The organism is Puniceibacterium confluentis (assembly GCF_007923445.1).
Taxonomy (GTDB): Bacteria; Pseudomonadota; Alphaproteobacteria; order Rhodobacterales; family Rhodobacteraceae; genus Puniceibacterium; species Puniceibacterium confluentis.
Genome location: NZ_VOJI01000001.1, coordinates 229,345 through 286,505, shown reverse-complemented (window position 1 = coordinate 286,505; position 57,161 = coordinate 229,345). Strand labels below are relative to the sequence as shown.

Genomic DNA, 57,161 nt, shown 5'->3' with positions numbered 1-57,161 from the left:
GCCCATGCGACCCGGCGTTGATATCGACGATGTCGATCGACGTGACCTCGTCCATGAACTGATCCACGGCAAAGCGGGCAAAGGCATTCACCATGCCCGGATCGAACCCCGCGCCCAGAATTGCGGTGACCCCCGCTTGGGCGCAATCCTCGCGACGCTTCCATTCGTAGTTGCCGTACCACGGCGGCGTTTCGCAGATCTTGGCCGGATCTTCGTGTATCGCGGTATCAATATACGCGGCGCCGGTCTGGATGCAGGCCTCGAGCACCGTCATGTTCACAAACGGCGAACCGACGTTGATCACGATCTGTGCCCCGGTCTGCGTCAGAAGCGCGGCGACCGCCGCACTGTCCATCGCGTCCACGGCATGGGCGGCAAACACGCCGTCCTGCTTCATCGCGCCCTTGTCATGCACGCTTTGCAGAATCGCCTCGCATTTCGAAACGGTGCGGCTGGCGATATGCAGGTCGCCAAGCAGGTCATTGTTCTGTGCGCATTTATGCGCCACGACCTGCGCCACGCCGCCGGCACCGATGATTAGAACGTTGCGTTTCATGACTCTCAAAGACCTTTCGTATCGTTCAGGACAGCGCAGCGGCAAAATCGTCATAGCCGAAATCGCGCACCAGCCGTGTGGTTCCGTCCAGTTCACGGATCGCAATGCCGGGCATCTTCACGCCATTGAACCAGTTCTTTTTGACCATCGTGTAACCGGCCGCATCCTGGAACGAGATCCGGTCACCTGCCTGGAGCGGCGCGTCAAACCGGAATTCGCCAAAGATATCGCCCGCCAGACAGGACTTGCCGCAGATCATCCATTCGTGCGGGCCGGTGTCAGGGCTGATCTTGGCGGATTCACGGTAGATCAGCAGGTCCAGCATGTGCGCCTCGATCGAACTGTCGACGATGGCCAGATTCTTGCCGTTGAACATCGTGTCCAGCACGGTCACCTCCAGTGTCGCCGCCCCGGTGATCGCGGCCTCGCCTGGCTCGAGGTAGACCTGCACCCCGAAACGAGCGGCGAAAGCCTTCAGGCGGGCAGCCAGGCGGTCCAGCGGATATCCGTCACCGGTGAAATGAATGCCGCCACCGAGGCTGACCCACTCCATTGACGGCAGAACCGCGCCAAAGCGGTCTTCGATCAGGGTCAGCATCTCGTCGAACCGCTCAAAACTGTCGTTTTCGCAGTTGTTGTGGAACATCAAGCCGCTGATCCGGTCCGCAACCTCGGCGATCCGGGCAGGATCGCTTTCGCCAAGCCGGCTGAACGGGCGCGCCGGATCCGCCAGATCAAAGCCCGAGGTCGACACACCCGGGTTGGCACGCAGCCCGCGCACGTGGCCCTGCGCCGCACCGGCGAACTTGTTCAGCTGGCCGATGGAATTGAAAATGATCTTGTCGCTGTGCGCCAGCACCTCGGCCATCTCGTGATCGGCATAGGCGACCGAATAGGCGTGGGTTTCGCCCGGGAACCGGGTGTGGCCCAGCTTGACTTCGTACAGCGAGGACGATGTCGAGCCATCCATGTAGTCGGCCATGAAATCGAACACCGACCAGGTTGCAAAACACTTGAGAGCCAGCAGCGCCTTTGCCCCCGAGGCTTCGCGCAGCCAGGCGATCTTTTGCAGGTTGGGGAGCAGGCGTGACTTGTCGATGAGATAGTAAGGCGTCTGCAAGTCAAAGTCCTCTCGGTGGGCCGCGTCGGGTCGTGCCCCCGGGAATTAGGTCAAGTCGCCGCGCAAGGCAAACAGTGAGTCGTCGCACCGTTCACCTCAGAGCCGCCCGGCAGTTGCACGCTGGCACCGCCGGGCGGATCGGTTCAGGCGGCGCGACGCGCCTTCATCAGGCCCTTGTCCTTGAGCGCAGCGTGGCACTCGTCAAGGCTTTGCCAGGCCCGTTCGATCAGTTGGTCGATTTCGGATTTCGAGATCACCAGCGGCGGCGAGATGATCATCCGGTCGCCCACATGGCGCATGATCAGGTTGTTGGCAAAGCAGCGCTCGCGGCAGATGAAGCCGACCGTGCCCTCGTCCGCATCGAATGCGGCGCGGCTGGCCTTGTCCGGAGTCAATGCAATCGACCCCATCATGCCGATGATCCTGGCCTCGCCCACCAGGGGATGCTCGGTCAGGCTGGCGAATTTCTGTTGCAGGTAGGGCCCGGTGTCCTCGCGCACCCGGGTGACGATGCCTTCGTCTTCCAGAATGCGCAGGTTCTCCAGTGCCACGGCGCAGGCGACCGGGTGACCGGAATAGGTATACCCGTGATTGAATTCGGCGTTGCCGATCACCTCGGCCACCTCGTCACAGACGATCGAGCCGCCGATGGGCAGATAGCCGGACGACAGCCCCTTGGCCACGGTCATGATGTGCGGCCGGATCCCCATCGCCTGCGAGCCGAACCAGTGGCCGGTGCGTCCGAAACCGCAGATCACCTCGTCGGCGATGAGCAGGATATCGTAGGCGTCGCAGATCCGCTGGATTTCAGGCCAGTATGTGGCGGGCGGGATGATCACACCGCCGGCCCCCTGCACCGGTTCAGCGATAAAGGCCGCGACGCGGTCCGCGCCCAGTTCCAGAATCGCCTTTTCCAGTTCGCGCGCCCGCGCCAGACCGAAATCCTCGGGGGACATGTCACCGCCCTCGGCCCACCAGTTCGGCTGGTCGATGTGGTGGATGTCGGGAATCGGCATGCCGCCCTGCGCGTGCATCCCCTTCATGCCGCCCAGCGACCCCGAACCGACCGAGGAGCCGTGGTAGGCGTTCCAGCGCGAGATGATCACGTTCTTCTGCGGCTGGCCCTTCTGCTGCCAGTAGGTCCGCACCATCCGCAGGTTGGTGTCATTGGCCTCAGAGCCCGAGCCGGCAAAGAAGACGTGGTTCAGATCGCCCGGCGCAAGTTCGGCCAACCGGTTCGCCAGCGCGATCGCCGGCACATGGCTGGTCTGGAAAAAGGTGTTGTAGAACGGCAGTTCCTGCATCTGGCGCGCCGCGGCATCCACCAGTTCCTTGCGGCCATAGCCGACATTGACGCACCACAGCCCCGCCATTGCATCCAGAATCCGGTTGCCGTCACTGTCGTTGAGCCAGACCCCTTCGGCCCGGGTGATGATCCGCGCGCCCTTCTGGCCCAGTTCGGCATTGTTGGTGAAGGGGTGCATGTGGTGTGCGGCGTCCAGCGCCTGCAATTCTGCGGTCGGCATGTTCGTCGAGATAAGCGTCATCAGATGCGCCTTTCACTGTCAGGAGATGAGTTGGCCGCAGAATATGATCAAATTATCGAATGTCAATCGAATCACCAAGACCCGCTCGGATCTGGCACATCCCCTGCACAACGTCGCCCTCCATTGCCCGGGCTGCGGCTGCCGAATCACCAGCGTCGAGCGCGATCAGCAGATCCTTGTGCATGTCCGGAAGATTGCGGGTGCCGAACAGGCCGCAGACCACCCGCAGTGACGGCCCGAACCGCAGCCACAACCCTTCGACCAGCGACGTGAGAATCGGCGCCTCTGCCATCGCGTTCAACTCTGCGTGGAAACGGTAATTTTCCTCCAGATAGCCGCGCACATCGCCGCGTGCGATGGCCCGGTCCAGCCGCCGGTCCGTGTCGCGCAGGGCGGCGACCTGATCTCCGGTCACCTGCCGGGCCGCCATACGCGCCAGTTCGGGCTCGAGCGCCCGGCGCGCTATGGTCAGTTCGTCCACCGCAGTGGCGGTCAACACCGGCACACAGATCCGCCGGTTGCCCTGAAATTCCAGTGCGCCTTCCGCGGTCAGTCGCCGCAAGGCTTCGCGCACCGGGGTCATGCCCGCGTTCAATTGTTCCGTCAGTCCCTGGATGGTCACGGCCTGCCCCGGTTCAAGCTCCCCGAACAGAATCCGCGCCCGCAGGGACCGGTAGACTTGTTCATGGGCCGGCGCACCCGCTCCGGTGGTGGTCTTTTCCTGTTCCGCCTGCAAATTCATCGCTTCCCCTGATCGCCCGAGCCGATCCCGCCGTCATGGCGTATCTTGCACGGTCCGGGGTTGCATGAAAACATCCCCCTGTTGCGTTATGATGCAAAGTTTGATCAAATTCATCCACAAGGGGGCAATGACCCCCGGTCCAACGGGAGAATATCATGAAGACCTCACTGCTGAGCATTCCAGCGATCCTTGCGCTGAGCACCGCCGCCGTTCAGGCCGAAGAAGTCCGCGTTTACAACTGGTCCGACTACATCGACGAATCGCTGCTGGAGAAGTTCGAGCAGGAGACCGGGCTGGATCTGGTCTATGACGTCTTTGACAGCAACGAAGTGCTCGAGACGAAGATGCTGGCCGGTGGGTCGGGCTATGATGTGGTTGTTCCGACCGGCACCTTTCTGCAACGTCAGATCACTGCCGGCGCGTTTCAGAAACTGGATGTGGCGAAACTGCCCAACCTCGCCAACATGTGGGACGTGGTGTCCAGCCGGACCGAGCAGTACGATCCCGAGAACGCCTATTCGATCAATTACATGTGGGGCACCACCGGCATCGGCGTGAACCTTGGCAAGGTCAAGGAACTGCTCGGCGAAGATGCCCCGATCGACAGCTGGGAGCTGGTCTTCAACCCCGAGAACATGGAAAAACTGGCCACCTGCGGCGTGCATTTCCTCGACGCGCCGTCCGAAATGATACCCGCAGCCCTGAAATACATCGGCGAAGATCCCAACAGCCATGACCCCGAGGTCATCGCCAAGGTGGAACCGGTGTACATGGCGGTGCGGCCCCACATCCAGAAATTCCATTCCTCGGAATACATCAACGCGCTGGCCAATGGCGACATCTGCGTGGCGGTCGGCTGGTCTGGCGACATTCTTCAGGCCCGGGACCGGGCAGCAGAAGCGGAAAACGGCGTCGAAATCGCCTACAATGCGCCGAAGGAAGGCGCGCAGATGTGGTTCGACCAAATGGCGATCCCGGTCGATGCGCCCAACCCGGACGGGGCACATACCTTCCTGAACTTCATCATGGACGCACAGAACATGGCCGCCGCGTCGAACTACGTCTATTATGCCAATGGCAACCTGGCGAGCCAGGAGTTTCTGGTCGAGGACGTAAAGGGCGATCCCGCGATCTATCCGTCGCCCGCCGCGCTGGACAACCTTTTCACCACCACACCCTACGATCCCAAGGTTCAGCGCGTGGTGACGCGCCTGTGGACCGCCATCAAGTCGGGCGTCTGATCGCCCCGGTCCAGTGGCCCGCGCCCCTCCGGCGCGGGTCTTTTTTTCAAGCGCGGATGACACGATGAGCCAAACGGTCTTTGCCCCCTGGGACGACCCCACTCAGAAACCCCTGATCCAGTTCAAAGGCGTGACCAAACGCTTTGGTGACTTCACCGCCATCGACAACCTCAGCCTCGACATCTTCGAGCAGGAATTTTTTGCCCTGCTGGGTCCATCGGGCTGCGGCAAGACCACGATGATGCGGATGCTCGCCGGGTTTGAAACACCGACATCGGGCACAATCCTGCTGTCGGGGCAGGACATCGCACCGGTGCCGCCGAACAAGCGTGCGGTCAACATGATGTTTCAGAGCTACGCGCTGTTTCCACATCTGTCGGTCTGGGACAACATCGCCTTTGGCCTGCGCCGCGGCAACAGCTCGAAAGACGAGATCGCACAACGGGTCGAAGAGATGCTGCGGCTCACCCGGCTGGAGAAGTTTTCCAAGCGCAAACCGCACCAGATCTCGGGTGGTCAGAGACAACGTGTGGCCCTCGCACGCTCGCTCGCCAAGGCGCCCAAGCTGCTGCTGCTGGACGAGCCGCTCGGCGCACTTGACGCAAAGTTGCGCCAGGACACCCAGTTCGAGCTCATGGACATCCAGGAAAAGACCGGCACCACCTTTGTCATCGTGACCCATGACCAGGAAGAGGCGATGACCGTCGCCTCGCGCGTCGCCGTCATGGACGAAGGCCGCCTGATCCAGGTCGCCACCCCCCCGGAAATCTACGAAGCACCGGCAACGGTTTACGTCGCTGATTTCATCGGCGACGTAAACATTCTCGAAGGCAAGGCGCATCAGGCCGGCGACAAGGTCGAGATCGCCTGGGCTGACGGCGAATTGCCGATCCGCGGCACCACGGCCAGAACATTTGCACCCGGCCAGACCTGCCATTTCGCCATCCGTCCCGAAAAGGTCACCATCTCGACCGAGCGCCCGGACAGCGCCAACGTCCTGCGCGGCAAGGTCATCGACATTGCCTATCTCGGCAACCTGTCGACCTACCATGTGCGACTGGGCAACGGCACGATGATGAAGGCGCAGACCGCCAACACCCGGCGCCTCGCCAATCGCGGGATCACGTGGGAAGATGACGTCTGGCTGTCCTTTACCGACACCGCCGGTGTCCTGCTGGAGCACTAGGACCATGTTCCGTCCAGAGGTAGCCCCATGAACCCGCGACGCATCTTTCTCATCGCCGTGCCCTACCTGTGGTTGCTGGCGCTTTTCCTGGTCCCCTTCCTGATCGTTCTCAAGATCTCGCTTTCGGACATCGCTCTGGCCCGTCCGCCCTATGCGCCGCAGCTTGACCTGAGCGCCGGATGGAACGGGCTGCGCAGCTTTTTCGCCGCTCTCGACCTCGAGAATTTTGTCTTTCTCACCACCGACGATCTCTACTGGAAGGCCTATCTGAGCTCGTTGCAGATTGCGGCTGTGTCGACGGTGATCACCCTGCTTGTCGGCTACCCCATGGCCTATGGCATGGCCCGCGCCGCGGCCGAGTGGCGTCCGACCCTGCTGATGCTGGTGGTCCTGCCGTTCTGGACCTCTTTCCTGATCCGGGTCTACGCCTGGATGGGCATCCTGTCCGGAGAAGGCGTGCTGAACCAGTTTCTGCTCTGGACCGGGCTCATCAGCGCACCGCTGACCATCCTCAACACCAATCTGGCGGTCTACATCGGCATCGTCTACACCTACCTGCCCTTCATGATCCTGCCGATCTACGCTGCCCTGGAAAAGATGGATGACAGCCTGCTGGAAGCTGCCGAAGATCTGGGCTGTTCGCGGACAACCGCCTTTTGGCTGGTGACGGTCCCGCTGTCCAAGGCCGGCATCATTGCAGGATGCTTTCTGGTCTTTATCCCCGCCATCGGTGAATTCGTGATTCCGTCGCTGCTGGGCGGGTCGGGCACGCTGATGATTGGCAAGGTGCTCTGGGAGGAGTTCTTCTCGAACCGCGACTGGCCCGTTGCCTCGGCGGTGGCAATCATCCTCCTGCTGATCCTGATCATTCCCATCGTGCTCTTCCAGCGCAACGAGCAAAAACAGCGTGAGGCCGAAGGATGAGCGGCGTGCAAAAATTTTACAAAAATTTTTCCCAAGAGTTTTCGCAAAACTCTTGGTCGCGCCCAGAATCGACGGGGGTCCCGGCATGAGACGTTTCTCCTGGTTCAACGCGACGTCGCTCACCCTTGGGTTTGCGTTTCTCTATCTGCCAATGATCATACTGGTGCTCTACAGCTTCAACGCCTCGAAACTGGTCACGGTCTGGGCCGGCTTCTCGACCCGCTGGTATGGCGAACTGCTGCAGAACGAAGAATTCCTCGATGCCGCCTGGGTCACGCTGCAAGTGGCGGTTTTCAGCTCCACGCTTGCCACCCTGCTCGGCACCATGGCGGCTTCTGTCCTCGTGCGTTCCGGGCGGTTCTTCGGCCGGACCCTGTTCTCCGGAATGATCTACGCACCGCTTGTCATGCCGGAAGTGATCACCGGACTCTCGCTCTTGCTGCTCTTCATCGGTATCGGGCTGGACCGGGGCGTGTTCACCATCGTGCTGGCCCACACCACGTTTTCCATGTGTTACGTCTCGGTCGTGGTGTCCTCGCGGCTCAGCTCTTTCGACCGGTCGCTGGAAGAGGCCGCCCTGGATCTTGGCTGCTCGCCGTTCGAAGCCTTCCGCCTGGTGACCCTGCCGATCATTGCGCCGGCTGTGATCTCTGGCTGGCTGCTGGCCTTCACCCTGTCCCTAGATGATCTTGTGATTGCCAGCTTCACCACCGGCCCCTCGGCCACGACCCTGCCGATCAAGATCTTTTCGGCGGTGCGGCTGGGTGTGTCTCCGGAGATCAATGCGCTGTCGACCATCATGATAGCCATTGTGACGGTCGGTGTGATCACTGCCTCGCTGATCACCAAACGCGCTGCGGTGGCGCAGCAACGCGACGAACAGGCCGCCATCCGGTCGGTATGAGACGGATTTACGAATCCGCCGCCTACGGGCCGCAACAGGGATGTTTCTGGGCGGACACGGTTGCAGAGGCCAACTGGCCGTCGTTGGACCGGGATTTACAGGTCGATGTCGCCATCATCGGCGGCGGCTTTACCGGCCTGTCCGCCGCGCTGCATCTGGCGCAGGACAAAGTTCGCGTCGCAGTGCTCGATGCAAGGGCACCCGGGTGGGGCGCATCGGGGCGGAATGGCGGTTTTTGTTGTCTCGGTGGCGCCAAGGCATCAAATCGCCTGTTGCTCAGACGTTTTGGCGCCGCAGGGCTGACGGATTGGCGCGCCGCGGAAATGGCTGCCATCGGCACGGTCGAAAACCTGCTGCAAACGTATGGCATCGACGCGGACACGCACAGCCGGGGCGAGACCCAGATCGCCCACACACCGCGCGCCATGGCGGCCCTTCGGTCCGGGATCAGCGAGATTGCCGCAGGCTACGGCGTGACACCGCATCTCACGGAACCCGCCGAGTTGCGCAAGGCGGGGCTGAACGGCCCGTTTCACGGCGCCCTGACCATTCCGCTCGGCTTTGCGCTGAACCCGCGAAAGTATCTTGACGGGCTGGCACAGGCGGCCCGGCGTTTTGGTGTCCGGATCCATGCCGACACTCCGGTGACGCACCTGGTCCACAAGGGCGGCAAAACCCGGTTACACACACCGCATGGCAACGTGAGCGCCGACAGGGTCATTATCGCCACCAACGGGTACTCGTCCGAGGACCTTCCGGACTGGCTGCGCGCCCGGTATCTGCCGGTGCAATCCAGCGTGCTCGTCACCCGGCCGCTCACGCAGACCGAGCAGGACAATCAGGGCTGGACCAGTGCCCAGATGGCTTATGACACCCGCACCATGCTGCACTATTTCCGCAAGATGCCCGACAACCGGTTCCTGTTCGGTATGCGCGGCGGGCTGCGGGCCACTGCGGGGGCCGAGGCCGCCATTCGCCGCAAGATCCGCAGCGACTTTCACGCGATGTTTCCCGCCTGGAGCGGCGTCGAAATCACCCACAACTGGTCCGGTCTGGTCTGTTTGATGGCCAATCTGACACCCTATGCCGGGCCGGTGCCGGAACTTCCCGGGGTCTTTGTCGGCATGGGCTATCACGGCAATGGCGTCGCGATGGCGAGCTACACAGGACGCCTGCTGGCGGCGCTGGTGCAGGGCAAGCCTGCGGACACGCCCTATCCCGCCGCAATGCAGCGGTTGCCCGCGCGCTTTCCCCTCGGCCGCTTCCGCCGGGCGCTGCTGGCGCCTGCGTACCTCGCTGCGGGCATGCTCGACCTATGACAGTGTGAATTCGGCGGGCCAGGAACACCGTCGCCCGGCAGTCGGCTGTGCGCCGCTCTACAATCAGCGGCCCGCGGTGCCGTCACCCCTGCGGGGTCAGCGCCGCCTTGGCCTTGCCGCGCTTCAGACCAAGCTGCCGTTCGCGCCAGATGATCAGCACCCCGGCTGCGATCACGATGGCAGAGCCCAGCAGCATTGCACCGGTCGGCACTTCCGCAAAGACGACATATCCGATCAGCAGCGCGAACAGCATCGAGGCATAGTCAAATGGTGCCAGCAGCGCGGCTTCGGCCTCGCGGTAGGCCGAGGTCAGAAGGATCTGCGCCAGGCCGCCGATCAGGCCCGCAGACACCAGCATGACCGCCTCGGCCGCCGTCGGCATCACCCACCCGAAGGGCATCGTCAAAAGCGACAGCACCGTCGCCGTCAGCGAGAAGTAGAACACGATCGCCGAGGTCTGCTCGGTCGCCACCAGGCGGCGGATCTGTACCTGTGCCAGGGCGCGCAGCGCGCTGGACGCAAGGATCAGTGCCACACCGATCATGGCGGCACGGTCGACGTCGGCCAGCGTCAGCCGCGGCCACAGGATCACGAGAACGCCGATCAGCCCGATGCCCACGGCCGTCATCCGGAAGGCCCGCAGACGTTCCCCCAGAAGCACCGCCGCCAGCAGCACCGTCATCAGTGGCGCTGCATAACCGATTGCGGTGACTTCGGGCAGCGGCAACAGGCCCAATGCCGCAAATCCGGTGCCCATCGCAGCCACGCCGGCGACGCCGCGCAAAATGTGACCAATGGGGCTGACCGCCGTGAAGCCGGTGGATAGATCGTGCCGCATCGCAAGCCAGCCAATGATTACCGGCATGGCAAATAGCGACCGGAAGAACACGGCCTCGCCCGCCGGAATGCGCGCGGCGGTGGCCTTGATCAATGAGGCCATGATGATGAAAAGAAGGACAGAAGCCAGCTTGAGCGCAACGCCGCGAAACGGAGACATGGGAAGATCCTGTTTGGAATGCCTCATTCCTGCACCTGACAGACAGGAAGGTCAACCTTGATGACCCAAGCCTGATGGCGCACTTGTCGACGTTCAACGCCGACCCGGCCCGCGTCGCCGAGACCTAGCCAGGCAAACCCGCAGCGTCGGCGGGCCGCGGTATCATCCTGCAACACCGGGTGGGCGCTGCTCAGGAGGTTTCCAGGCAGTGGCGCCGGAACGCACGTTTCACCATGTCCAGTTCGGCCCGCAGCAGCGCGACCTCGGCACGAATGTCATCGCCGAGAACCTCGCCCGCAATCAACGCAAAGCTCTCCAGCACCTCCTCGGCGGCGGCATCCCGGATCAGGAAGGTATGAACGCCGTCGCCGATCGCCTCGACCGGCACGGGCACTTCGATCAGCCAGCGCCCCGGCTCGGCGGTTTCGGTGACAAGCACGCCCCGTACCGGCTGATCCAGAAGCGTGACCAGCACTTCGGGCGGCGGCACACCGTGGGCTTCGGCCGAAATCACCCCTTCCCAGACGCCTTCCAGAAACCGGGTCTTGGTCAGTCTATACTGGCTCATGTTTCGTCCCCATTGCCCTGTCTGAACAGGTCCCTGTCACGGAACCCGTTCACAACTCAGCCCGCGGGCGGCGGCTAAAGGTCAGGTCCCGCAACACAACCTGATTCATCTGCGGGCTCTCGAAGATCAGGTCCAGCCACATGCGTTCGACCCGCTTTTCGTTCAGCTTGGTGTAGGCCAGATCGAACTCGACCCGGATCTCCTCTTCGTGCAGCGGCAGTTCGCGTACGATCTGTTCGGTATTGGGCCCGTGGCGGATGTTCAGCCGCGCAAAAATCTCGATCGGCTTTTCCATCTCGACGATTGTCTCGACCCGGATCAGATGCCGCCGCTTCAGCCCGCGCGATGCCGGTTCGGGCAGATCCACGGCAAGCGACAGGTACGAACCGTCGAAACGGAACACATCCATCCGCAGCCCGTAGGCCGCCAGATCCGCCTCACGCGTGTTGCGCAACTGGCGCAGGCACAGTTCGGAATAGGCGCAGTCGTGAAACAGGGTCACCTCGTTGCCCAGAGCCGCCTTGGAAGGGACAGAGGACAGCCCCGGCACGGCCAGAGGCCCGCACCACAGTTCGGGCCGCCACGACCAGTCGGCATCGTGCGGTTTGGGAAAGGCCTGATTGCCCACCATCGGCAGCGCCAGACGGGCCTCGGCGACATGAATCAACGCATCGAGATGCTGTTTGAGCCGCCGTGCGCGCAGCCGCTGCTGTCGCAGCTGGTGCAGGTCCATCGCGGCTGCCCCCCGCGCGGCACAGGCCCAGCGGCGCAACGCGCCCCGCTGGATCAGCCGGTCCATCAGCCCGTTGCCCTGCCCCGCCACACTACGCCCCTTTACCATCCGACCGCCTCTCGCTTCCGGGCGGTTTCCAGTCTTATGGCAAATTCTTTCGTACGAATAAACGACTCATGCCATTTCCCGCGCCTAGCGGGACGGTTTCGGACTGTCGCTGCGCACCTGTGCACTCAGAGACTGCAACATGTCCGCACCACGCTGGGGCAGGACCGTGCTTCCCCGTGGCACGTACAGCGCCAGTCCGATCAGTCGGCCGCCCTGCACAAACGCCCCGCGCCAGTAGCGCGGATCGCCGCCGTCAAAAGCGGAATCGCCGCCCCGTGCCAGCAATGCCAGCGAAAGTCCTTCGCGGACATGCCCTTCGAGCAGCGGTGCATGCGCAACCTCCGCCAGCGTCTTTGGCTCGGGCAGATCAATGCCGGAACCGCGTGCGCCCACGGTGACAGAAATCAACACCGGTTCCACATCGGGCCCACCTGCGCCGTCCGACAGGATGCGGCAACTCGCGAGCAGGGCAAAGCTTTGGCTGGACCCGACCTGAAGGGTCTCGGGGTCGATACAATACCCGGCGGGCCCGGACAGGCGCACATCGCCACCCGCCAGCGACGCCCGGCTCAGGGGAAGAGAGGATGTCCCCTTCCCCAGGAAACCGCGCAGGGCGCCACCAGAGGCGCCGGTGTCACTGGGAACGCCAGCAGAACAGCCCGCCACCCAGAGGCTGGTCAGAACGGCAATGGCAAGGACCGCGCGCATCGCCGTCAGAGGTCCATGTAGGTGTGTTTTTCCGCTTCCGCCCCGGGATGGGTCACGGCACCTTTGTAGGTTTCGCCCACAAGCTGCGCGTATTTCCAGAGCGCGCCACTGGCGTAGATGGTGTCGCGCGGTCCGGCCCAGGCTTTCCGGCGTTCAGCCAGTTCTTCGTCGGTCAGATTGACCGACAATTCGCCGCTCACCGCGTTCAGGGTGATGATGTCGCCATCCTGCAGCAGGCCGATCGGCCCGCCCAGCGCCGCTTCGGGTCCGACATGGCCGACACAGAACCCCCGGGTCGCGCCCGAGAACCGCCCGTCGGTGATCAGCGCCACCTTCTTGCCCATTCCCTGCCCCGACAGGGCTGCGGTGGTCGCCAGCATCTCGCGCATGCCGGGCCCGCCACGCGGTCCCTCGTTGCGGATCACCAGCACCTCGCCTTCCTTGTAGACCCGCGCCTTGACGGCTTCAAAGGCGTCTTCCTCGCATTCGAACACCCGGGCCGGACCGCTGAAAACCTGTTCTTCAGGGGTCATGCCGGCAACCTTGACAATCGCCCCGCCGGGGGCAAGATTGCCCTTGAGGCCGACGACGCCGCCGGTCTTGGTGATGGGGTTGGCCACTGTATGGATCACACGGCCGTCCGCCTCACCCTTGATCTTGTCCAGCTCTTCCCCCAGGGAATAACCCGATGCGGTCATGCAATCCTCATGCAACAGACCCGCCTTGCGCAATTCCTTCATCACCACGGGCACGCCGCCGGCCTCGTACAGGTCCTTGGCGACAAACTGGCCTCCGGGCTTGAGATCGACGAAATAGGGGGTGTCGCGGAAGATCTCGCAGACATCCTCAAGGAAAAAGTCGATGCCTGCCTCATGTGCGATGGCCGGCAGGTGCAGGCCGGCATTGGTCGAGCCGCCGGTGCAGGCCACAACCCGCGCGGCGTTCTGCAGCGACTTCAGCGTCACGACATCCCGGGCGCGGATATTCTTCTCGAGCAGGTTCATCACGGCGATGCCCGAGGCGGTGCCATACTGATCGCGGCTTTCATAAGGGGCCGGTGCCCCCGAGGAGTTCATCAGCGCCAGACCGATGGCTTCTGACACGCAGGCCATGGTGTTGGCTGTGAACTGGCCGCCGCAGGCCCCGGCCGATGGGCAGGCCACCCGTTCCAGAATTTCCAGCGCCGCATCACTCAACGTACCGTTCTGATGCCGCCCGACGGCTTCGAACATGTCCTGAACCGTCAGATCCCGCGATGCAAAATCCGCCGGGACATCGGCCCCGGCAGGCACCTTGCCCGGCAGGATCGAGCCGCCATAGACAAAGACGGACGGCACGTTCAGCCGCACCATCGCCATCATCATGCCCGGCAGGGATTTGTCGCATCCCGCCAACCCGACCAATGCGTCATAGCAGTGCCCGCGCATGGTCAGTTCCACCGAATCCGCAATGGCTTCGCGGCTGGCGAGCGAGGACCGCATCCCTTCGTGGCCCATGGCAATTCCGTCGGTGACGGTGATGGTCGTAAATTCGCGCGGCGTGCCGGATCCTTCCTTCACCCCCAACTTCACCGCCTGTGCCTGACGGTTCAGTGAAATGTTGCAGGGCGCTGCCTCGTTCCAGCAGGTGGCGACGCCCACCAATGGCTGGTGAATCTCTGCCTCGGACATGCCCATCGCATAATAATAGGACCTGTGCGGAGCGCGGGCAGCGCCTTCGGTCACGTGGCGGCTGGGCAATTTGGATTTGTCGAACGGACGCTTGAGCATGGCTGGCCCCCCTGGAATACGCAGTTGCATCCCCGCATACCCAAGCGCCCTCATCACTACAAGAAAGATCGCAAGAATCCGTGCTTCGGGGCGTCGCCCAAGAGTTTTCTGAAAACTCTTGTCAAAACTTTTCCGAAAAGTTTTGCGCGGTCCCCGCCCGGCCAGCTGCATTGCAATTCCCCGGCCGCAGGCTTAAATCACCTCGAGCAACGACGCCCTGGGGTACCGCTAGTCATGAACTGGATCGCCAACTACGTCCGCCCGCGGATCAACTCGATCTTCTCGCGGCGCGAAGTGCCGGAAAACCTTTGGACCAAATGTGACGACTGCGGCACCATGTTGTTCCACCGCGAGTTGTCCGACAGCCTGAATGTCTGCAGCAACTGCAACCACCATATGGCGATCACCCCGCGCGAGCGCTTTGCCGCGCTGTTCGATGCCGGCAATTTCGCCGACGTGGCGGTGCCCGACCCGATTCCGGATCCGCTGCAGTTCAGGGACCAGAAGAAATACCCCGACCGGATGCGCGCGGCGCAAAAATCCACCGGTGAAAAGGAGGCGATGCTGGTCGCTCTTGGCGAAATCGGGCAGACCCCGATTGTTGCCGCGGCGCAGGACTTCAGCTTCATGGGCGGTTCCATGGGGATGTATGTCGGCAACGCAATCGTGAAAGCCGCGCAGGAAGCGGTGCGGCTCAAGCGTCCGCTGATCCTTTTTGCAGCAGCCGGCGGCGCCCGCATGCAGGAGGGCATCCTGAGCCTGATGCAGATGCCGCGCACGACGGTCGCGGTCCAGATGCTGCGCGAAGCGAATCTGCCCTATATCGTTGTGCTGACCCATCCGACCACAGGTGGCGTCACAGCGTCCTATGCCATGCTCGGCGATGTTCAGATTGCGGAACCCAACGCCCTGATCTGCTTTGCCGGCCCAAGGGTGATCGAACAGACCATCCGCGAAAAACTGCCCGAAGGCTTCCAGCGCGCCGAATACCTGCTTGAGCATGGCATGCTCGACCGCGTCACCGACCGCCGCAAGATGCGCGACGAGCTGATTTCGATCACGCGCATGCTCATGCGTCTGCCGCCGCCGGTGAAGGGTCACCTTGCCGCACCGGACGACATGGCCGCCTCGGCACCTGACCCTGCCAAGGCGCCGACCCGGACCGAAGAGCAGCCGTCCCGGAAATGAGTGTCCAGACATCGGACCACATCCTGACACGGATGATGTCACTGCATCCCAAGATCATTGATCTGACCCTTGACCGGGTCTGGCGGCTGCTCGACACTCTTGATCATCCCGAACGTGACCTGCCGCCGGTGATCCACCTGGCCGGAACCAATGGCAAGGGATCGACCCAGGCGATGATCCGCGCCGGGCTGGAAGCCTGGGGCAAGCGTGTGCACGCCTATACCTCACCCCACCTCGCCCGCTTTCACGAACGTATCCGTCTGGCCGGAGAACTCATCAGCGAAGAACACCTCGCCGCGGTGCTCGACGAATGCCACGCCGCGAATGGCAGCGACCCGATCACCTATTTCGAGATCACGACCTGTGCCGCCCTGCTGGCCTTTGCCCGCACCCCGGCCGATTTCACCTTGCTCGAAACCGGCCTTGGGGGCCGACTGGATGCAACCAATGTCGTTACCACGCCGGCGTTGACCATCCTGACCCCGGTTTCCATGGACCACGAAAGCTATCTGGGCGACACCCTGGCCAAGATCGCCACCGAAAAGGCCGGTATCCTCAAGCGGCATGTGCCCTGTGTGGTCGGACCACAGGACGGCGCCGCAATGGAGGTGATCGAAGCGACCGCCGCCCGGCTGGGCGCCCCGCTTCTGGCCTACGGTCAGCAGTGGCATGTCGGCACAGAACACGGCCGTCTTGTCTACCAGGATGAGTCCGGACTGCTGGATCTGCCTTTGCCGAACCTGCCCGGCCGGCATCAGGTCATGAATGCCGGTGCCGCCCTGGCCGCCCTGCGCTTTCTGAAGGCCGGTGATGCCGCCTGCGAAGCTGCGGTGACCTCCGCCTTCTGGCCCGCCCGCATGCAGCGGCTGCGCACCGGCCCGCTGTTCGACATCGTGCCGCAGGCCGAGCTCTGGCTGGACGGCGGGCACAATCCGGCAGCCGGCGCGGCGCTGGCCGAGCACCTTGCCAGCCTGCCGAAACGCCCGACGCATATTGTCTGCGGCATGCTGAACACCAAGGATGTGCATGGCTACCTCGCGCCCCTTGCCGGTCTGGCCGACACCCTGACAGCGGTCTCGATTCCGGACGAAATCAACACGCTGCCCGCCGACGCCACCGCAACCATAGCGGCGAAGGCGGGACACACCGCCCGCACTGCCGACTCCGTCGCCGATGCCCTGCGCGTCATCGCCGGTCTGGACCCGGCGCCGCGCATTCTGATCTGTGGCTCGCTCTATCTTGCCGGGCATATTCTGCGCAGCAACGGCTGACTCTTCGAACGCCTCCGGGCATGTTTGCTGGTTTGGCCGCCCCGCGCCGTCGGAAGGCATAGCCGGATCCAAAGCCGACACGCGCCCCTACCCATCCACAGATCTTACGCCCTGAAACCTACCACACTTCGACCACACCTCAGGATGTTGACGGATTGGACCCATCCGCTCTATATTTTGATCGTTGTCTTTGGACTGAAGTCCTTCAGGTGTGTTGTAGGTGTTGCGATGTTTTGGTGTGTGCGTTCGCCCCTTTTGGTCGCTCTGTGCATGGCCGCCTTGAGTACGGCGGTTCCGGCAGCAGCCCAGGACAGCCGCATCACGCCGGAACTCGGCGCCGTGACCCTTAGTTTGCACGGCACGGACATTGTCATAACACGCAGCGGTGCGGCCTGCCCGCAGTCCTGTGTGCAGCCACACTCTGCGGCGGCTGGAATCGACACTTTGGGCGAGTTGGAACTGATTGATTTCCTGACCGGGTCTGCGGCCGACGGTACGGGATTGCTGATCGACACCCGTGCCCCGGAACAGTTCAGCGCAGAAACCCTTCCCGGTGCTGTCAATGTGCCAGAGCTGACACTGCGGTCCGACAACCCCTATCGCGACGATCTGCTGGGGGCTCTGGGCGCGACTGCGGGCGATTTCTCGACCGCGTACACCCTGGTCCTGTTCGCCCAGGATGCAGGTGATCCACGCGCGGTGGATGGGCTGCGTGCCTTGCTGATTGCGGGCTACCCTGCCGAGAAGCTGCGGTTCTACCGCGCCGGGGTGTCGGGATGGACGGCGCTTGGCCTCAGTTCCACCCAGGGGGAAGGATAGCTCATGCGCCTTACCAAGCCGGACGCTGCGCGGCGATGATCAGACTGGTGCTTTTTTTCGGCGGCTTCGTCGCGGTCACGCTGCTGTTGCTGGTGTTTCAGCCGGGGGCCGCCGTGAAGCGCGGCGGCTACAGCGACAATCCACCCGAAGTCAGCCGCGGCGCGCCGCAGCTCACCGGTGCCTTTGACACCGCAGAGCCCGAAGTGACCCCCACGCCGCAAGAGCAGCCGCCAGGTGACCCCAGACGGGTCATGGACACTCACAGTCCCGCCGCTGCACCGGATCTGCGCAGGCTGACGTGGGACAGCATTGCGCGTCTCAATGCCGCCACCGGCCGCAGCCGGGCTCCCGGACAGCCCGGAAGCCTGCTGCACAGCATTGTCCGAAAATCGCTGGAGGTCCAACAGACCCCGGCGATCCGCAACCCCGCCGAGTACATCGTCCGCCCGGGTGACACCCTCGTCAGCATCGCACAGGCGCTCTATGACGACGTGAACATGTCCGGGCCACTGTTCGCCGCAAACCAGCATGTCCTTGCCGGACCGGACGATCTGCGGGCAGGACAGGTGCTGAAACTTCCGCTCCGATAAATTACCCTTCCCGCGGTTATTGACAGTTTGCATGCGTCTTCAGGAGCTTGCGAAAAATACAAGACGTGCCACGCCACGCGGCACTTTCCCATAAATATTGATCGTTCGACTAAATGTTGACGGACGCGGTTGAGTCGGCCTATGATTCCCTATCACCGTGCAGCCGGGTCGCTTCAGAACCCGAAAAAGGCGCCGACAGGGGGACAGCAATCGCAACTGCCAGACTCGCATTTCTGGCTGCCTGGGACTGTTTCACCTAAATTCAGGAATTTCCGGACTGCCGCACTTCGCGGCGCTCCGAACCGGCACCATCGACAGGCAAGTCCAAAAAAAGAGCAGTTCCAGGGGCCCTTCGGGGCCCCTAATCATCGTGGCGTCACTGCCCCCAGCCTTCGGCCTGCATCTCTCGGAGGCGGCTGGCCGTCCGATCAAACTCGAACGCACCGACACCTTCCACGTACAGCATCTCCGGTTTGGCCGCCGCGCTCACGATCAGACGCACCTTCGCCTCGTAAAGCGCATCGACAAGTGTCACAAACCGTTTGGCCTCGTTGAAATTCGACCGACCCAGCGACGGAATATCCTCGATGATCAGCACCCTCACCGTTTCGGCAAGCTTCAGATAGTCCGCGGCCCCCAGTGGCCTGCCGCAAAGCTGGTAAAAGCCGGTGCGGGCCACCGCGTTGGAGAACCGCGGCAATTCAACTTCGCGGCCCTGCACATGCAGCACCAGAGGTTCTTCTTTCCCGCCGGACAGTTCCAGCCAGATCCGCTCGATCTCGGCCCTGGCTTCGGGGCCGTTGGGTGTAAAATACACCTGCGCCCCAGCCAGCCGATCCTGCCGGTGGTCCTTGGGAGAGGCCAGTTCCTGCACCACCATCTTTTGCTTGAGCAACTCGATGAACGGCAGGAAAAGCTGTCGGTTCAGCCCGTTCTTGTACAGGTCGTCCGGGATCCTGTTCGACGTGGTCACAACCACGCACCCCGCCGCGAACAACTGCTCGAACAGGCGCCCGACAATCATCGCATCGGTGATGTCCGTGATCTGCATTTCATCAAAGGCCAGCAGCCGCAATTCTTCGGCAACCCGTCGGGCCACAGGCTTGATGACATCCTCCGTGCCCTTTTTGCGCTCGGCATGCATCTGGGCGTGCATCTCTTGCATAAATGCGTGGAAATGCACCCTGCGTGCGGGCACATCGACGGTTTCGACGAACAGGTCCATCAGCATCGACTTGCCGCGCCCGACCCCACCCCAAAGATAAAGTCCCTTCGGCGGTTCGGGGGGCTTGCGGAACAGACCCTTCTTCACCGGCACCGCCAGGGCCGCCCGGATTCGTTCGAATTCAGGCAACGCCGCTTCCTGCGCGGCGTCCCGTTCCAGCCGCCCTTCGGCGACCCGCTGTTCATAAAGTTCTGCCACGCTGACCATGCGCCCCGCATACTCTGACGGACCGGAGTTGTGTAGCCCCGCCGCACGGCGCGTTGCCGCCGTTGCATGTTTTCCACGAAATGCCGCCGAGGCCGGGCGGGTGCCGCACTTGCATCAGCACATTTCGGTTGGATATTCCGTCCTGCGGTGGCGTCATATCGGCAATGCTGATGCGATTTCGCACAAGTTCCGAATTGACGTGTCCCCGCCAAGGCATAAGGTCCGCGAAAACGGAGTGACCATGACAGTGCGCAGTTCGATACTCAACCCGGTGCTGCTGGTCGGCTGCCTGATCATCCTGGTGTCGTTTGCGATCCGTGCCAGTTTCGGTGTTTTCCAGATCCCGATCGCCGCAGAGTTTGGCTGGCTGCGCACGGAATTCAGCTTTGCCATCGCCGTCCAGAACCTTGCCTGGGGCGTGGGCCAACCGATATTCGGCGCTCTGGCGGAAAAGATCGGTGATCGCAAAACGATCCTGCTGGGCGCCGCCGTCTATGCCGCGGGCCTTGTGCTGTCCAGCGCCGCCGTGACCCCGGAGGCACATCAGCTTTACGAGATCCTTGTCGGATTCGGGATCGCAGGCACCGGCTTTGGCGTCATCCTCGCGGTGGTCGGGCGGGCCAGTTCGGATGAAAACCGCTCGATGTCCATGGCGATTGCCACCGCCGCCGGCAGCGGCGGCCAGGTCTTCGGTGCGCCGCTGGCCGAGTGGATGCTGGGGTTTCTGTCCTGGCAGTCGGTGTTTCTGGTCTTTGCTGCGGCCATCCTGCTGGTGATGCTGTCCCTGCCGCTGATGCGGGCGCCGGTCGCGACACGGCTCGAGCTCGAAGAAAGCCTGACCCGTATCCTCGGCCGCGCCCTGCGCGATCCGTCCTTTGCCCTGATCTTCATCGGCTTTTTCAGTTGCGGCTACCAGCTTGGGTTTATCACCGCGCATTTCCCGGCATTTGTCACCGAGCTGTGTGGACCGATCGCCCCCGGCGGAGTCCTGTCCTCGCTGGGAATCACGACAACCTCGGCGCTGGGGGCGGTCTCGATCTCGGTCATCGGTCTTGCCAATATCTGCGGCACTCTGCTGGCCGGCTGGCTGGGAAAGACCTGGTCAAAGAAATACCTGCTGGCTGGAATCTATACCGGACGTACCCTGGCCGGGGCGCTGTTCATCCTGCTGCCGATCACCCCGGTCTCGGTCCTGGTCTTCTCGACCGTGATGGGGGCGCTGTGGCTGGCCACCGTGCCGCTGACCGCCGGACTTATCGGGCAGATCTTCGGGATGCGGTATCTGGGCACCCTCTATGGCATTGTCTTCTTTTCACACCAGCTTGGCAGTTTCATGGGCGTCTGGCTCGGCGGTCGGATGTATGACCTGACCGGAGATTACAACGCCGTCTGGTGGATCGGGATTGCGGTCGGCGCCCTGAGTGCCCTCGTGCACCTTCCCATCCGCGAGCGGCGCGGCCCGGCGTTGCAGGCGGCGTGATGACCCTGTGCCCGGCGGCGATGACGTAAGCGCACGGGCGCTGACATCCAATGCGGATTGCCGCCGCCGTGCAGGCGGGATGCATGCGCGCGGTGGAGGCTCTGGCGTCCCCGTCCTGAGGAGGCTTGCGGGCGGACCCTACACAGGCGCCGCGCGCAGCAGACCGTGACCGGCCAGGCACTTTGCCCATTCCCGGGGTCCGTCGAAAAGATGCACCTGCCATCCGCGCGCGGCCGCCGCCGCGATATTGTCAGGCCGGTCGTCGGTGAACAGCAGCGAGGCGGCAGGCAGGCCGCAATCGGCCTCGACCGCGGCGTAGATCTCGGCATCGGGTTTGATCATCCCCATGTGGCCCGAAATGTAGCGTCGATCGAACTCGCGCAGAAACGGATAGGCCGGTTCCGCCAGCGCGAAGGTTCCGATGCCAAAGTTGCTCAGAGCAAAGACCTGGATGCCACTTGCGCGCAGTGAACGCAGCAGGGCGATGGATTGCGGTATTTCGGGCGTGGCCAACTCCAGCCAATTGTCGTGCCACCTGCGGATTTCTTCCCGCCAGGCCGGGTACTGATCCGCGGTCTCGTAGACCGTGGCGCGGAAGTCGGCACCCCGGTCGACGGTATCGTTCATCCCATGCAGATCAACCTCGGCGAACATCGCCCGGCGGCGGTCAATCCCTATGACACGGTCGTAATACCGTTCAGGCTGCCATTCGATCAGAACGTTGCCAATGTCAAAGATCACCGCCCGGGGTTGCATTCCAAAAGTCTCCATTTCGCGTGACGCCAAAGACTTTTGAAAAAAGTCTTGGCAAAACTTTTCAAAAAGTTTTGCGTCAGCCCCCTCGCTGTGCGCTGCGCAGCTCGCGTTCGAGCGCTTCCAGAAAACGGGACCGGTCAGCTTTTGTGAACCCTTTGCCACCGCCCTGACGGAACGGATCTGCAGCCCTGAGGTCGGTCATCAGGTCCCGCATGGCCAATTGCTGGCCAATGTTCGCCTCGGTCAAGGCCTCGCCGTTATGCCGCAGCACCCGCGCACCGGCCGCCACACATTTTGCGGCAAGGGGGATGTCTCCGGTGACGACCACATCGCCGCGACCTGCGCGATCAGCGATCCACATGTCGGCCACGTCGGGACCATCCGGCACCATCACCAGTTCCACCAGCGGATTGCGCGAAGGGCGCAACCCGCCATTGCAGACCAGATACATCGTCACCTTGTGGCGTGTCGCCACGCGCTCTGCCTCGTCCTTGACCGGACAGGCATCGGCGTCGATGTAGAGCCTGGTCACGCGTAGAGCGCTTCGGCAGCAAAGGTCACGTGGTCTTCCATGAAGCTGGACATGAAGAAGTAGCTGTGGTCATAGCCTTTCTGCATACGGAACAATCCTTCCTGGCGACGTGCGGCCATCGCTCCGGCCAGTTCTTCGGGTTTGAGCAGGTCCAGGAACTGGTCCGCGCTGCCCTGATCCACCAGCACCGGCCCGTCAAAGCCGACCTCGCGCATCTGAAGCGACGCGTCGTGCCGGACCCAGGTGCTTTCATCCGCGCCCAGATAGGCGCCCAGCTGCTTGCGGCCCCAGTCGCTTTGGGTCGGATGCGCAATCGGGGCGAAGGCGGACACGGACCTGAACCGTCCGGGGTTCGCCATCGCGATCGTCAGCGCGCCGTGCCCCCCCATGGAATGTCCGGTGATCGACTGCCGTTCCAGGTCGACGGCAAATTCCGCACCCAGAAGCGTCGGCAGCTCGTCACAGACGTAATCCCACATCCGGAAGTGGGGCTTCCAGGGATCCTGGGTCGCATTCACGTAGAAACCGGCGCCCTTGCCCAGATCATAGGCCTCGTCATCCGCGACATCGTCCCCGCGCGGCGAGGTGTCGGGGAACACGATCGCGATGCCCTGCTCGGCGGCCCAGCCCTGTGCGCCGGCCTTGGTCATGGCGTTTTCGTGGGTGCAGGTCAGGCCTGACAGATACCACAAAACCGGCACCCGGCCCAGTTGCGCCTCTTCCGGCAGGAACAGGCCAAAAGTCATCTCGCCGCCGGTTGCCTTGGAGCTATGGCTGTAAACGCCCTGCGTGCCACCGAAACAGCGGTTTTCTGAAACAGTCTTCATCCCGTTCTCTCCCTGTTGATTTACTGTCGGGCTACTAAAGGCCAGCCCCCGCGGCAACCCCGACTTGCGGCGCGGTCAGCTGCCGGTGACCCAGGCAATCCACAGGGACACGGTCAGGATGCTGAGCGCGGTCGAGATCAGGATCGCGGCCGACACCCGTTGCGGCGCCACGCCGTAATGCTGCGCCAGGATGAACACATTGCCCGCCACCGGCAAGGATGCAGCCGAGACAACAACCGCGGCCTGATAGGCAGAAACCGGGAAAAACAGATAGGCACCGGCGGCAACGAACAGCGGATGCAGAACCAGCTTGCAGAAGCTGAGCCAGCCGGCAATCTGCATCCGTTCCGCCGACTTGCTGGCCAGCGATGCGCCGATGGCGAACAGCGCACCCGGAGTGGCCGCATTGCCAAGCGTCGTGAGAAACTCGTTCACCGGCGCGGGCACCGGAGCGCCGATGGCCGAAACGCACAGCCCGAGCACGATCGCGACGATCATCGGGTTCTTGATCAGCCCGAGTCCGACAGTCTTCAGCACCGCCGCCGACATCCGCCCGTCCCGGGACCCGGTCACAAGGATCACCAGCAGCGAAGAAAACACCAGCAGGTCAATGGCCAGCACCAGGATGATCGGGCCGACTGCTTCGGGTCCAAGCAGCAGTGCCAGCATCGGCACTCCGAGAAATCCGGTGTTTCCGATGGCGGCGCATTGCGCCTCGATGGCGGCGGTTTCCACGCTGAGGCCGCGCAGAAAGGCCACGGCGATGGCGATGCCGTAGACAAACGCCGTGCCCCAGAGATAGGCCATGGCAAGGCGCGCATCAAAAATCTCGGCAATGGAGAGGTTGGCAGAAAACCGGAACAACATTGCGGAAAGCGCAAAGTAGAAGACGAATTTTGTGAGGTATGCAGTCGCCTCTTCGCTGAAAAACCTTGTCCGACCGGCCCCGTACCCAAGGCCGATCAGTGCAAAAAAGGGCAAAGTCTTCAGGAAAATATCCAGCATTGCAGTTTGTTAGCAGTCTCAGCGCAACCGTCAATCGCCAAGCCCGCACGGGCGGGTTTTATCCTGCACGCAGATCATACTGTGACCCGTTGCCAACGGATGCACCTGTGCGCCCCGCGTATCGGCAGACTCCGATGCGCACCGCCCTGTCAAAAGACGTGCCTTCGCTCAACCGCTGCCAATCAGCACGCCGGCGGCAAAGACAAGCGCGCCCCCCAGCACAACCTGAAACGCCGCGCGAAAGAATGGCGTGTCCATGTAGCGGTTCTGGATCCAGGCGATCGCCCAAAGCTCGATGAACACCACCACAAAGGCGGTGGTGGTGGCCGTCCAGAAATGCGGAATCAGATAGGGAAGTGCGTGGCCAAGGCCGCCCAGCGTCGTCATCACTCCGGCGGCGATGCCGCGTTTGACCGGTGAGCCGCGACCCGAAAGCTGGCCGTCGTCCGACGCGGCTTCGGTGAACCCCATGGAGATCCCGGCGCCGACGCTGGCGGCGAGCCCGACAAGGAAGGTCGTCCAGGTGTCCTGGGTGGCAAAGGCGGTTGCAAAGATCGGCGCCAGCGTTGACACCGATCCATCCATGAGCCCGGCCAGACCCGGCTGCACCCAGGTCAGCACAAACTGTCGATGGGCACTGCGGTCCTCGGACGCACGGGCCTGGTCATCCAGGTGCTGTGCCGTCAACGATCCGGCCCGGTCCTGATGTCCCGCCTCGGCGGCGGCCAGGTCTCCGAGCAGCTTGCGGGTGGGGGCGTCGGTGCTGCGCCGCGCCGCTTCGGTGTAGAACCGCGCCGCGTCCTGCTCCATTCCTTCGGCCTCGTCGCGGATCCGCTCGATCCCGAGGTTCTGGACCAGCCAGACCGGGCGGCGGGCGTAATAGCCCGCAACATGTTCACGGCGGATCAGCGGGATCACCTCGCCGAACCGCTGGCGGTGCAGATCGATCAGCGCCTGACGGTGACCATCCTCTTCGCGGGCCATCCCGTCGAACACCTGCGCGGTGTCGGGGAAGTCGGCGCGCAGCATGGCGGCATAGCTGCGGTAGATCCGGGCGTCGTCCTCTTCGGACGAAATTGCAAGCGCAAGGACTTCCTGTTCGGACAGATCGCGAAAATGCCGACGTTGGGTGAAAAAACGCATGGTCCCTCCGGCCTAGAATAATTCCAATCTAACAAGGGCATCCACGACTTCAACGGCAAATTTCCGGGTCCACTCTTGCTGCCGCACCTGCAAACCATGGATGATCTGAACCGTCTTGTTCACATTTGGGGGTATCCGATGACACGCCCCCTGCTCGCTTCGCTGCCGGCGTTCAGCCTTGCCGCACCCGCATTTGCCGGCAACGTCATGGTCGATCCGCGGCACCTGCCGTTTGCATCGCCGACGAAACCGGCGATCCTGCGGATCAATGCGGATCAATCGCGCTGACCGGAGCCAGCTTGCTCCTACTGAACCAAACGGTTTATACCGGCTGAGTTAAGGAGAGCGTCGCAACATGTCAGTACCTGCTTCCAAGGTCCGCAAAGGCCGCAAGTTTGATCAGGTGCTGTCCGGTGCGCGTGAAATCTTTATGCGGGACGGATTCGAAGGTGCCTCGGTAGACGACATTGCCCGTGCAGCCGGAGTGTCGAAGGCGACGCTGTACAGCTACTTTCCGGACAAGCGGCTGCTGTTCACCGAAGTCGCCAACACCCAATGTGCGCGGCAGGCCGATGAGGCGCTGCACACCATCGACATGTCGCAGCCGCCGCGCATCGTGCTCACCCAGGTGGGGCACAGTTTTCTTGGCTTTATCCTGTCGGACATGGGCCAGAGGATCTTTCGTATCTGCGTGGCCGAGGCTGATCGCTTCCCCGAACTGGGTCAGGCGTTTTATGACAGCGGCCCGAAAAAGGTGCACCAGGCCATCGTCGACTACCTGCGCACGGCCGCCGGGCGCGGCGATCTGAGCATCGGCGACTTTGAACTCGCCGCCGACCAGTTTGCCGAACTGTGCAAGGCTGATCTCTGGCCGCGGCTCGTCTTTGGCATCCGGGCGGATTTCACCCGCGAGGAAAAGGCCCGGGTCATTGACGGCGCCGTCGAGACCTTTTTGGCGCGGTATGGCCGCTAAGGCCTAGTCCACACGCCGGACCAGCAGTTGATTGCCGCTGCTGCGCCGGGTTTCAAAGACTTTCAGCTCGGCGACGATGTCGCTCAGCTTGCGCTTGCCGTAGGTGCGGGTATCGAAGTCCGGGTTGGCGCTGGTCAGGAACTGCCCAAGCTGGCCCAGGGTGTACCACTCGTCATCCTGTTCAATCGCGTCCATTGCCTTGAAGATCAGGTTGCGGACTTCGTCCAGATTGCGATCCGGCGCGGGCGTTGTCGGACCTTTTGCTTCGGTTCCGGGTGCACTTTCGAGGTTCTCGAGAAAGATGAACCGCTTGCAGGCCTTGCGAAAGGCGTCCGGTGTCTTTTGCATCCCCATGCCGAACACATCCAGTCCCTGTTCACGGACCCGGCTGGCCAGCCGGGTGAAATCGCTGTCCGAACTGACCAGGACAAAACCGTCGAACCGGCCGGAATGCATCAGGTCCATCGCGTCGATCACAAGGGCGATGTCACTGGCATTCTTGCCCACCGTATTGGCCGGCTGGTGGTGCGGCACCAGCCCGAACTCGGCCTGCACCTTGGACCACCCCGACATCTGCGGGCTGGAAAAGTCGCCGTAGCACCGCCGGACCGAAGCTTCGCCCAGACTGGCGATTTCTTCGAACAGCGCCTTGGCGTATTTCGGCGAGGTATTGTCCGCGTCGATGAGCACGGCCAGCAACGGGGAACGGGTCGGATTGGGCATTATGGCTCCTCTGCGGTTTGCGGCACACTGACGGATTCCGCCCGTGCTTACAAACGGAATGCCTGGTTTGTGGACGGCGGTTCCGGTGGCCACCCGGGATTTTTGAGTATTTGGAAAGAGAAGAAGATACGAATCCTGGCTCTTCCATGTTGGAGGCTTGGGCGCGGCCGGTTCCGCGATGGTTCATTTGCCGAACCGGTAGCGCCTGTGGCAGTTCTGGCAGGTCCGCTGCAAGGCTTCGATGCCGCGGCGCAATGGCTCGGGTGCCTCGGTCTGCAGGGCTGCTGCGGCGGCTTCGCTGCGCGCGGCCGCCTTTTCGAACCCGGTCCAGTCGGCCCAGACCTCGGGGCGCGCGCGCGAGTCCGGATCGCTGTTCTGGAATTCGAAATGGATCGGAATCGCCGCCGCGTCCTCGCGGAGCAATCCGGCCAGACGGGCGGCCCGGTCGGCATCAAAGACGGTCTCGCCCCGGGCCATCGCCACCAGCGTGGTGCTGGCGTCCCGGATCTGCAGCATCAGCCTGTGGCGCTTTATCACGTCGGTGGTCTGCACCCCCGGCAGGGCAACGGCGGCACCGGCAAAGATCAACGGCACGAGGGCGGCGCTGAAGCGCATATGCATCGGGAAATCCTGTGTTCTGCTCGCAACTCAATGTGTCCGGCATGGCGTCATTGCGGATCGCGCCCCCGGTTCTGGCGCACTTCTGGACACATGTTGCCGTGACCGCAAGGCCCCGCGCCATTCTTCCGGCCGTGGCGCAGGGCCTTGCGGCTGCCGCCGCGGCGGACTCGACTCGACCGGCACTCCTGACTAGAACATAATGGGAACATTTAATCAGGCACTGCCATGCCGCCACGCCGAATCCTCTCTCTCTGGTTCCCGCGACTGGGTGCCGAACGCCAGATGCGGCAGACGCCGCATCTGGGCGATTCGCCATTCGCCGTGGTCCGCGACACCGGACAGACGCAGCTGCTCTGCTCGCTCTCGCCGCTGGCGTCACAGGCCGGTCTGCGGATCGGCCAGCCCCTGCGCGATGCCCATGCCATATGCCCCACCCTGCTGACACGGCTTGAAAACCCGCATGTCGAATCCGCTTTTCTTGACGTTCTGCACCGTTGGGCGGGCAAGTATTCGCCCTGGGTGGCACGGCAGGATCCCGACGCGCTTGTACTCGATATCACCGGATGCGCGCATCTGTTTGGCGGCGAAAAGGCTCTGGCGGAGGGCCTCCAGCGCGACTGCGCCGACCTGGGCTTGTCCGTACATCTTGGCATCGCCGACACTCTGGGCGCGGCCTGGGCGCTGGCGCGGTATTCGGCTCGTGACGATTCACCCCGGCGCACCGGCGATGCCATCGACCAGGAAGCCCGCGCCACCCGCGCCCGGGCCGGAAAGCGCCGCCACTGGGAACGCGGTGGCAGCGCCCCGGTGACGGCCCCGCCTGCCGCAGGCCCCGGAAGAATCGCGCCCCCGGGCAAGCCGCATTCCGTGCTCTCGTCCCTGCCCATCGCCGCGCTGCGGCTGGAGCCTCTGACGGTGGAGCACCTGACCCGCCTTGGACTGCGCCGCATCGGGGATCTTCTGGGCCAGCCCCGTGCCGCCCTCGCCCGCCGCTTTGGCAGAGAGCTGGTGCTGCGCCTCGACCAGGCCATGGGCAGCGCCCCGGAACCACTGACCCCCGCTGCCCCGGCAGAGCATTTTTCCACCCGGCTCAGCCTGCCCGATCCGATCGGGCTGGAATCCGACCTGCTGGCCGCGCTGGACCGGATGCTGCCGACCCTGTGCCGGCGGCTTGAAAGGAAAGGCACCGGCGCCCGCACCCTGCGGTTCGAGGTCTACCGCACCGACCAGACCATGCAGTGGGTCACCGTCAGCCTTGCCCGCCCGGCGCACGACCCGGACCGGCTGCGCCCGTTGCTGGCGATGAAACTGCCCGAGATCGAGGTCGGCTTCGGCATCGACATGATCCGCCTTGATGCCATCCGCACCGAACCGCTGCATGGTCGCACCCGCACCGGCCATCTGGCCGCAGGCGCCGCCGTCGCCACCCGGCTGCAGGCCAACACTTCCCTCGATGACCTCATGGGCCGGATTGGCGCCCGCATCGGGCTCGAACAGATCACCCGGCGCCACCCCGCCGCCAGCCATTTGCCGGAAAAGTCCGCTCTGACCCTCGCCGCGGCCTGGTCCCCGCCCGCCGCCCACTGGCCAGAGCCCTCTGCGCCACGCCCCTTGCTGATCTGGCGCCCGGAACCGGTGCAGGCTGCCGACACGGTCGCGCCCCCCGTAACCTTCCGCTGGCGTGGCCGCGACTTTGTGACGTCGGCCGCGTCAGGCCCGGAACGCATCGCGCCGGAATGGTGGTTCGACGATCCCGACTGGCGCAGCGGGCTGCGGGATTACTGGCGCATCGACACCGACCGGGGCGACCAGCTCTGGCTATACTTCGCCCATGGTGCCGGTCTGTCACCAGGCTGGTTCTGCCACGGCAGCTTTGCCTGAGATCGCGCGACCGGGCCACAGGCGCGCCCGCCGCCCCCAGAGCGTCAGGGTGCAACCGGCGCCGCGGTGTGCCCGCAACGCGGGCAGACCGGGACATCCGGCCCCGGCACCGCCGGGTCCGTTTGGAAAGAGCTTGATTTGACCGGCGTTCGGCGCGACTCTGAAACCATGAACAGCCTCACGCCCTTTCCCAGGTCACAAACCCTGCCCGAACAGGTGGCGTTCCACCGCACAGAGCTGTCGCTGATCCTTGGACTCTACGGGCGCATGGTCGCCGCCGGTGAATGGCGCGACTACGGCATCTCCTCCCTGCGCGAGCTGGCGGTGTTCTCGATCTTCCGGCGGGCTGCGGAAAACCCGCTCTACCGGATCGAGAAACACCCGAAACTGCGCAGCAAACAGGGCCAGTACGCCGTCGTCGGAATGGACGGTCAGATGCTCAAGCGCGGCAATGACCTGAAGCTCGTCCTCCGCGTGCTTGAACGCAAGCTGATCCGGTCCATCGACTGAAGGCCCCTCTCCTCAGGTGCCCCCGGCTCCTCAGGCGCTCCCGGCGCGCCCCGCCATCACGCACAGCAGTTCGAACATGATCGACACCCCCAGAAAGGCTGTCCCGCCCGAGGCATCGAACGGCGGCGAGACCTCGACCATGTCCGCGCCGACGATGTTCAGCCCCTCCAGCGCCCGAACCACCTGCAGCGCCTGATAGGAATTCGGCCCGCCGACCTCGGGCGTGCCGGTGCCGGGCGCAAAGGTCGGATCGACAAAATCGATGTCATAGCTCACATAGGTCGCGCCCTCCCCGGCGATGCCGCGCGCCTCCTGCATGACGTCCGCCACACCGCGGTCGTGAAACTCCTCGATGGTGATGATGCGGATACCGACGGAGCTGGCAAAATCCTTGTCCTCGGTGTCATAGGCCGTGCCGCGGATCCCGATCTGCACAACCCGTTTCGGGTCCAGCAGACCCTCTTCCACCGCGCGGCGAAACGGCGTGCCGTGGGTGTACATCGTGCCACCGAAATAGCTGTTGAAAAGGTCGGTGTGGCTGTCGAAATGAATCATGCCCAGCGGGGCCGCACGCCCCAGAGACCGCAGGATCGGCAGGCTGGACAGATGGTCCCCGCCGGCCGTCAGCGGCAGGATGTCCGCGGCCAGAAGCTGGTCGTAGAAGGCGGTGATCCGGGACATCGAGTCCTGAATGTCCGCCGGATTCGGCGCGACATCTCCGACGTCGGCGCAGGCCAGCACCTCGAACGGCCGTACCCCGCTGACCGGATGTTCCGCCCGGATCATGGTCGAGGCGTCGCGCAGCTGGCGCGGCCCGTGCCGCGGTCCCGGGCGGTTGGTTGTGCCGCTGTCCCAGGGCACGCCGACCAGCGCCACGTCCAGCTCGCCAAAACGCGGATGACCGGGCGCCACATGCGGCAACCGCATGAAGGTCGGAATGCCGGCAAAACGCGGCAGATCAAATCCTGACACCGGGTGGAAGAATGCATCACTGGTCATTTCAAAGCGTCCTCAATCAGCCGGGCATGCCGGATCACCGGCCCGTCACCCTGTGTTTCGATCCGGGTCAGCGCCGCGGCCAGCGGTTCCAAGGCCACCGCCATCGCATGCACATTGGCATGCAGCAGCATGTCCGGGGCCGCGACCCAGCCCACATGCCCCTTCCAGAACAGCAGATCCCCCCGGCGCGGCGCGGTGCCCTTTGGCAGCGTCCGTCCGACACTGGTTTCCTGCAGATCACTGTCACCCGGGCAGGCCTGTCCGCAAGCAGCCAGCGTCGCCTGCACAAGGCCGGAGCAGTCGATGCCAAAGGCGCTGTTGCCGCCCCAGAGATACGGCGTGCCCAGCAGTTTTTCAGCCTCTGCCACCGGATCGGAAGCGGTTGTGCCCAACGGGACCAGATGTGCGCGCGGCACATAGCCCACCCTGGTCGCGACGAATCTTTCGACCGGGTCCGGGGCGTCGGTCACAACGTCCAACTGCGCGCCATAGCTCAGCGTCATGACGTTGGTCGATTTGAAATCGGGCAGGCTGTAGACATGTGTGGCGCGCGCGTCGACCCGGTGGGTCGGCACCGGGGCCACCCCCAGCGACCTGACCGGCACATAGCCGACATAACCGTCCGCCGCGGCCTGCACAAAGGCCCAGCCCTCGTGTTCGTCATAAACCGTGACCGCCGCACCGAACAGGATCTGCCGGTCGCGTGCCCCCGCCGGTGCGCGCAGCAGATCGACCACCGGGACAACCACGCGACGCGGCTCTCCGGCGCTGAAGTGCGCGGCCTCGATCGACCCGCGCAGATGTTCTGCCGCGACACGGGTGTTGGCCGGTGTCAGGCGCCGGTCATTCACAGCGCCAGCAACCCGGGCAGCGCATCCAGAATGGCGCGCGGTCCCTGCAGGAAACCGCCCTTGCTGCGACCGGGCGCAGGCGCGGGCTGCCAGCCGTAGATGTCAAAATGCACATAGGACGGCGTGTCGGTGACAAAGCGGCGCAGGAACAAAGCGGCAGTGATCGACCCGGCAAAGCCCCCCGAAGGCGCATTGTCGAGATCGGCAATCCCCGGTTCGATCATCGCCTCGTACGGATCCCAGAACGGCAGGCGCCACAGTGGGTCGGCCGTGCGCCGCCCGGCCTGCTCCAGTCCCGAAGCGATGGCATCGTCATCGACATAGAATGGCGCAAGGTCCGGCCCGACAGCCACCCGCGCCGCGCCGGTGAGCGTCGCCATCGAGATCAGCAGGTCCGGCTTTTCCTCGTCCGCCAGCGCCAGCGCATCCGCCAGCACCAGCCGCCCCTCGGCATCGGTGTTGTTGATCTCGACCGTCAACCCCTTGCGCGATGTCAGAATGTCCTGCGGCCGGAAACTGTTGCCCGCGATGCTGTTCTCGACCGCCGGGATCAGCACCCGTAGTTGCAGTTGCAGCCCCAGCGCCATGATCATCCGAGCAAGGCCCAGAACATTGGCGGCACCGCCCATGTCCTTTTTCATCAGGCCCATGGAACTGCCCGGCTTGATGTTCAGCCCGCCGGTATCAAAACATACACCCTTGCCCACCAGCGTCAGCTTTGGCCCGGTCTCCCCCCAGCGCATGTCGATCAGGCGCGGGGCATCTGCCGATGCCCGGCCCACCGCGTGGATCATGGGGAAGTTCTGTTCGAGCAGCGCATCCCCCGCCGTCACCGCGACCCGCGCGCCAAACACGCCCGCCAGATCGCGCGCGGCCTGTTCCAGCGCCGTCGGCCCCATGTCCGAGGCCGGCGTGTTGATCAGATCACGGGTCAACGTCTCGGAAACCGCCAGAATTTCAACCCGCGCGGCGTCAATTCCTTCGGGCGCGACCAGAGCCGGCACCTCGGGTGCCGCGCCGCTGTATCGGGTGAAGCCATAATCACACAGCAGCCAGCCCAGCGCCTCGCGCGCGGCATCCTCGGGCGGCAGGCCGTCTGCGATGCGGTAGGTGCCCGGCGCCAACTGCGGCACGGCGCCCGCCAGCGCAAAGCGACCGCGCGCCCTCTGCTGTGCGGTGCCATAGCCGATGAGGGCGCGCTCGGGTGCCCCATCCGCGCCGGGAACCATCAACGAGGTGCCCAGGCCCGCCCTGAAACTGCTTGCCCCGACCCAGGCCCGTACCCGGTCCGACTGTTGTGCGGTCCAGGATTCGACAGTGCCGGGTTCCAGCACATGAAGCGGCAGGGTCCGCGCGTCCGGGGCAGCAAAGGCAAATGTCATCAGGGACCCTTTCGTCGCAAGAGGCCCTTACCCTATCCGCACCATCGGCACCTGCAAGGGGGTCAGATGGAAAGATCCTGAAGATCCCAGACGGCTGTCAGGGACTGCTCGCCCAGGCGGGTGAGCCGGAACAAGGTTGCAGCCAGCGCCACGCGATCGCCATCGTCGATGCAGCCCACGACACAAGAGCCGACACGCGCCAGCCCCATCATCCCGATCTGTTCGGCAATCGCCAGCAACGCCCGGGTATTCTTGCGCATTTCCTTCCAGTCGCCCTGGCGGAACAGGCGGTCAATATGCGCAAGTCGCACCGCAAGCTCCTCCATCGCGCGACACAACACATCCTCGGCCGCGTTCGGACCCAGTTGCGAATAGAGAGCGTCCAGACGGTCCGGATCCAGACGCGCATTTTCCAAGGGTGCAAGCACCGTTACCTGTTCCAACTTCCCATCCTTTGTCCCACGCCCCCACGGCGGAGGTCACGATACTCTTGGTGCGGTTCCCAAAAGGTTGAGGCCGGAACAGAATGTCTCTCGAATTCCTGTCGAATTGCGCATATTCCGGTACGGACGGACACAGACCACGAGGACGCCATGATGAGTGCAAAGCCATTGCCCACCTATCTGCTCCAGCGCTATCACGGCTGGAAAGCGACGACCTATGCCGAGAACCGTGCCTGGTACAAACGGCTGGCGACCGAAGGGCAGCGCCCGCGCGCCATGATCATCTCGTGCTGTGATTCCCGGGTGCACGTGACATCCATCTTCGGTGCCGATCAGGGGGAGTTCTTTATCCACCGCAATATCGCCAATCTGGTGCCGCCCTATGAACCCGATGGCGCGCAGCACGGGACATCCGCCGCGGTGGAATACGCCGTGACCGCGCTCAAGGTGTCGCATCTGGTGGTGCTGGGGCATTCGAACTGCGGCGGCGTGCAGGGCTGCCTGGACATGTGCTCGGGCAAGGCGCCGCACCTGGAAGAGACGTCAAGCTTTGTCGGGCGCTGGATGGATTTGCTGCGCCCCGGATACGAGCGGGTCAAGGATGAACCCGATGCCGCAACGCAGGTTCGCAAGCTGGAAAAGGAAGCGGTGCTTGTCTCGCTTGAAAATCTGATGACCTTTCCCTTTGTCCGCGAGGCGGTCGAGAATGGCGGCCTGACGCTGCATGGTCTCTGGACAGAGATTGGCGAGGGCGGGCTGGAATGGTACGATCCCAAGACCGGGCAATTTTCGCCGGTCGGACAGGCCTCCGCCTGACATTCAGCCCAGTTCGCCGGTGGCCCCGTCCCGGTTGGCGATCACATGTGCACGCCCCAGCCGGGCGGCGAGGCTGCGCAACGGGCTGCCCAACACGGTTCCGGTGCAGAGCGCCTCGCGGGTATCGAGGTTGAGCAGAACCATGTGCCCATCGCGAAATGCGATGTCGTACCCCTTGCTGACCAGCCGCTGGCGCAGATCGGACCAGTCGCGGGCCGTTTCAAAGATCGGCAACAGGAACCCCCGCATCAGCGAAGCTGTTTCGCAATCGAGTCCAATGCCGGGATGAGGGACCGGAGCGCCGGTCGGCTGGTGCTGTCTGAGAGTCTGCATGATCGGTTACCTTGTAAATGGAACATGTCGTTACGCTAACAAGGCATTCCGGCGCCAATAGGGCCGGATCGGACCCATGTGGTCGAGAAGTTGCCACGGTTGCCACAATGTATCCGCCTTCGCGAACTCTCTGTCAGACCTGCCGACATTCGTGATCCGGCCCGTTGGTGCCACAACCGCGCTGGCTGGATCCTGGCCCGCAGGCTGGCAATCCGGAAGCGGTACCAAAACAAAAGCGGGACGCCCGAAAGCGCCCCGCTGATGGATGGAAACGGTCCGGCCCGAGGGCTCGGTGGAACCTGCTCAGCCTTTTTTCAGCGCGCGGTTGCCAAGCGTCTCGGCAATCTGCACCGCATTCAACGCCGCGCCCTTGCGCAGGTTGTCAGACACGCACCAGAAGCTCAGGCCGTTGTCGATGGTCGAATCCTGACGGATCCGGCTGATGAACGTGGCGAAATCGCCCGCGCATTCCACCGGTGTGACGTAACCGCCGTCTTCGCGCTTGTCGACAACCATGATACCCGGCGATTCGCGCAGGATGTCACGGGCCTCGTGCTCGTCCAGGAACTCTTCGGTCTCGATGTTCACCGCCTCGCCGTGACCGACAAAAACCGGCACCCTGACGCAGGTCGCCGTCAGCTTGATCGACGGGTCGAGGATCTTTTTGGTCTCGGCCACCATCTTCCACTCTTCCTTGGTCGACCCGTCATCCAGGAAGACGTCGATATGCGGAATGACATTGAAGGCGATCTGTTTGGTGAACTTCTTGGGCGGCACGTCGTCGGTCGGATTGTAGACGGCCTTGGTCTGGTTCCACAGCTCGTCCATGCCTTCTTTGCCGGCACCGGAAACGGACTGGTATGTCGACACCACAACGCGTTTGATCCCGGCGCGGTCGTGCAGCGGCTTCAGCGCCACAACCAGCTGCGCCGTGGAACAGTTCGGGTTGGCGATGATATTTTTCTTGGAATAGCCCATGATCGCATCGGCGTTCACCTCGGGTACGATCAGCGGCACGTCGGGATCGTAACGGTAAAGCGACGAGTTATCGATCACCACACAACCGGCCTTTGCCGCGATCGGCGCGTATTTCTTGGTCGCGTCCGAGCCGATGGCAAACAGCGCCATGTCCCAGCCGGTGAAATCGAAGGTGTCGAGATCCTGCGTTTTCAGAGTCCGGTCGCCAAAGCTGACTTCGGTCCCCAGCGAGCGGCGGCTGGCAAGCGCTGCAATTTCGTCGACGGGGAATTCCCGCTCGGCAAGGATGTTCAGCATTTCGCGGCCAACGTTCCCGGTGGCCCCGGCGACAACAACTTTGTAGCCCATGGTGGCTCCTTTTTTTCAATCCTGCGCCCTGCAATGGTGCAGGCGCGGCTTGGGCGCTGCATACCGCAGGCAGAAGGGCTGCGAAAGAGGGTCTTGCCAACCCCTGTGAACAGGGGACCTGCTTGGATTTTAAGCGCCGCAGCGAATCATCGCAGTCAGGGGAAGAATCTGTCCGGGCTCGCCTTAAACTGTTGAAATGCCCGCTTTCAGCGCGCAAGCGATGATAAACTAGAGACAATTTGCCGGGGCCTGTGCTATGAGACGCTGGAGATCGGTGGATTCCTGCCAATTTCTGCAGGTGCAGCATTTCTGCCTTGTCTAATGTTTGAGCGGACGCATAAAAGTTGGAAGTTGATTTGCGGATTCGTGTGAAGAGGTCACGCCCTCTGGGATATAAGAAACTGGCCACACCGCGCGTTCGCGTCGATAGATTATACTACGGAAGAATGCTGCGTTGGCAGCGGGGGACAAGTTTCGATGTTATATAAGATTGCGACATCACTCTCGCGAACCCAAAAGCAGTATTTGTTCATGCTCACAGACGCCCTGATGATGGTGGTTGCCATGGGCGCGGCGATGATGCTCAACGCGCGGATCAATGTGGATGCCGCCGCCCTGACAGCCGCTGCACCGCTTATCGGTGCCATGCTGCTGGCCACTCTGGGGATGTCGTTTTACATCGGACTGCCGCAGATCAAGTTGAACGCCTACGAGATGCGGGGCGTGTTGATGACGGCCGCTCTGTCCGGCAGTGTCGCACTGGTGGGTGCCTGCCTCAACGGGCTCGTCGCGCCGAACATCCCTTACGAAGTGTTTTTCATCTTTGCGTTGCTGTTCCTGTTCGTGGCCGCCGCCTGGCGCGTGACGCTGCGCCACTGCGTCATGAAGATCTACCGCCGGGGCCAGAACCGGATGCGGGTTCTGATCTATGGTGCAGGCCAGACCGGGCAACAGCTTGTCGCTGCGCTGCGCACGGATGACGCCATTCAGCCAGTCGGCTTCATCGACGACAATCCCACCCTGCAAAGCCTGCGCGTCGCGGGCCTGCCGGTGCATTCCCCCGCCAAGATCAAGGAACTGATTGTCGAGCGGCAGATCGACCGTGTCGTCCTGGCCATGCCGTCGATCAGCCAGTCCCGGCAGGCCCGCATTGCTCACCGCCTGCGCGAAATCGGCTGCGAAGTGCATGCGCTGCCGTCGTTTGCCGAACTGGTGGGCGAAGGGGATCTGCGCAAGCGCGTGTCTCCTGTATCACTCAACGATCTCCTGGGCCGCAACCGGCTTGAATCCGAACTGCCCGGCGTCAGCCACGCCTACTCCGGCCGCCGCATCCTGATCACCGGAGCGGGCGGCTCGATTGGCTCCGAACTGTGCCGCCAGCTGATCGCCTGCAAGCCGGAATGTATCGTGCTGCTCGATCACTCGGAACTGGCGCTTTACAATATCGACAAGGAACTGCGCGAACTTGCGACCAACCTGCAGATCGTGCCGATCCTTGGTACGGTGATGGACGAGGCCAAGATGCGCGAAGTCCTGTCGGCGCATGACATCGACGTTGTCCTGCACGCCGCCGCCTACAAACATCTGCCGCTGGTCGAATGCAACGCCATCGCCGGTCTGCGCAACAACGTGATCGGCACCAAGATCCTTGCCGATGCCGCCCGGGATGCCGGGGTCGAACGCTTCATCCTGGTCTCGTCGGACAAGGCCGTGCGCCCGACCAACGTGATGGGCGCGTCCAAGCGGCTGGCCGAACTGGTGGTGCAGGATCTCGCCACGCGGTCGTCGGGAACGCGGTTCTCGATGGTGCGTTTCGGCAACGTTCTCGGCTCGTCCGGTTCGGTCATTCCGCTGTTCGAGGAACAGATTGCCCGTGGCGGCCCGGTGACCCTGACCCATGGCGCCGTCACCCGCTACTTCATGACGATCTCCGAGGCCGCGCGCCTTGTTCTTCTGGCAGGCTCTTTCGCCAGAGGTGGCGATGTCTTCGTGCTCGACATGGGCGACCCGGTGCCGATCGCCAAGCTTGCTCGCCAGATGATCGAGGGAGCAGGCTATTCGGTAAAGGACTCGGACAATCCGGACGGCGATATCGAAATTCAGATCACCGGCCTGCGCCGGGGCGAAAAGCTGCACGAAGAACTGCTGATCTCGGCTGACATGCTGACCACGCCGCACACCAAGATCCTGCGCGCTCAGGAAAGCTATCTGTCCGAGATCGAGATGGCCAACGCCCTGAAGGACCTGCGCCGCGCAATCTCGCAACTGGACGAAGCCGGCGCAAAAGCCGTGATCGCCCGTTGGGTCGAACGTAGCGCCGAACCCGAGCAGGCCGAAGAAGCGATCGTCTGACAACCAGCCGTTGCCCGGGTGTCGGCGGGTGGGACGGTGCCCCGCCCTTTCAGAAATCCCTGGACCCCGGCAGGTTCACGCCGCGGCAGCGGACTGCCTACCGCCCCGGAATATCGTCGCGTGTGCCCATCAACTGCCAGCCATTGATAGCCGCCTCGGCCTCTTCGGCGGTCTCCACAAAGCGGAAAAGTTGCAGGTCTTCTTCGGAAATGGTCCCGGCCTGCGCGAGCGCTTCCCAATTGATGATTTTCTCCCAGAACTCACGTCCGAACAGCAGGAACGGCACCCGCCGCATGCGCCCGGTCTGGATCAGCGTCAGCGCCTCGAACATCTCGTCCAGCGTGCCGAAACCGCCAGGAAAGACGCAAATGGCACAGGCCCGCATCAGGAAATGCATCTTGCGGATCGCGAAGTAGTGAAAATTGAAACACAGATCCGGCGTCACATAGGCGTTGGGCGCCTGTTCATGCGGCAGCACGATGTTCAGCCCGATTGAAACGCCGCCCTCGTCCTCGGCCCCACGGTTTCCTGCCTCCATCACGCCCGGACCACCCCCGGTCACAACCACAAAATCCCGGCCGCCCCCGTCCAGCGACTTGCGTGTCATCCGGCGGGAAAAATCGCGTGCGACCTCGTAGAAATGCGACAGTTCCGCCAGGGTCTGCGTACGTGCGGCCGCTGCGGCCTCGGGTGCGGGGATCCGCGCGCCACCAAACAGCACCACGGTGGAATCGATGCCGTGTGCGTCCAGCGCCATATCCGGCTTGAGCAATTCCAGTTGCAGCCGCACCGGACGCAGTTCTTCGCGCCCGAGAAACTCTTCGTCGGCAAAGGCCAGCCGGTAAGTCGGAGCCCGGGTCTGCGGCGTATCGGGAACGTGCTTGGCAGCAGCGCGGTCGATATTGGCACCCCGCATCGGGCTACGTCGATCGTCATTCATGGTCTGGCCTTTCGTCTCTTTGCCCCTGCGTATAGCGTCTGCCCGGCAATCGCCAGACAAGAGGAGCGCAAGATGAGCTGGGCCACAGAAATCAGCGACGCCGCCGACCGCATCCGCCCGCACATCGTGCAGACACCACTGCTGGACACGCCCGCGCTGGCAGACCTGCCGGTTTCGCTGAAGCTGGAACAATTGCAACACACCGGCAGCTTCAAAGCCCGGGGCGCGTTCAACACCCTGCTGTCACACCCCGTACCAGAGGCCGGGATTGTCGCCGCCTCGGGCGGGAATCATGGCGCCGCGGTCGCCTTCGCCGCCCGAAAACTGGGGTACAGGGCGACAATCTTCGTGCCTGAAATCGCCGGCCCCGCCAAGATTGCGCAGATCAGATCCACGGGCGCCGACCTGACTGTGGTGCCCGGCGTCTATGCCAATGCCCTGGAACAGGCCCGCGCCTTCGAAGCCCGGACCGGCGCCATGCAGATCCACGCCTACGACGCCCCTGCCACGGTCGCCGGTCAGGGCAGCTGCTTTGCCGAATGGGACGCGCAGGGGCTCGATGCCGACACGGTGCTGATCGCGGTCGGCGGCGGTGGCCTTCTGGCCGGTGCGCTGGCCTGGTGGCAGGGCAGGCGCAACGTGATCGCGGTCGAACCGGAAAACGCCTGCGCCCTGCATGCCGCCCAACAGCTCGGTGCGCCCACGGATGTCGAGGTATCCGGAGTCGCCGCCAACGCCCTTGGCGCCCGCAGGATCGGCCAGATCGCGTTCGATCTCGCTACCGACACCCCCAGCGTCCTTGTCACCGACACCGCCATCACCCAGGCCCAGAAACGTCTCTGGCAGCAGCATCGCCTTCTGGTCGAACCGGCAGGCGCCGCAGCGCTTTCTGCTCTCACCTCGGGGGCGTATCGGCCCGCCGCCGGCGAACGCGTCGCGGTGCTGATCTGCGGCGGGAATCTCGCAACAGACCCGCTGGCCTGATCGCCGCCGGCTTCTCCGGGAGAAAATAACCCGGAGGAGGCCGCGCCTGCGCGGGCGGGGGGCAGCGCCCCTGTCCCCTTTCGCATCTTCGCAAGGCCTGGGGCGCGGCAAATTCCGGCGGGGTCGGCCCCCCTCCCTTCGGGCGCATTGCCCGACGCCACCGCGGCAGGTATAGGGCTGGCAAACCTACGCCACGTCAAGGAGAGACAGATGTCCAACGCCGACCTCGAAACCGCCATCGAAGCTGCCTGGGAGGCCCGCGACAGCATCACCCCACAGACCACGGGTGACACCCGCGACGCGATCGAAACCACTCTGGCCGCGCTGGATTCCGGCACGCTGCGCGTGGCGGAAAAGCAGGCCAATGGCGACTGGCACGTGAATCAGTGGGCGAAAAAGGCCGTGCTTCTGGGATTCCGTATCAAGGACATGGAGGTTCAGGACGGCGGCCCGCAGGGCGGCGGCTGGTGGGACAAGGTCGACAGCAAATTCGCAGGCTGGCAGGCCGCCGACTGGAAAACCGCAGGCTTTCGCGCGGTGCCGAACTGCATCGTGCGCAAGTCGGCCTATATCGCGCCCGGCGTGGTGCTGATGCCCTCCTTCGTGAACCTGGGCGCCTATGTCGACAGCGGCACCATGGTCGACACATGGGCCACCGTCGGATCCTGTGCGCAGATCGGCAAGAATGTGCACCTGTCCGGCGGTGTCGGGATCGGCGGCGTGCTGGAGCCGATGCAGGCCGGTCCGACCATCATCGAGGACAACTGCTTTATCGGCGCCCGCTCCGAAGTGGTCGAAGGCTGCATCGTGCGCGAAGGCTCGGTTCTGGGCATGGGTGTCTACATCGGCAAATCGACCAAGATCGTCGATCGCGAAACCGGCGAATTCACCTATGGCGAAGTGCCGCCCTATTCGGTGGTCGTCTCTGGCTCGATGCCCTCCAAGAACGGCGTGAACCTGTACTGCGCGGTCATCGTGAAACGTGTCGACGCGCAGACACGCTCCAAGACCGCGATCAACGAACTGCTGCGCGACTGACACGGTCGGACGGGCCGCAGCCCTTCTGAAACACGCGGATGGCCGACCTGTTCACACAGTCGGCCATCCGGACCTGACAGCCGCCGGCGCCCGATCCCCGGCGCGGCAGGGCCCCGGCGACGCACGTCAGTGAAACAGGCGCTGGACGCCGGACACCGATCTGGGGCATGGGTGGGCGAAACGCGGACGCAGAGGACAACCCACATGACCAAGGACAAGCCTTCGCGGCAATCGGTCTATACCTTGCTGGTGGAAGTCGGCCGCAAGACCGGTGACGGTCTGCCCAAGGATGCGACCGGTGCCGCGCTGATGTGCTACGCCAGCGGTGTGGACGAGGCCGAAGCGGTGCGCGAAACCGTCGCGATCCTGAAACAGGCCGATATGGCGCCGCTGGATGTGACCGGCTACGGCACCGAAGCGGAACGCCGCGCCGAAGGCCACGAGATCGACGCTGACGAGGCCGAGCTCATGGCCCGGGCGCTGGCCGAAAATTCGGTCATTGTGGCCCAGGTCACTCCGTTCTTCGACAAGTCCTGACCTGGTCGCCTATGCCACCCGTGCTTCGGCCAGGGTGATGGCCTCGAACGGGCGCAGCACCTGATACCCCGCACGGTGATGTGCGGGCATCAGATGGCGGGGGCAGTCGGCCAGCAGGGTTGCCGCCAGCCGCTCGCGGTTGCGTCCCAAACGCCCGGCGTACAGGCTCTCCATCGCGGCGCCGGCGACGATCATCGCTTCGTTCCCGGGCAACAGCAGATGCGCATAGCGGACCAGCCGGTGACCTTCCTCGAACACTGCGGCAAACCCGTTCACCAGACTGATGGCGGGCACCAGAACCGCCTCGCGCCCAAAGATATACTCGACTTCCGAACCGCCGATGACCAGCCGCTGATGGGGGGCGACCACCACATCGCGGGCCAGACCAAAATAGGGGGCGCGCAGCCGCACCGGACGGAACGAACCCAGCGCAGGCACGGTGCGCGCCACCGTATGCAGCACCGGCACCACAGCGTCATCCCGGCTGAACACCGTGTCGCCGAAACGCAGGTCACGCAAGGCGCGATAGCCCCTTGGCGTTGCCACCGGCACCCCGCCGGTCAGCGACGGCATCGGCCCGATCGGCTCGACCGCGTCACTGACGGCAAAGAACACCACATCGCGGTCTGTCTCGCACAGTTGCGGGCGCCGGGTCATGGTATAGACATCCTCTAGCATCAGCGGCAGCGGCGCGGGTGTGAGGATCTCATCCACCGTGTCCGCTTCGGGCCGCTCCACCACCAACCGCCCCCAGCGCTGCGGACCATCCCAGCTGAAAGTGATGCGCAGGACGTCAGTGCGCGCATCCCGCTTGTAATCCAGCACGGTGTGGAACACGTCGTCGGCCTGGCTGAGCACCAGGACCAGCCCGCCGCCGGGAATGGCCTGCAACGAGATGCCCCCGGCCCAGGGATAGCGCCGCTGGTAGGACAGCAATGTCTGCGGTCGCCCCTCTGGCGACAGCCGCGTCTCGATCAGCAGCGAACCGCGTGCCAGCAGGTGATCGCGCCGCACCTCGGGGCTCTGGAACATCTCGGGACAGACCCAGTTCACCCCGCCACCCGAGATCGCAACCCAGGTCATCCTGCCCTCCGACATCTGATGTCGGGCGCAGACAAACCTGAAAACCTGACTGTGCTCATACCCATACCCCAGCCGGTCAAAGCAACCAGCGCTTCGCTGCCTGCCCGGGGGCAGGAACCTGACCGGCGGTTTTGTAGCGGTACTGCTGCGCGCCCTGCCCCGGGCTTGTTGTTTGCGCCAATGTATCACGACCTTGGCCGACCTGTTAAGGCCCTGTTTCGAGACGCAAGGCTTCGCTTTCCGGCAATCACCGGGCCAGAGGCAACCCGGAGTGCAATTGCCACGGCAAGGCGGCTGGGCTACCTGCTGTGGCACCCTGTCCCGACGGAGCCCCGACATGCACATTGATCCTGCCGAACTGACCGCCGCCCTGATCGGCTGCCCGTCTGTCACTCCGGAGGAGGGCGGCGCGCTGGTGCATCTGGACGCCGTGCTGACCAGGGCCGGGTTCACCTGCACACGGGTCGACCGCGGCGGAGTCTGCAACCTTTTTGCCCGTTGGGGCGACAAGGGCCATGCGCGCAGTTTCGGTTTCAACGGGCATACCGATGTGGTGCCGCTGGGCAATCCCGCCGACTGGACCGTCGCCCCCTTTGGCGCCGAGGAGAAGGACGGTTTCATGTATGGGCGCGGCGCCACCGACATGAAGTCCGGCGTTGCCGCCTTTGTCGCCGCTGCCGTGGAATTTGTCTCGACCACCCCCCCCGACGGCGCGGTCATTCTGGCCATCACCGGCGACGAAGAGGGTGATGCCGCCGACGGCACCCTGGCCCTGCTTGACTGGATGAAAGACAGCGGCGAACAGATGTCTCACTGTCTGGTGGGAGAGCCGACCTGCCCCGACCACATGGGCCAGATGATGAAAATCGGCCGACGCGGATCGCTGAACGCGCATTTCACGGTTGTCGGACAGCAAGGCCATTCGGCCTATCCGCAGCGCGCCCTGAACCCGATGCCTGCCATCGCGCGGCTGATGGACCGACTGGCGTCGCACACGCTCGACACCGGCACCGCCCATTTCGACGCCTCGACTCTGGCAGTGGTGACCATCGACACCGGCAACCCGGCCACAAACGTGATCCCCGCCCAAAGCCGCGCAACGCTCAACATCCGTTTCAACGACAGCCACAGCGGCGCCAGCCTGTCCGACTGGCTGCGCACAGAAGCGGCGCAGGTGGACGCGGCCTTTGGTACAAGGACCGAGGTGCAGATCAGGATTTCGGGCGAAAGCTTTCTGACGCCGCCGGGACCGCTGTCCGAGCTGATCGCTCGCGCCGTCACCGCGGAAACCGGCGTCACACCCGAGCTGTCGACCAGTGGCGGCACATCGGACGCGCGATTCGTCAAGGATCACTGCCCGGTGGTCGAATTCGGTCTGGTGGGCAAGACCATGCACCAGGTCGATGAACGGGTCGAGGTGGCGCAGATCCACCAGCTCAAGGCGATTTACGGCCGTGTCCTGCGGGACTACTTTGCACAATGACCCTGCGGATCGGCGTGACCCGCGATTTTGAACCCTGCCGCGCCCTGCGCATTGCCGTCTTTGTGCAGGAACAGGGCATATCGCTTGCGGAAGAATTCGACGACACCGACGCCACGGCACGGCACCTTCTGGCCGAGCTTGACGGCACCCCGGTCGGCACCGCGCGGATCTTTGGCGTCGGGGGCACCGGCTGGATCGGCCGGATCTGTGTCCTGCCATCCGGGCGCGGTCACGGTGTCGGTGCGGCGCTGGTCACCCGCGCCATGGCCCTGCTGCGGGCGGATTCCGAGGTGCGCGACATTGCCCTCGGCGCGCAGGTGCACGCGATCCCGTTTTACGAAAAGCTGGGCTTTGCGGTGGCGGGACCGATCTATGACGACGCCGGCATTCCGCACCGCGAAATGCGTCAGCCCGCCTGACGCCGGGGACACCCGAACGTTCATCCTGATCGATTCATCTTTTCGGGGCGGCGTCTTCGCCCGTGACGTCTCCTGCGCCGCATGCTACGCCAGCGTCATGAGCATGCTGCCAACAAAATCGGACATCCTCGCCTGGATCTCCGAGCACCCGACACTCACCGCGAAACGCGATATTGCCAAGGCCTTTGGGATCAAGGGGGCTGCGCGCATTGATCTCAAGCGGCTGCTGAAAGAGCTTGAGTCAGAGGGCCACCTCGAAAAGCGCCACAAGACCTATCGCGACCCGGACCGCCTGCCCCCGGTCAGCGTTCTGCAGGTCCTGGCGCCGTCGCGCGATGGCGACCTGTTCGCCAGGCCGCTTGAGTGGCAGGGCGAGGGACGCGAGCCCGTGGTTCTGGTCATGCCGCGCGCCTCGGACCCGGCATTGGGCGAAGGCGACCGCATCCTCGCCCGCCTGCAGGTGGTGCAGGCCGAAGATCACAACTATGAGGCACGGCTGATCCGGCGCATCGGCTCGAACCCGAAAAAGATCGTCGGCATTTTCCGCAAGACGTCCGAAGGCGGGAGGATCCTGCCGATCGACAAGGGCGCGGATACCGAGTGGACGGTGGCAGCCGACGCCACGGGCGGCGCCCGCGAAGGGGAACTGGTCGAGGCCGAACAGGCCGGACCGTCGCGCGTCCGCATGGGGAACCCCAAGGCACGCATCACCCTGCGCCTTGGCGACCCCAGCGAGCCGCGTGCCGTGTCGCTGATCGCGATCCATCAGCATGGCATTCCGGATGATTTCCCCGACGAGGTGCTGGCCGAGGCTGACAGCATGAAGCCCGCGGGGCTGAAGGGCCGCAAAGACCTGCGCGACCTGCCGCTGATCACCATCGACCCCTCGGATGCGCGGGACCATGACGACGCCTGCTATGCGCACGCCGATGACGACCCCAAGAACCCCGGCGGCCATGTGATCTGGGTCGCGATCGCCGATGTCGCGCATTATGTCCGCCCGGGCACCGCGCTGGACCACGAGGCGCGCAAACGCGGCAATTCCAGCTACTTTCCGGACCGCGTCGTACCGATGCTGCCCGACCGGTTGTCCGGTGATCTGTGTTCGCTGCACGAAGGCGTGCCGCGCGCCTGTATCGCCGTGCGCATGGTGATCGATTCGACGGGCAACAAGCTGGGCCAGACCTTCTGCCGCGGCCTGATGCGCTCTCCGGCGTCCCTGCATTATCAGCAGGTGCAGGCGGCCATCGACGGGCAACCGGATGCGCAGACCGAACCGCTGCTCGAGGACGTTCTGAAACCGCTTTACGCGGCCTATGGCGCGCTGCGCGAGGCGCGCGAACGCCGCCAGCCGCTGGACCTTGACCTGCCGGAACGCAAGATCGAATTTTCCGACGACGGCAAGCTGACCGCCGTCAATTTCTCGGTCCGGCTCGATGCGCACAGGCTGATCGAGGAATTCATGGTGCTGGCCAACGTCGCCGCCGCCGAGACGCTGACCGCCAGGAAAACCCCGTTGCTGTTCCGCGTGCACGAGGAACCGCCGCCCGAAAAGCTTGAAACCCTGCGCGAAGTGGCCGCCGCCTCGGGCCTGCAACTGGCCAAGGGGCAGGTCCTCAAGACCGCGCATCTCAACAAGCTGCTGCACGACGCCGCCGGGCGCGACGAGGTCGAACTGATCAACATGGCGACGCTGCGCTCGATGACGCAGGCCTATTACTCACCCGCGAATTTTGGCCACTTCGGTCTCGCCTTGCGCTCCTATGCGCATTTCACCTCGCCGATCCGGCGTTATTCGGACCTGGTCGTGCACCGGGCGCTGATCCTGGCGCACGGCTGGGGGGATGACGGGCTGACGCCGCAGGACATCGAGGGCCTTGAAAACACCGCACAGCATATCTCGGACACCGAGCGCCGCTCGATGATGGCCGAGCGCGACACCACCGACCGCTACCTCGCCGCTTTCCTGTCTGACCGGATCGGCGCGGAATTTCCCGGCAAGATCAGCGGTATCGCCAATTTCGGGATCTTCGTGAAACTGGACGAGACCGGCGCAGACGGTCTGGTGCCGATGCGCAATCTGGGCAACGAGTATTTCCATTACGACGCGGCCAGCGCCACCCTGATGGGGGCCGACACCGGCACCGTGATCAGCCTGGGCCAGCGCGTCACGGTCAAGCTGATCGAAGCGGCGCCGGTGACCGGGGGGCTGGCCTTTGACCTGCTGACGCTGGAAGACGTCGAGATGCCGCGCGGCCCGTCGCGGGGCGGCCCCGGACGGCGACGGTCGGGACCACCGACTGGCGGCGGACCCCGGCGCAAGCCCGCCAAGGCCCGCAAGAAGGACGCCAAGGCCCGCACCAAGGTCAAGCGACGGCGCACCTCCTGATCACCTTCGGCCGGGTGTCACGGGACTGTCGCTGTCCAGCCCCGTAGTCCCGGCTTGTCCTGTTCCTTCCGACAGCACGAGCCGGCTGTCTCGGACGATGAGGCGGACGCACTGCGTGGACCGGCTGATGCAAGCCCTGCGCGCCGCGCCGACACCTGCGACCGCACAGCGGCAGGCGACCGAAACCAGGGGGGGCCGAACGCAGGGCGCACCGCAACATCAATGCGCTGCGGTGGCTTGGCGTGTGCCGCTGCTGCCGGATGACCCTGCACCTTTGCGCCACGCCCGGCACCATCGCCCGAACAGGGCGACGGTGCCGGCTTCTGAATGCCACCAGCCGCCTTCGGCAGATTTCTACCGGTAACGCGCAGGAGAGCGGCGATTTCTTTCGGAATCGGCCAAAACAGGGTATGGTCCCTAAAAAACAGGCACATCAGCAGGGCGATACACATGGATCTTCAGGTCATTCGCGGGGCCATTGCCTCGGTCTTCTTATGCAGCGGCGCGGTTGCGGCCCCCCTGGACTCGGAGGTCAGACCAGCCCAGCGCCCGGAAAATACGGAAGTGTCGCGCGCGGCGGTGACACTGGTGACAACGCCAGAGGCGCCGCAGGTCTCGGTCCGCCCCGAGGTCCGGCCAAAAGACGCCGTGATGCCGCCAGCCGCCATGCTGGCACCGCACCCCGGGTTTGATGCCTGGGTGCGGGGTTTTCGGTCCCGGGCCCTGGGAGCCGGGGTCAGCGGCGCGGTTTTCGACCGGGCATTCCGCACTGCCCGCTATGATCCCGAGGTGATCCGGCGCGATTCCAATCAGGCCGAATTCACCAAGTCGATCTGGGACTATCTCGACAGCGCGGCATCCGAGACGCGGGTCACCAACGGCCGCGCCGCCCTGCGGGACAACACCGCCACCCTGGCACGGATCGAGGCAAAATTCGGCGTCGACAAGGAAATCGTGCTGGCGATCTGGGGCATGGAATCCGCCTATGGCACCCATCGCGGTTCGCTCAGCATCGTCAATTCCCTGGCCACGCTTGCCTATGACGGGCGGCGCGGTGCGTTCTTTGAACAGCAGCTGATCGCGGCGCTGAAAATCCTTCAGAATGGCGACACCACCCCCGAGACGATGACAGGAAGCTGGGCCGGGGCGATGGGGCACACCCAGTTCATCCCGACCTCTTACGAAGCTCTGGCGGTGGATTTCGACGGCGACGGACGGCGTGACATCTGGTCGGATGACCCCACCGATGCCCTGGCCTCGACGGCGGCCTATCTGGCGCGCTACGGCTGGGTAAAGGGCATGCCCTGGGGCGTCGAGGTGCAGCTGCCGAAGGGATTCGATTATTCCGACGCTGCGCGGGACGTCGTGAAACTGCCCAGCGATTGGGCGCGGCAGGGCGTGGTTGGCATGGATGGCGCACCGGTGCGGGACCATGGCACCGCCTCGGTATGGCTGCCCGCCGGAGCCGGGGGCGCGGCCTTTCTGATCTTCAAGAACTTCTCGGTGATCGCGCGGTACAATGCGGCCGACGCCTATGTCCTCGGCGTCGGGCACCTGGGCGACCGGATTCGCGGCAAGGGTCCGATCAAGGCGGAGTGGCCGCGCGCTGACCGGGCGCTGAGCTTTGCCGAGCGCCAGGAGATGCAGCGTCTGCTGACAGCGCGCGGCTTTGACACCAAGGGGGTGGATGGCCGGGTCGGACCGCTGACGATCAAGGCCGTGCGCGGCTTTCAGCGCTCGGTCGGCATGGCGCCGGATGGCTATGCCTCGCTGAACGTGCTGACGCGGCTGCGCTAGGCGCGCGTCCGCACGGCGGCGAAGAAAACCAGTTACCCCCGGGTCCCGGTTGTCGGCAGCGGCAGGCCAAAGGCGGTCAGCACACGCGTGTACACCTCGCGCTTGAACGGCACGATGTTCGCCACCAGTTCGGACGGCGGCAGCCAGCGCCACTCGGAAAACTCCGGGTGGTCGGTGGCGATGTTCACATCGGCGTCAGTGCCGTGAAATCGCAGCAGAAACCATTTCTGCTCTTGTCCGCGGAACCGCCCCTTCCAGATCCGCGGCACGATGTCGTGCGGCAGGTCATAGGGAATCCAGTCTTCGGTTTCGGCGGCGACGGTGACCAGTTCGGCGGGCACTCCGGTTTCTTCCCGCAATTCCCGCAAGGCGGCGTCTTGCGGCGCTTCGCCGTCGTCAACGCCGCCCTGGGGCATCTGCCAGGCCGCCGTGTCGTTGTCGATCCGCTGCCCGACAAAGACCTCGCCCGCAGCGTTCATCAGCATCACTCCGACACAGGGCCGGTAGGGCAGTTTGGCGATGTCGTCGGGGGTCATGGTTGCACCTTTCTGGCTATGGTCTCTGCATACAAAATTGCCTCCCGGCTTTCCATCCCCCGCACCAACGCGAAACGCCCCACCGGTCCGGCGGGGCGTGCACGATGGAACCGAAAGCAGTCTTACTCCTTTGGACCCAGTGCCGAGAGGCCTTTGAGAATATCAATGGCATAGGCCAGCTGATAATCCTCTTCGCGCAATGCCGCGGCGGCGTCGGCTCGGGCGCGGTCCTCTTCGATCTGGCGGATCTCGTCTTCGGTCAGGCTGTCGTTGTTCAGCGAACCGCGCAGATCAGCCTCGGAGCGGGTCGCCGGGGTTGTCCCGGGTTCTTCCTCCTCGGAGGCCGGAGCCGGGCGGGGTTGCTCTACGACGATGTCCGGCGAAACACCCAGTGCCTGGATCGAACGGCCCGAAGGCGTGTAGTAGCGCGCCGTGGTCAGGCGCATGGCACCATCCCCGCGCAACGGCATCACGGTCTGGACCGAACCCTTGCCAAAGCTCTTGGTGCCCACGACGATGGCTCGCCGGTGATCCTGAAGCGCGCCGGCCACAATCTCGGAGGCCGAAGCGGAGCCGCCGTTGATCAGCACGACAATCGGTTTGCCCATTGCCAGATCGCCGGGCGTGGCGTTGTAACGTTCGCCGTCCGCCGGGTCGCGGCCACGGGTCGATACGATCTCGCCCTTTTCAAGGAAGGAATCCGACACCCGGATCGCCTGGGTCAGCAGGCCGCCGGGGTTGTTGCGCAGGTCCAGCACAAACCCGTTGACGTTGTCGATACCACCCGCAGCCTCGACCTGTTCGGCAAGCCCGGCTTCCAGATTGGGGGTGGTCTGGTCGTTGAAGGTGGTCACCCGCAGCACGACGGTGTCGCCTTCGATCCGGGTGCGCACCGCCTGGAGTGTGATGGTGTCGCGGATGATTGACACGTCAAAGGGCTCGGGCATATCTTCGCGCACGATGGTGATCACGATTTCCGAACCCACCGGCCCGCGCATCAGATCAACCGCATCGTCCAGCGTCAGGCCCAGAACCGATTCACCATCCACATGGGTGATGAAATCGCCGGCCTCGATGCCGGCCTCATCCGCCGGGGTGCCGTCGATCGGCGAGACGACTTTGACAAACCCTTCTTCCTGCGTGACCTCGATCCCCAGACCGCCGAATTCGCCACGGGTCTGTACCCGCATGTTCGAGGCGTCATCCGGCGAGAGATAGCTCAAGTGCGGGTCGAGCGAGGTCAGCATGCCGTTGATCGCCGCTTCGATCAGCTCGCCCTCGTCGACTTCCTCGACGTATTGTGCGCGGATGCGTTCGAAGATGTCGCCAAACAGGTCGAGCTGCTCGTAGACGCTGGACGTCTTGGCCCCTTCCTGCGCCAGCAGTGGCCCCACGAACTGCGTGGTCGCGATCACGCCGGCGAGCGTACCGCCCATCGCGGCCATGACGAATTTCTTCATTGTGTCATCCCTTGTCGGTTGAGAACCAGGTCATCGGGTCCACGGGCAAATCACCCTGTCTGACCTCTATATAGAGCGTTTCCGGGCGGGCGTTTCCAGCCCTATCACCGATTGGTGACAGGATATCCCCGGTTTCCGCCTCGGTGCCCCCCATAAGCCCGACCGGTGCACCGGCTGCAAGAACCTCGCCGATTTCGCCGTAGACGGTGTCGAGCCCGGCCAGAACAAACAGCAGGTCAGCCTGCGGTTCGAGTATGCTGACAAGCCCGTAGTCCAGCAGCGGCCCGCGGTAGCGGATTGTGGCACTGGTCGGGGTGGTGACCAGGGCGCGCGGGCGGGTGGCCAGAACCACGCCGGGGCGTTCCACCCCGGCTGCATCTTCCTGCCCCGCTCGGCGCAGGATTTGGCCGGACACGGGCCAGGGCAGCGTGCCCATGCGCCCCTCGATGGAGGGCAGAAGGCTTTCGGAATCCTCTTCGGTGATTTCACTCAGGCCACTGGCAAAGCCTTCCAGCGTTTCGGTGGCGGAAATCAGGATCGCGGTGCGCACCGGATCCTCGGTAAAGCGCATCGGCAGTTCGGTGCGCTCGGCCATTGCATGGCTCAGAGCGGTGCGCGCCTGCTGCACCCCGGCCAGACCCTGCTGCAATGTCTTTACCGCATCCTCCTGCAACTGCCGCAGTGTCGTCACCTCGGCGAGATCGGCGCGCAGGTCCGCCGCATTGGCCGCCAGACCCGGCGTCACCGCCGCCAGCAACATGCCGGAACGGGCGGTGCCCACCGGCCCCGCAGGGTGCAGCAGGGTTTCCGGCGCCGCCGCACGACCGATGCCCTGCAGCGCCCCCAGCAACTGCGCCACCTCATCTTCGCGGCCCCGCAATTTGCGGCTGAGTTCGGTTTCGCGGATTGCCGCGTCGCGCAATCCGTCACGCATCGCCGAAAGCCCGGCCTCATAGGCACGCACCGTTTCGGTCAGCGCCCTGATCCGGTCGCGCGCGCCGTCGGCACGGTCAAGCTGGACTGTCGCCGCCTCGAGCTGCGCCGCTGCCGCCCGTGCCGCAGCCGCCGATTCCTGCGCCACGGCAGGGGCGGCCAGGCACATCAGACATAGCGCGGCGCGACGTATCACAGCAGCAGGCTCTTCCCGGTCATTTCCTCGGGCTGCTCCAGCCCCATCAATTGCAGCAGCGTCGGCGCCAGATCGGACAACCGCCCGTCGCGCAGCCTGCTCTTTTTCGGCCCGCCGAACAGCACCACCGGCACTAGGTTCAACGTATGCGCCGTGTGCGGGCCGCCGGTTTCCGGGTCGACCATGGTTTCGCAATTGCCGTGATCGGCGGTCACGATCATCGCTCCTCCCGCGGCCCGGACCGCGTCGAGCACCCGGCCAAGCCCGGCGTCCACCGCCTCGCAGGCCCGGATCGCCGCCTTGAGATCGCCGGTGTGCCCGACCATGTCGGGATTTGCATAGTTGGTGATGATCAGATCATAGCCCCGTTCGATCGCCTCGACAAACTTCTCGGTCACCTCTGCCGAGGACATCTCTGGCTGCAGGTCGTAGGTCGCGACGTTCGGCGACTTGGGCATAAAGCGATCCTCCTGCGGCTCGGGCGTTTCCTTGCCGCCGTTGAGAAAGAAGGTCACATGCGGATATTTCTCGGTTTCCGCCAGGCGGAACTGGGTCTTGCCCTGCTTGGCGACCCATTCGCCCAGAGTGTTGCGCAGGTCGCGCTTCGGGAACACGGTCGTCATGTAGGTCGCGTGATCCTCGGAATATTCGACCATCCCGAGAAAACCGGCAAGCTGCGGCCGGGTCCCGCGGGCAAAACCGTCGAACTCCGGCGCGCCGATGGCGGCAAGGATTTCGCGGGCGCGGTCGGCGCGGAAGTTGAGGCAGAAAAAGCCGTCACCCTCGCGAATGCCGTCATAGCCGTCAATCACCGTGGCCGGGATGAATTCGTCGGTCACATCGGCCTTGTAGGCCTGTGCCACGGCCTCTTTCGCGCTGGCGGCAGTCTCGCCCTTGCCATGCACCATGGCGTCATAGGCGGTTTGCACCCGCTCCCAGCGGGTGTCGCGGTCCATGGCAAAGTAGCGCCCGATCACTGTGGCGATATGCACGTTCTGCGGCAGGCGCCTTTGCAGCTTTTCGATATACGAGGCGGCGGATTTCGGTGCCACGTCGCGGCCGTCGGTGATGGCGTGGATCAGCACCGGAACCCCGGTCTGGCTGATCGCCTTGGCGGCGGCAAAGATGTGGTTGAGGTGGCCGTGAACCCCGCCGTTGCTCACCACTCCCATGAGATGCGCGGTGCCGTTGGTGTCCTGCAGGGTCTGGATCATCTCCTGCAGGGCCGGGTTCTTGAAGAACGTGCCGTCCTCGATCGCAAGGTCGATCTGCCCGAGGTCCATCGCCACGATCCGGCCGGCGCCGATGTTGGTGTGCCCGACCTCGGAGTTGCCCATCTGCCCGGACGGCAGGCCCACGTCGGGGCCGTGGGTGATTAGCCTGGCCCTGGGGCAATTGGCGGAGAGCCAGTCCATCGTCGGGGTGTGGGCAAGCGCGGGCGCGTTGGCGGTGGTATCGTCACGCAGCCCCCATCCGTCGAGGATGGTGAGAACAACGGGTTTCGGCGTGGTCATGAGGCGCACCCTTTGGTGTCAGGAGGGGTTTGGGCGCGGTCTAGCAGAGGTTGGCGGGGATGTGGAGGGGGATGTAGTAACTGCTTCATGCCCGTCCAAAGTGTCAAAACTGTGCGGCGTTGACGCGGGCTGAACCAGCGGCATTCTCGAATGGATGGTATTTGGTCAAAAGACGGGAATTGATTGGACTGACGCGAACGAAACCGACGGCAGGCTCGGGACACATTGAATACAGTCGGTGTTCCTGAGCCTAGACGATTTGGCTAGACGCCTTACAGGCTATACATCTGAAATCACTGACGGCAAAATCTTCCGGAGCCAGAATGGCCACATCGAAACAAGATATAAGTGGGCTGCCCCACATCAGATGATGACTGATTTTGACGAACGAAGGAACCGTTTCGAGCTCCCCCATATTTGCCTTGATGCATATCTCTCCACTGATCCGGAACATCCCTTAATTTTGAGTCTTGCAAGGTCAATTCATGTTTCTGAAGGAGAGGGGATTATTGACATTCAGCTTGTGGGTTCATTTGAAATCGAGCTCCAAATTTAGCCATTGCAGCCAATATTGCTTCGAAATTTCGGTGCATTTCTGCCTTCGATCAAACGGCAAGCCCGGAACCAAGCCGACGGCACCGGGCAGCGCCTGCCCCTCCCCGGGGCTGGCGCTTGGGTGACGTCAGCGCATGGCTCTGCATGACGAATGATGTGGCGCGCATTAAATGCGCCGCCAAACCGGTGCAAACGCCACCTCAGGGGCAGGCAATGCCCGGCGCGGGTTGAAGCCGGGTCAGCCCTGAAGCGACTTCACCACCAGATCGCCCTCTGTGCGGGACTTCATCGCCAGAGCGGCGGCATGGGCGCCGGCGGCTGTGGTGAAGTAGGGGATCTTGTCGTAGAGCGCGACCGAGCGGATCTCGCGGCTGTCCTCGACCGCCGCGGCGCCTTCGGTTGTGTTCAGCACCAGGTCAATGGCCGAGTCCTTCATCAGGTCGACCACGTTGGGCCGCCCCTCGTAGACCTTTTTCACCAGCTCGCATTCGATCCCCTGTGCCCGCACGAACCTGGCCGTGCCGGCGGTGGCGACAATCTTGAAGCCGAGGTCGGACAGGATCTGGGCGCATTCCGCCATCTGCGGTGTCTTGTCATCGTCGCGGATCGACAGGAACACCGTGCCGCCCAGCGGCAGGTGTGTGCCCGCCCCCATCTGTGCCTTGAGGAAGGCGCGGGGGAAGGAGCGGTCCCAGCCCATGACCTCGCCGGTCGAGCGCATTTCCGGCCCGAGAATGGTGTCGACGCCGGGGAAGCGGGCAAAGGGCAGCACCGCCTCCTTGACCGAGAACCACGGCATGTTCGGGTCGGCCAGCGTCATCGGGTCGGCCAGCGGCAGCGGCGTGTCATAATCGGCATCCACCGGATAGGGCGCGCGCAGCGGGAAGTTCGACAGCGGCTCGCCGGCCATGATGCGGGCGGCGATACTGGCAATCGCAGAGTCGGTGGCCTTGGCGACGAAGGGCACGGTGCGCGAGGCGCGGGGGTTGACCTCGATCAGGTAGATCTCGTTCTCGCCGGCCTCATTGGCCTTGACCGCGAACTGCACGTTCATCAGGCCAACGACGTTGAGACCCAGCGCCAGCGCCCGGGTCTGCACCACGATTTCCTCGATGACCGCCGGGTCCAGCGAATAGGGCGGCAGCGAGCAGGCCGAGTCACCCGAGTGCACGCCGGCCTCTTCGATGTGCTGCATGATGCCCGCGACATGCACATCGGTGCCGTCACACAGGGCGTCGACGTCCAGTTCCACAGCCCCCGAAAGGTAGCTGTCGAGCAGCACCGGGCTGTCGCCCGAGACCACCACCGCCTCTTTGATGTAGCGCTCCAGATGTGCGGTGTCGCGGACGATCTCCATCGCGCGGCCGCCCAGCACGTAGGACGGGCGGATCACCAGCGGATAGCCGATGCCATCGGCAATCGCCATGGCCTGGGCGTCGGTGCTGGCGATGCCGTTCTTGGGCTGCCTGAGGCCCAGTTGGTTGACCAGCGCCTGGAACCGTTCGCGGTCTTCGGCAAGGTCGATGGCGTCGGGTGAGGTCCCGAGGATCGGGATGCCCTCGGCTTCGAGCATATCCGCCAGTTTCAGCGGGGTCTGGCCGCCGAACTGCACGATCACGCCGTGCAGGGTGCCGTTGTCCTGCTCGACCCGCAGAATTTCCATCACGTGTTCAAAGGTCAGCGGTTCAAAGTACAGCCGGTCAGAGGTGTCGTAATCGGTCGACACGGTTTCCGGGTTGCAGTTGATCATGATGGTTTCATAGCCGGCCCCGGTCAGCGCAAAGCAGGCGTGGCAGCAGCAATAGTCAAACTCGATCCCCTGGCCGATCCGGTTCGGACCCCCGCCCAGAATGACCACCTTCTTGCGGTTCGAGGGGCGCGCCTCGCATTCGACTTCGCCCATCATCGGCATTTCGTAGGTGGAATACATGTAGGGCGTCTGCGCCTCGAATTCCGCCGCACAGGTGTCGATGCGCTTGAACACGGCGGTAACACCCTTGGCGTGGCGTTTGCTGCGGATGTCCTTTTCGCTGAACCCGGTGAGGGTGGCGAGGCGGGCATCGGTGAAACCCATGATCTTGAGCTGCCGCAGGCCGTCTTCGTCCTGCGGCAATCCGTTTGCAATCACCTCGGCCTCGGCTTCGACGATTTCGCGGATGCGGGCCAGGAACCAGGGGTCGAACATGGTGACGCCGTGGATGTCGTCGTCCGACACTCCGTGGCGCATCGCCTGGGCAATGACACGGATCCGGTCCGGGGTCTGTTTCGACAGTGCCTTGACCACGGCGGACTTTTCGGGCGCTCCGGGAATCTCGATGTCGTCGAACCCGGTCAGACCGGTTTCCATCGAGGCCAGCGCCTTCTGAAAGCTTTCGTGGATGGTGCGGCCGATGGCCATCGCCTCTCCCACTGACTTCATCGCCGTAGTCAGGTGCGGCTCGGAGCCGGGGAATTTCTCGAAGGCAAAGCGCGGGATCTTGGTCACGACATAGTCGATGGTCGGCTCGAAGCTGGCCGGTGTCACCTTGGTGATGTCGTTGTCCAGCTCGTCCAGCGTGTAGCCTACGGCGAGCTTGGCGGCGATCTTGGCGATGGGGAAACCGGTCGCCTTGGACGCCAGTG

General features: G+C 63.9%; 53 protein-coding genes (2 of these 53 only partly in view). 23 read left to right on the top strand and 30 right to left on the bottom strand.

Features of this window, described 5'->3' with window-relative positions:
• The 4 genes from FOY53_RS01280 to FOY53_RS01265 all read right to left on the bottom strand — a co-directional run.
• Positions 1–556, bottom strand: partial view of a saccharopine dehydrogenase family protein gene (locus FOY53_RS01280; RefSeq protein WP_146584873.1) — the beginning only. Its footprint begins 686 nt before the window's first position; 556 of the gene's 1,242 nt are visible here — the first part of the coding sequence; its start codon is at positions 554–556; the stop codon falls past the left edge of the window.
• A 25-nt stretch (positions 557–581) separates the two neighbouring features.
• A complete protein-coding gene (locus FOY53_RS01275; protein WP_146584871.1) occupies positions 582–1,676 on the bottom strand; it encodes a carboxynorspermidine decarboxylase in 1,095 nt (364 codons plus the stop codon).
• Between the two features lie 143 nt (positions 1,677–1,819).
• Complete coding sequence (locus tag FOY53_RS01270) at positions 1,820–3,223, bottom strand: aspartate aminotransferase family protein (protein ID WP_146584869.1); 1,404 nt, start codon at positions 3,221–3,223, stop codon at positions 1,820–1,822.
• 52 nt (positions 3,224–3,275) lie between these two features.
• The gene (locus FOY53_RS01265; protein ID WP_146584867.1) at positions 3,276–3,965 is read right to left on the bottom strand and encodes a GntR family transcriptional regulator; all 690 of its coding nucleotides are present in this window, start codon (positions 3,963–3,965) and stop codon (positions 3,276–3,278) included.
• Between the two features lie 155 nt (positions 3,966–4,120).
• Here FOY53_RS01265 and FOY53_RS01260 point away from each other — a divergent pair, with 155 nt between their 5' ends.
• The 5 genes from FOY53_RS01260 (at position 4,121) to FOY53_RS01240 (ending at position 9,539) form a co-directional block, all read left to right on the top strand.
• Positions 4,121–5,206 carry a polyamine ABC transporter substrate-binding protein gene (locus FOY53_RS01260; RefSeq protein WP_186766477.1) on the top strand — a complete coding sequence of 362 codons (1,086 nt, stop codon included), beginning with the start codon at positions 4,121–4,123 and terminating at the stop codon, positions 5,204–5,206.
• A gap of 64 nt (positions 5,207–5,270) precedes the next feature.
• Positions 5,271–6,392 (top strand): ABC transporter ATP-binding protein, encoded by a 1,122-nt coding sequence (locus FOY53_RS01255; RefSeq protein ID WP_146584863.1) that lies wholly within the window; start codon positions 5,271–5,273, stop codon positions 6,390–6,392.
• Between the two features lie 27 nt (positions 6,393–6,419).
• Complete coding sequence (locus FOY53_RS01250; RefSeq protein ID WP_146584861.1) at positions 6,420–7,316, top strand: ABC transporter permease subunit; 897 nt, start codon at positions 6,420–6,422, stop codon at positions 7,314–7,316.
• Between the two features lie 85 nt (positions 7,317–7,401).
• On the top strand, positions 7,402–8,220 hold the full coding sequence (locus FOY53_RS01245) for an ABC transporter permease (RefSeq protein WP_146584859.1): 819 nt from the start codon (positions 7,402–7,404) through the stop codon (positions 8,218–8,220).
• On the top strand, positions 8,217–9,539 hold the full coding sequence (locus FOY53_RS01240; RefSeq protein WP_146584857.1) for an NAD(P)/FAD-dependent oxidoreductase: 1,323 nt from the start codon (positions 8,217–8,219) through the stop codon (positions 9,537–9,539). The genes FOY53_RS01245 and FOY53_RS01240 overlap by 4 nt, the downstream gene beginning before the upstream one ends.
• Positions 9,540–9,621: 82 nt before the next feature.
• Here FOY53_RS01240 and FOY53_RS01235 read toward each other — a convergent pair whose 3' ends face one another.
• The 5 genes from FOY53_RS01235 to ilvD all read right to left on the bottom strand — a co-directional run bounded on the left by FOY53_RS01235 (position 9,622) and on the right by ilvD (position 14,422).
• Entirely contained in the window at positions 9,622–10,536 is a 915-nt protein-coding gene (locus tag FOY53_RS01235; RefSeq protein ID WP_146584855.1) for a DMT family transporter, read from the bottom strand.
• 190 nt (positions 10,537–10,726) lie between these two features.
• Positions 10,727–11,104: a hypothetical protein gene (locus FOY53_RS01230; protein WP_146584853.1), complete on the bottom strand. Its 378-nt coding sequence runs from the start codon at positions 11,102–11,104 to the stop codon at positions 10,727–10,729.
• A gap of 49 nt (positions 11,105–11,153) precedes the next feature.
• The gene (locus FOY53_RS01225; protein ID WP_222435206.1) at positions 11,154–11,945 is read right to left on the bottom strand and encodes a DUF6478 family protein; all 792 of its coding nucleotides are present in this window, start codon (positions 11,943–11,945) and stop codon (positions 11,154–11,156) included.
• A gap of 84 nt (positions 11,946–12,029) precedes the next feature.
• Positions 12,030–12,653, bottom strand: a complete 624-nt coding sequence (locus FOY53_RS01220) for a dihydroxy-acid dehydratase (protein ID WP_146584851.1) — start codon at positions 12,651–12,653, stop codon at positions 12,030–12,032.
• Positions 12,654–12,658: 5 nt separating this feature from the next.
• Entirely contained in the window at positions 12,659–14,422 is a 1,764-nt protein-coding gene (gene ilvD, locus FOY53_RS01215; protein WP_146584849.1) for a dihydroxy-acid dehydratase, read from the bottom strand.
• 234 nt (positions 14,423–14,656) lie between these two features.
• On the opposite strand from ilvD, the gene accD reads away from it, so the two are divergent.
• From accD to FOY53_RS01195, 4 genes are all read left to right on the top strand, one after another.
• The gene (gene accD, locus FOY53_RS01210) at positions 14,657–15,610 is read left to right on the top strand and encodes an acetyl-CoA carboxylase, carboxyltransferase subunit beta (RefSeq protein ID WP_146584847.1); all 954 of its coding nucleotides are present in this window, start codon (positions 14,657–14,659) and stop codon (positions 15,608–15,610) included.
• Positions 15,607–16,881 carry a bifunctional folylpolyglutamate synthase/dihydrofolate synthase gene (locus FOY53_RS01205; RefSeq protein ID WP_146584845.1) on the top strand — a complete coding sequence of 425 codons (1,275 nt, stop codon included), beginning with the start codon at positions 15,607–15,609 and terminating at the stop codon, positions 16,879–16,881. Before accD ends, FOY53_RS01205 begins: the two co-directional genes overlap by 4 nt.
• A gap of 270 nt (positions 16,882–17,151) precedes the next feature.
• Positions 17,152–17,700, top strand: a complete 549-nt coding sequence (locus tag FOY53_RS01200) for a rhodanese-like domain-containing protein (protein ID WP_186766476.1) — start codon at positions 17,152–17,154, stop codon at positions 17,698–17,700.
• A 35-nt stretch (positions 17,701–17,735) separates the two neighbouring features.
• Complete coding sequence (locus tag FOY53_RS01195; RefSeq protein ID WP_186766475.1) at positions 17,736–18,290, top strand: LysM peptidoglycan-binding domain-containing protein; 555 nt, start codon at positions 17,736–17,738, stop codon at positions 18,288–18,290.
• Between the two features lie 376 nt (positions 18,291–18,666).
• Here FOY53_RS01195 and zapE read toward each other — a convergent pair whose 3' ends face one another.
• On the bottom strand, positions 18,667–19,722 hold the full coding sequence (gene zapE, locus FOY53_RS01190) for a cell division protein ZapE (RefSeq protein ID WP_146584839.1): 1,056 nt from the start codon (positions 19,720–19,722) through the stop codon (positions 18,667–18,669).
• Positions 19,723–19,963: 241 nt separating this feature from the next.
• On the opposite strand from zapE, the gene FOY53_RS01185 reads away from it, so the two are divergent.
• A complete protein-coding gene (locus tag FOY53_RS01185) occupies positions 19,964–21,202 on the top strand; it encodes an MFS transporter (RefSeq protein WP_146584837.1) in 1,239 nt (412 codons plus the stop codon).
• Between the two features lie 138 nt (positions 21,203–21,340).
• On the opposite strand, the gene FOY53_RS01180 is transcribed toward FOY53_RS01185, so the two are convergent.
• The 5 genes from FOY53_RS01180 to mbfA form a co-directional block, all read right to left on the bottom strand.
• Positions 21,341–21,958: an HAD family hydrolase gene (locus tag FOY53_RS01180; protein ID WP_146585410.1), complete on the bottom strand. Its 618-nt coding sequence runs from the start codon at positions 21,956–21,958 to the stop codon at positions 21,341–21,343.
• A gap of 76 nt (positions 21,959–22,034) precedes the next feature.
• Entirely contained in the window at positions 22,035–22,490 is a 456-nt protein-coding gene (locus FOY53_RS01175; RefSeq protein ID WP_146584835.1) for a YaiI/YqxD family protein, read from the bottom strand.
• A complete protein-coding gene (gene fghA, locus FOY53_RS01170) occupies positions 22,487–23,317 on the bottom strand; it encodes an S-formylglutathione hydrolase (protein WP_146584833.1) in 831 nt (276 codons plus the stop codon). Before fghA ends, FOY53_RS01175 begins: the two co-directional genes overlap by 4 nt.
• A 75-nt stretch (positions 23,318–23,392) precedes the next feature.
• On the bottom strand, positions 23,393–24,322 hold the full coding sequence (locus FOY53_RS01165) for an AEC family transporter (RefSeq protein ID WP_146584831.1): 930 nt from the start codon (positions 24,320–24,322) through the stop codon (positions 23,393–23,395).
• A 168-nt stretch (positions 24,323–24,490) separates the two neighbouring features.
• The gene (mbfA, locus tag FOY53_RS01160; RefSeq protein ID WP_146584829.1) at positions 24,491–25,465 is read right to left on the bottom strand and encodes an iron exporter MbfA; all 975 of its coding nucleotides are present in this window, start codon (positions 25,463–25,465) and stop codon (positions 24,491–24,493) included.
• A 96-nt stretch (positions 25,466–25,561) separates the two neighbouring features.
• Here mbfA and FOY53_RS01155 point away from each other — a divergent pair, with 96 nt between their 5' ends.
• A complete protein-coding gene (locus FOY53_RS01155) occupies positions 25,562–25,753 on the top strand; it encodes a hypothetical protein (RefSeq protein ID WP_146584827.1) in 192 nt (63 codons plus the stop codon).
• Positions 25,754–25,820: 67 nt separating this feature from the next.
• Positions 25,821–26,438 (top strand): TetR/AcrR family transcriptional regulator, encoded by a 618-nt coding sequence (locus tag FOY53_RS01150; RefSeq protein WP_146584824.1) that lies wholly within the window; start codon positions 25,821–25,823, stop codon positions 26,436–26,438.
• Positions 26,439–26,441: 3 nt separating this feature from the next.
• Here FOY53_RS01150 and FOY53_RS01145 read toward each other — a convergent pair whose 3' ends face one another.
• Together FOY53_RS01145 and FOY53_RS01140 are read right to left on the bottom strand one after the other, a co-directional pair.
• Positions 26,442–27,161 (bottom strand): NYN domain-containing protein, encoded by a 720-nt coding sequence (locus tag FOY53_RS01145; protein ID WP_146584823.1) that lies wholly within the window; start codon positions 27,159–27,161, stop codon positions 26,442–26,444.
• A gap of 183 nt (positions 27,162–27,344) precedes the next feature.
• Positions 27,345–27,782, bottom strand: a complete 438-nt coding sequence (locus FOY53_RS01140; RefSeq protein ID WP_146584821.1) for a c-type cytochrome — start codon at positions 27,780–27,782, stop codon at positions 27,345–27,347.
• 225 nt (positions 27,783–28,007) lie between these two features.
• Between FOY53_RS01140 and FOY53_RS01135 the strand changes: the two genes are divergently transcribed.
• Positions 28,008–29,663, top strand: coding sequence for a Y-family DNA polymerase (locus FOY53_RS01135; protein ID WP_146584819.1), 1,656 nt, complete (start codon positions 28,008–28,010; stop codon positions 29,661–29,663).
• Between the two features lie 168 nt (positions 29,664–29,831).
• Positions 29,832–30,173, top strand: a complete 342-nt coding sequence (locus FOY53_RS01130) for a DUF2794 domain-containing protein (RefSeq protein WP_146584817.1) — start codon at positions 29,832–29,834, stop codon at positions 30,171–30,173.
• A gap of 30 nt (positions 30,174–30,203) precedes the next feature.
• Here FOY53_RS01130 and speB read toward each other — a convergent pair whose 3' ends face one another.
• The 4 genes from speB to FOY53_RS01110 form a co-directional block, all read right to left on the bottom strand.
• Positions 30,204–31,172: an agmatinase gene (speB, locus tag FOY53_RS01125; protein ID WP_146584814.1), complete on the bottom strand. Its 969-nt coding sequence runs from the start codon at positions 31,170–31,172 to the stop codon at positions 30,204–30,206.
• A complete protein-coding gene (locus FOY53_RS01120) occupies positions 31,169–32,023 on the bottom strand; it encodes a C40 family peptidase (protein ID WP_146584812.1) in 855 nt (284 codons plus the stop codon). Before FOY53_RS01120 ends, speB begins: the two co-directional genes overlap by 4 nt.
• Positions 32,020–33,405 (bottom strand): leucyl aminopeptidase family protein, encoded by a 1,386-nt coding sequence (locus FOY53_RS01115; RefSeq protein ID WP_146584810.1) that lies wholly within the window; start codon positions 33,403–33,405, stop codon positions 32,020–32,022. The genes FOY53_RS01120 and FOY53_RS01115 overlap by 4 nt, the downstream gene beginning before the upstream one ends.
• Before the next feature lie 62 nt (positions 33,406–33,467).
• Positions 33,468–33,848, bottom strand: coding sequence for a hypothetical protein (locus tag FOY53_RS01110; protein WP_146584808.1), 381 nt, complete (start codon positions 33,846–33,848; stop codon positions 33,468–33,470).
• Between the two features lie 150 nt (positions 33,849–33,998).
• Between FOY53_RS01110 and FOY53_RS01105 the strand changes: the two genes are divergently transcribed.
• Entirely contained in the window at positions 33,999–34,664 is a 666-nt protein-coding gene (locus FOY53_RS01105; protein WP_146584806.1) for a carbonic anhydrase, read from the top strand.
• Positions 34,665–34,667: 3 nt separating this feature from the next.
• Here FOY53_RS01105 and FOY53_RS01100 read toward each other — a convergent pair whose 3' ends face one another.
• Both FOY53_RS01100 and FOY53_RS01095 read right to left on the bottom strand, forming a co-directional pair.
• Complete coding sequence (locus tag FOY53_RS01100; RefSeq protein ID WP_146584804.1) at positions 34,668–34,997, bottom strand: hypothetical protein; 330 nt, start codon at positions 34,995–34,997, stop codon at positions 34,668–34,670.
• Positions 34,998–35,300: 303 nt separating this feature from the next.
• Entirely contained in the window at positions 35,301–36,323 is a 1,023-nt protein-coding gene (locus FOY53_RS01095; RefSeq protein ID WP_146584802.1) for an aspartate-semialdehyde dehydrogenase, read from the bottom strand.
• A gap of 477 nt (positions 36,324–36,800) precedes the next feature.
• Between FOY53_RS01095 and FOY53_RS01090 the strand changes: the two genes are divergently transcribed.
• Positions 36,801–38,675 (top strand): polysaccharide biosynthesis protein, encoded by a 1,875-nt coding sequence (locus tag FOY53_RS01090; RefSeq protein WP_146584800.1) that lies wholly within the window; start codon positions 36,801–36,803, stop codon positions 38,673–38,675.
• 97 nt (positions 38,676–38,772) lie between these two features.
• Here FOY53_RS01090 and FOY53_RS01085 read toward each other — a convergent pair whose 3' ends face one another.
• On the bottom strand, positions 38,773–39,615 hold the full coding sequence (locus FOY53_RS01085; protein WP_146584798.1) for an LOG family protein: 843 nt from the start codon (positions 39,613–39,615) through the stop codon (positions 38,773–38,775).
• A gap of 72 nt (positions 39,616–39,687) precedes the next feature.
• On the opposite strand from FOY53_RS01085, the gene FOY53_RS01080 reads away from it, so the two are divergent.
• From FOY53_RS01080 to FOY53_RS01070, 3 genes are all read left to right on the top strand, one after another.
• Entirely contained in the window at positions 39,688–40,599 is a 912-nt protein-coding gene (locus FOY53_RS01080) for a threonine/serine dehydratase (RefSeq protein ID WP_146584796.1), read from the top strand.
• 210 nt (positions 40,600–40,809) lie between these two features.
• Positions 40,810–41,637, top strand: a complete 828-nt coding sequence (gene dapD, locus FOY53_RS01075; RefSeq protein ID WP_146584794.1) for a 2,3,4,5-tetrahydropyridine-2,6-dicarboxylate N-succinyltransferase — start codon at positions 40,810–40,812, stop codon at positions 41,635–41,637.
• A 204-nt stretch (positions 41,638–41,841) separates the two neighbouring features.
• Entirely contained in the window at positions 41,842–42,174 is a 333-nt protein-coding gene (locus tag FOY53_RS01070) for a DUF8846 family protein (RefSeq protein WP_146584792.1), read from the top strand.
• A gap of 9 nt (positions 42,175–42,183) precedes the next feature.
• Here FOY53_RS01070 and FOY53_RS01065 read toward each other — a convergent pair whose 3' ends face one another.
• Complete coding sequence (locus FOY53_RS01065; RefSeq protein WP_146584790.1) at positions 42,184–43,257, bottom strand: Hint domain-containing protein; 1,074 nt, start codon at positions 43,255–43,257, stop codon at positions 42,184–42,186.
• A 337-nt stretch (positions 43,258–43,594) separates the two neighbouring features.
• Here FOY53_RS01065 and dapE point away from each other — a divergent pair, with 337 nt between their 5' ends.
• The 4 genes from dapE (at position 43,595) to FOY53_RS01045 (ending at position 49,345) form a co-directional block, all read left to right on the top strand.
• Complete coding sequence (gene dapE / locus FOY53_RS01060) at positions 43,595–44,740, top strand: succinyl-diaminopimelate desuccinylase (protein ID WP_146584788.1); 1,146 nt, start codon at positions 43,595–43,597, stop codon at positions 44,738–44,740.
• Positions 44,737–45,159 carry a GNAT family N-acetyltransferase gene (locus tag FOY53_RS01055; RefSeq protein ID WP_146584786.1) on the top strand — a complete coding sequence of 141 codons (423 nt, stop codon included), beginning with the start codon at positions 44,737–44,739 and terminating at the stop codon, positions 45,157–45,159. Before dapE ends, FOY53_RS01055 begins: the two co-directional genes overlap by 4 nt.
• 97 nt (positions 45,160–45,256) lie before the next feature.
• A complete protein-coding gene (gene rnr, locus FOY53_RS01050; RefSeq protein WP_146584784.1) occupies positions 45,257–47,548 on the top strand; it encodes a ribonuclease R in 2,292 nt (763 codons plus the stop codon).
• Positions 47,549–47,998: 450 nt separating this feature from the next.
• Positions 47,999–49,345: a lytic murein transglycosylase gene (locus tag FOY53_RS01045; RefSeq protein WP_146584782.1), complete on the top strand. Its 1,347-nt coding sequence runs from the start codon at positions 47,999–48,001 to the stop codon at positions 49,343–49,345.
• Positions 49,346–49,377: 32 nt separating this feature from the next.
• On the opposite strand, the gene FOY53_RS01040 is transcribed toward FOY53_RS01045, so the two are convergent.
• The 5 genes from FOY53_RS01040 to carB form a co-directional block, all read right to left on the bottom strand.
• Positions 49,378–49,881: an RNA pyrophosphohydrolase gene (locus tag FOY53_RS01040; protein ID WP_146584780.1), complete on the bottom strand. Its 504-nt coding sequence runs from the start codon at positions 49,879–49,881 to the stop codon at positions 49,378–49,380.
• Between the two features lie 122 nt (positions 49,882–50,003).
• Positions 50,004–51,341, bottom strand: a complete 1,338-nt coding sequence (locus FOY53_RS01035; protein ID WP_146584778.1) for a S41 family peptidase — start codon at positions 51,339–51,341, stop codon at positions 50,004–50,006.
• A 4-nt stretch (positions 51,342–51,345) separates the two neighbouring features.
• Positions 51,346–52,443 (bottom strand): murein hydrolase activator EnvC family protein, encoded by a 1,098-nt coding sequence (locus tag FOY53_RS01030; RefSeq protein ID WP_146584775.1) that lies wholly within the window; start codon positions 52,441–52,443, stop codon positions 51,346–51,348.
• A 23-nt stretch (positions 52,444–52,466) separates the two neighbouring features.
• A complete protein-coding gene (gpmI, locus tag FOY53_RS01025; protein ID WP_146584773.1) occupies positions 52,467–53,984 on the bottom strand; it encodes a 2,3-bisphosphoglycerate-independent phosphoglycerate mutase in 1,518 nt (505 codons plus the stop codon).
• A 793-nt stretch (positions 53,985–54,777) separates the two neighbouring features.
• Positions 54,778–57,161 carry the 3' portion of a carbamoyl-phosphate synthase large subunit gene (gene carB / locus FOY53_RS01020; protein ID WP_146584771.1) on the bottom strand. It continues 964 nt past the right edge of the window, so 2,384 of the gene's 3,348 nt are visible here — the last part of the coding sequence; the start codon falls outside the window, past its right edge; it ends in the stop codon at positions 54,778–54,780.

Coding starts and splice junctions, on each gene's coding strand:
- FOY53_RS01230 (WP_146584853.1), bottom strand. CDS start 11,104: ATGAGCCAGTATAGACTGACCAAGACCCGGTTTCTGGAAGGCGTCTGG.
- FOY53_RS01155 (WP_146584827.1), top strand. CDS start 25,562: ATGGATGATCTGAACCGTCTTGTTCACATTTGGGGGTATCCGATGACA.
- FOY53_RS01065 (WP_146584790.1), bottom strand. CDS start 43,257: ATGACCTGGGTTGCGATCTCGGGTGGCGGGGTGAACTGGGTCTGTCCC.
- FOY53_RS01090 (WP_146584800.1), top strand. CDS start 36,801: ATGTTATATAAGATTGCGACATCACTCTCGCGAACCCAAAAGCAGTAT.
- dapD (WP_146584794.1), top strand. CDS start 40,810: ATGTCCAACGCCGACCTCGAAACCGCCATCGAAGCTGCCTGGGAGGCC.
- ilvD (WP_146584849.1), bottom strand. CDS start 14,422: ATGCTCAAGCGTCCGTTCGACAAATCCAAATTGCCCAGCCGCCACGTG.
- FOY53_RS01205 (WP_146584845.1), top strand. CDS start 15,607: ATGAGTGTCCAGACATCGGACCACATCCTGACACGGATGATGTCACTG.
- FOY53_RS01200 (WP_186766476.1), top strand. CDS start 17,152: ATGGCCGCCTTGAGTACGGCGGTTCCGGCAGCAGCCCAGGACAGCCGC.
- zapE (WP_146584839.1), bottom strand. CDS start 19,722: ATGGTCAGCGTGGCAGAACTTTATGAACAGCGGGTCGCCGAAGGGCGG.
- FOY53_RS01135 (WP_146584819.1), top strand. CDS start 28,008: ATGCCGCCACGCCGAATCCTCTCTCTCTGGTTCCCGCGACTGGGTGCC.
- FOY53_RS01165 (WP_146584831.1), bottom strand. CDS start 24,322: ATGCTGGATATTTTCCTGAAGACTTTGCCCTTTTTTGCACTGATCGGC.
- FOY53_RS01130 (WP_146584817.1), top strand. CDS start 29,832: ATGAACAGCCTCACGCCCTTTCCCAGGTCACAAACCCTGCCCGAACAG.
- rnr (WP_146584784.1), top strand. CDS start 45,257: ATGAGCATGCTGCCAACAAAATCGGACATCCTCGCCTGGATCTCCGAG.
- FOY53_RS01145 (WP_146584823.1), bottom strand. CDS start 27,161: ATGCCCAATCCGACCCGTTCCCCGTTGCTGGCCGTGCTCATCGACGCG.
- FOY53_RS01150 (WP_146584824.1), top strand. CDS start 25,821: ATGTCAGTACCTGCTTCCAAGGTCCGCAAAGGCCGCAAGTTTGATCAG.
- FOY53_RS01225 (WP_222435206.1), bottom strand. CDS start 11,945: ATGGTAAAGGGGCGTAGTGTGGCGGGGCAGGGCAACGGGCTGATGGAC.
- FOY53_RS01040 (WP_146584780.1), bottom strand. CDS start 49,881: ATGACCCCCGACGACATCGCCAAACTGCCCTACCGGCCCTGTGTCGGA.
- FOY53_RS01220 (WP_146584851.1), bottom strand. CDS start 12,653: ATGCGCGCGGTCCTTGCCATTGCCGTTCTGACCAGCCTCTGGGTGGCG.
- FOY53_RS01140 (WP_146584821.1), bottom strand. CDS start 27,782: ATGCATATGCGCTTCAGCGCCGCCCTCGTGCCGTTGATCTTTGCCGGT.
- FOY53_RS01085 (WP_146584798.1), bottom strand. CDS start 39,615: ATGAATGACGATCGACGTAGCCCGATGCGGGGTGCCAATATCGACCGC.
- speB (WP_146584814.1), bottom strand. CDS start 31,172: ATGACCAGTGATGCATTCTTCCACCCGGTGTCAGGATTTGATCTGCCG.
- accD (WP_146584847.1), top strand. CDS start 14,657: ATGAACTGGATCGCCAACTACGTCCGCCCGCGGATCAACTCGATCTTC.
- FOY53_RS01080 (WP_146584796.1), top strand. CDS start 39,688: ATGAGCTGGGCCACAGAAATCAGCGACGCCGCCGACCGCATCCGCCCG.
- fghA (WP_146584833.1), bottom strand. CDS start 23,317: ATGAAGACTGTTTCAGAAAACCGCTGTTTCGGTGGCACGCAGGGCGTT.
- FOY53_RS01030 (WP_146584775.1), bottom strand. CDS start 52,443: ATGTGCCTGGCCGCCCCTGCCGTGGCGCAGGAATCGGCGGCTGCGGCA.
- FOY53_RS01095 (WP_146584802.1), bottom strand. CDS start 36,323: ATGGGCTACAAAGTTGTTGTCGCCGGGGCCACCGGGAACGTTGGCCGC.
- FOY53_RS01240 (WP_146584857.1), top strand. CDS start 8,217: ATGAGACGGATTTACGAATCCGCCGCCTACGGGCCGCAACAGGGATGT.
- FOY53_RS01250 (WP_146584861.1), top strand. CDS start 6,420: ATGAACCCGCGACGCATCTTTCTCATCGCCGTGCCCTACCTGTGGTTG.
- FOY53_RS01265 (WP_146584867.1), bottom strand. CDS start 3,965: ATGAATTTGCAGGCGGAACAGGAAAAGACCACCACCGGAGCGGGTGCG.
- FOY53_RS01115 (WP_146584810.1), bottom strand. CDS start 33,405: ATGACATTTGCCTTTGCTGCCCCGGACGCGCGGACCCTGCCGCTTCAT.
- FOY53_RS01100 (WP_146584804.1), bottom strand. CDS start 34,997: ATGCAGACTCTCAGACAGCACCAGCCGACCGGCGCTCCGGTCCCTCAT.
- FOY53_RS01260 (WP_186766477.1), top strand. CDS start 4,121: ATGAAGACCTCACTGCTGAGCATTCCAGCGATCCTTGCGCTGAGCACC.
- FOY53_RS01185 (WP_146584837.1), top strand. CDS start 19,964: ATGACAGTGCGCAGTTCGATACTCAACCCGGTGCTGCTGGTCGGCTGC.
- FOY53_RS01105 (WP_146584806.1), top strand. CDS start 33,999: ATGATGAGTGCAAAGCCATTGCCCACCTATCTGCTCCAGCGCTATCAC.
- FOY53_RS01195 (WP_186766475.1), top strand. CDS start 17,736: ATGATCAGACTGGTGCTTTTTTTCGGCGGCTTCGTCGCGGTCACGCTG.
- FOY53_RS01045 (WP_146584782.1), top strand. CDS start 47,999: ATGGATCTTCAGGTCATTCGCGGGGCCATTGCCTCGGTCTTCTTATGC.
- FOY53_RS01070 (WP_146584792.1), top strand. CDS start 41,842: ATGACCAAGGACAAGCCTTCGCGGCAATCGGTCTATACCTTGCTGGTG.
- FOY53_RS01235 (WP_146584855.1), bottom strand. CDS start 10,536: ATGTCTCCGTTTCGCGGCGTTGCGCTCAAGCTGGCTTCTGTCCTTCTT.
- FOY53_RS01055 (WP_146584786.1), top strand. CDS start 44,737: ATGACCCTGCGGATCGGCGTGACCCGCGATTTTGAACCCTGCCGCGCC.
- mbfA (WP_146584829.1), bottom strand. CDS start 25,465: ATGCGTTTTTTCACCCAACGTCGGCATTTTCGCGATCTGTCCGAACAG.
- FOY53_RS01035 (WP_146584778.1), bottom strand. CDS start 51,341: ATGAAGAAATTCGTCATGGCCGCGATGGGCGGTACGCTCGCCGGCGTG.
- FOY53_RS01270 (WP_146584869.1), bottom strand. CDS start 3,223: ATGACGCTTATCTCGACGAACATGCCGACCGCAGAATTGCAGGCGCTG.
- FOY53_RS01245 (WP_146584859.1), top strand. CDS start 7,402: ATGAGACGTTTCTCCTGGTTCAACGCGACGTCGCTCACCCTTGGGTTT.
- gpmI (WP_146584773.1), bottom strand. CDS start 53,984: ATGACCACGCCGAAACCCGTTGTTCTCACCATCCTCGACGGATGGGGG.
- dapE (WP_146584788.1), top strand. CDS start 43,595: ATGCACATTGATCCTGCCGAACTGACCGCCGCCCTGATCGGCTGCCCG.
- FOY53_RS01180 (WP_146585410.1), bottom strand. CDS start 21,958: ATGCAACCCCGGGCGGTGATCTTTGACATTGGCAACGTTCTGATCGAA.
- FOY53_RS01255 (WP_146584863.1), top strand. CDS start 5,271: ATGAGCCAAACGGTCTTTGCCCCCTGGGACGACCCCACTCAGAAACCC.